Origin of the sequence: Microbacterium salitolerans (genome assembly GCF_019720895.1) — a bacterium.
In the GTDB taxonomy this organism is placed as follows: Bacteria; Actinomycetota; Actinomycetes; order Actinomycetales; family Microbacteriaceae; genus Microbacterium.
This window is the reverse complement of record NZ_JAHKSH010000009.1, coordinates 1-49,517: the sequence shown is the minus strand read 5'-3', so window position 1 is coordinate 49,517 and position 49,517 is coordinate 1. Positions and strand designations below refer to the sequence as shown.

At 70.5% G+C, this 49,517-nt stretch carries 39 protein-coding genes, 1 tRNA gene and 1 other RNA gene; 17 read left to right on the top strand and 24 right to left on the bottom strand.

Annotation, left to right across the window (positions count from 1 at the left end; genetic code table 11):
* The 9 genes from KOL93_RS15965 to KOL93_RS15925 all read right to left on the bottom strand — a co-directional run.
* A partial coding sequence (locus KOL93_RS15965; RefSeq protein ID WP_221586416.1) for a DNA polymerase III subunit gamma and tau occupies window positions 1–1,537 on the bottom strand: 1,537 nt, incomplete at its 3' end.
* Window positions 1,538–1,649: 112 nt separating this feature from the next.
* Window positions 1,650–4,187 (bottom strand): glycoside hydrolase family 65 protein, encoded by a 2,538-nt coding sequence (locus KOL93_RS15960; RefSeq protein ID WP_221586415.1) that lies wholly within the window; start codon window positions 4,185–4,187, stop codon window positions 1,650–1,652.
* On the bottom strand, window positions 4,184–4,933 hold the full coding sequence (locus tag KOL93_RS15955; protein ID WP_221586414.1) for an HAD family hydrolase: 750 nt from the start codon (window positions 4,931–4,933) through the stop codon (window positions 4,184–4,186). The genes KOL93_RS15960 and KOL93_RS15955 overlap by 4 nt, the downstream gene beginning before the upstream one ends.
* Before the next feature lie 61 nt (window positions 4,934–4,994).
* On the bottom strand, window positions 4,995–6,800 hold the full coding sequence (locus tag KOL93_RS15950; RefSeq protein WP_260406672.1) for a gamma-glutamyltransferase family protein: 1,806 nt from the start codon (window positions 6,798–6,800) through the stop codon (window positions 4,995–4,997).
* A 17-nt stretch (window positions 6,801–6,817) separates the two neighbouring features.
* Window positions 6,818–8,053, bottom strand: a complete 1,236-nt coding sequence (locus KOL93_RS15945; RefSeq protein WP_221586413.1) for an acetate/propionate family kinase — start codon at window positions 8,051–8,053, stop codon at window positions 6,818–6,820.
* 5 nt (window positions 8,054–8,058) lie between these two features.
* Entirely contained in the window at window positions 8,059–10,164 is a 2,106-nt protein-coding gene (pta, locus tag KOL93_RS15940; RefSeq protein WP_221586412.1) for a phosphate acetyltransferase, read from the bottom strand.
* A 38-nt stretch (window positions 10,165–10,202) separates the two neighbouring features.
* A complete protein-coding gene (locus KOL93_RS15935; RefSeq protein WP_221586411.1) occupies window positions 10,203–10,688 on the bottom strand; it encodes a methylated-DNA--[protein]-cysteine S-methyltransferase in 486 nt (161 codons plus the stop codon).
* 1 nt (window position 10,689) lies between these two features.
* On the bottom strand, window positions 10,690–12,162 hold the full coding sequence (locus tag KOL93_RS15930; protein ID WP_221586410.1) for an AlkA N-terminal domain-containing protein: 1,473 nt from the start codon (window positions 12,160–12,162) through the stop codon (window positions 10,690–10,692).
* Window positions 12,159–12,380, bottom strand: coding sequence for a hypothetical protein (locus tag KOL93_RS15925; protein WP_221586409.1), 222 nt, complete (start codon window positions 12,378–12,380; stop codon window positions 12,159–12,161). The genes KOL93_RS15930 and KOL93_RS15925 overlap by 4 nt, the downstream gene beginning before the upstream one ends.
* Here KOL93_RS15925 and KOL93_RS15920 point away from each other — a divergent pair.
* Window positions 12,370–14,781 (top strand): glycoside hydrolase, encoded by a 2,412-nt coding sequence (locus KOL93_RS15920; protein ID WP_221586408.1) that lies wholly within the window; start codon window positions 12,370–12,372, stop codon window positions 14,779–14,781. The genes KOL93_RS15925 and KOL93_RS15920 overlap by 11 nt on opposite strands.
* Window positions 14,782–14,836: 55 nt before the next feature.
* Here KOL93_RS15920 and ffs read toward each other — a convergent pair.
* Window positions 14,837–14,933: signal recognition particle sRNA small type (ffs, locus tag KOL93_RS15915), an RNA gene on the bottom strand.
* 75 nt (window positions 14,934–15,008) lie between these two features.
* On the opposite strand from ffs, the gene KOL93_RS15910 reads away from it, so the two are divergent.
* Genes KOL93_RS15910 through KOL93_RS15900 form a run of 3 tightly spaced genes read left to right on the top strand, consistent with a single transcriptional unit; the run spans window position 15,009 to window position 19,362 of the window.
* Complete coding sequence (locus tag KOL93_RS15910) at window positions 15,009–15,983, top strand: AAA family ATPase (RefSeq protein WP_221586407.1); 975 nt, start codon at window positions 15,009–15,011, stop codon at window positions 15,981–15,983.
* Window positions 15,980–17,125, top strand: coding sequence for a DUF58 domain-containing protein (locus tag KOL93_RS16410; protein WP_221586406.1), 1,146 nt, complete (start codon window positions 15,980–15,982; stop codon window positions 17,123–17,125). Before KOL93_RS15910 ends, KOL93_RS16410 begins: the two co-directional genes overlap by 4 nt.
* The gene (locus KOL93_RS15900; protein ID WP_221586405.1) at window positions 17,122–19,362 is read left to right on the top strand and encodes a transglutaminase TgpA family protein; all 2,241 of its coding nucleotides are present in this window, start codon (window positions 17,122–17,124) and stop codon (window positions 19,360–19,362) included. The genes KOL93_RS16410 and KOL93_RS15900 overlap by 4 nt, the downstream gene beginning before the upstream one ends.
* On the opposite strand, the gene KOL93_RS15895 is transcribed toward KOL93_RS15900, so the two are convergent.
* Complete coding sequence (locus tag KOL93_RS15895) at window positions 19,355–19,792, bottom strand: iron chaperone (protein ID WP_221586404.1); 438 nt, start codon at window positions 19,790–19,792, stop codon at window positions 19,355–19,357. The genes KOL93_RS15900 and KOL93_RS15895 overlap by 8 nt on opposite strands.
* 159 nt (window positions 19,793–19,951) lie before the next feature.
* Between KOL93_RS15895 and KOL93_RS15890 the strand changes: the two genes are divergently transcribed.
* A tRNA-Ser gene (locus KOL93_RS15890) sits at window positions 19,952–20,039 on the top strand.
* Between the two features lie 66 nt (window positions 20,040–20,105).
* On the opposite strand, the gene KOL93_RS15885 is transcribed toward KOL93_RS15890, so the two are convergent.
* Window positions 20,106–20,945, bottom strand: a complete 840-nt coding sequence (locus KOL93_RS15885; protein WP_260406671.1) for a helix-turn-helix transcriptional regulator — start codon at window positions 20,943–20,945, stop codon at window positions 20,106–20,108.
* Window positions 20,946–21,044: 99 nt separating this feature from the next.
* On the opposite strand from KOL93_RS15885, the gene hxlB reads away from it, so the two are divergent.
* Together hxlB and hxlA are read left to right on the top strand one after the other, a co-directional pair.
* The gene (gene hxlB, locus KOL93_RS15880; RefSeq protein ID WP_221586403.1) at window positions 21,045–21,623 is read left to right on the top strand and encodes a 6-phospho-3-hexuloisomerase; all 579 of its coding nucleotides are present in this window, start codon (window positions 21,045–21,047) and stop codon (window positions 21,621–21,623) included.
* Window positions 21,624–21,669: 46 nt separating this feature from the next.
* The gene (hxlA, locus tag KOL93_RS15875; protein WP_221586402.1) at window positions 21,670–22,293 is read left to right on the top strand and encodes a 3-hexulose-6-phosphate synthase; all 624 of its coding nucleotides are present in this window, start codon (window positions 21,670–21,672) and stop codon (window positions 22,291–22,293) included.
* 86 nt (window positions 22,294–22,379) lie between these two features.
* Here hxlA and KOL93_RS15870 read toward each other — a convergent pair whose 3' ends face one another.
* The gene (locus KOL93_RS15870; RefSeq protein WP_221586401.1) at window positions 22,380–23,429 is read right to left on the bottom strand and encodes an Rv2578c family radical SAM protein; all 1,050 of its coding nucleotides are present in this window, start codon (window positions 23,427–23,429) and stop codon (window positions 22,380–22,382) included.
* Between the two features lie 97 nt (window positions 23,430–23,526).
* On the opposite strand from KOL93_RS15870, the gene KOL93_RS15865 reads away from it, so the two are divergent.
* From KOL93_RS15865 to KOL93_RS15855, 3 genes are read left to right on the top strand one after another with little or no spacing between them, the layout of a single operon-like run.
* Window positions 23,527–24,516 carry an aldo/keto reductase gene (locus tag KOL93_RS15865; RefSeq protein ID WP_221586400.1) on the top strand — a complete coding sequence of 330 codons (990 nt, stop codon included), beginning with the start codon at window positions 23,527–23,529 and terminating at the stop codon, window positions 24,514–24,516.
* A gap of 51 nt (window positions 24,517–24,567) precedes the next feature.
* Entirely contained in the window at window positions 24,568–26,661 is a 2,094-nt protein-coding gene (locus KOL93_RS15860) for a RecQ family ATP-dependent DNA helicase (RefSeq protein ID WP_221586399.1), read from the top strand.
* 40 nt (window positions 26,662–26,701) lie between these two features.
* Window positions 26,702–27,676, top strand: coding sequence for a zinc-binding dehydrogenase (locus KOL93_RS15855; protein WP_221586398.1), 975 nt, complete (start codon window positions 26,702–26,704; stop codon window positions 27,674–27,676).
* A 64-nt stretch (window positions 27,677–27,740) separates the two neighbouring features.
* Here KOL93_RS15855 and KOL93_RS15850 read toward each other — a convergent pair whose 3' ends face one another.
* Window positions 27,741–29,231 carry an SPFH domain-containing protein gene (locus tag KOL93_RS15850; protein ID WP_221586417.1) on the bottom strand — a complete coding sequence of 497 codons (1,491 nt, stop codon included), beginning with the start codon at window positions 29,229–29,231 and terminating at the stop codon, window positions 27,741–27,743.
* Between the two features lie 251 nt (window positions 29,232–29,482).
* Here KOL93_RS15850 and KOL93_RS15845 point away from each other — a divergent pair, with 251 nt between their 5' ends.
* Window positions 29,483–29,848 (top strand): YrdB family protein, encoded by a 366-nt coding sequence (locus KOL93_RS15845; protein WP_221586397.1) that lies wholly within the window; start codon window positions 29,483–29,485, stop codon window positions 29,846–29,848.
* Window positions 29,849–29,874: 26 nt separating this feature from the next.
* A complete protein-coding gene (locus tag KOL93_RS15840; RefSeq protein ID WP_221586396.1) occupies window positions 29,875–31,272 on the top strand; it encodes an FAD-binding oxidoreductase in 1,398 nt (465 codons plus the stop codon).
* A gap of 9 nt (window positions 31,273–31,281) precedes the next feature.
* On the opposite strand, the gene KOL93_RS15835 is transcribed toward KOL93_RS15840, so the two are convergent.
* Window positions 31,282–32,061, bottom strand: coding sequence for a glucosamine-6-phosphate deaminase (locus tag KOL93_RS15835; RefSeq protein ID WP_221586395.1), 780 nt, complete (start codon window positions 32,059–32,061; stop codon window positions 31,282–31,284).
* Window positions 32,062–32,251: 190 nt separating this feature from the next.
* Between KOL93_RS15835 and KOL93_RS15830 the strand changes: the two genes are divergently transcribed.
* The gene (locus tag KOL93_RS15830; RefSeq protein WP_221586394.1) at window positions 32,252–33,787 is read left to right on the top strand and encodes a L,D-transpeptidase family protein; all 1,536 of its coding nucleotides are present in this window, start codon (window positions 32,252–32,254) and stop codon (window positions 33,785–33,787) included.
* 49 nt (window positions 33,788–33,836) lie between these two features.
* Window positions 33,837–34,289, top strand: a complete 453-nt coding sequence (locus KOL93_RS15825; RefSeq protein WP_221586393.1) for a GNAT family N-acetyltransferase — start codon at window positions 33,837–33,839, stop codon at window positions 34,287–34,289.
* A 124-nt stretch (window positions 34,290–34,413) separates the two neighbouring features.
* Here KOL93_RS15825 and KOL93_RS15820 read toward each other — a convergent pair whose 3' ends face one another.
* The 9 genes from KOL93_RS15820 to KOL93_RS15780 all read right to left on the bottom strand — a co-directional run bounded on the left by KOL93_RS15820 (window position 34,414) and on the right by KOL93_RS15780 (window position 45,460).
* Window positions 34,414–36,228, bottom strand: a complete 1,815-nt coding sequence (locus KOL93_RS15820) for an ABC transporter ATP-binding protein (RefSeq protein ID WP_221586392.1) — start codon at window positions 36,226–36,228, stop codon at window positions 34,414–34,416.
* Window positions 36,225–38,114, bottom strand: a complete 1,890-nt coding sequence (locus KOL93_RS15815; RefSeq protein WP_221586391.1) for an ABC transporter ATP-binding protein — start codon at window positions 38,112–38,114, stop codon at window positions 36,225–36,227. Before KOL93_RS15815 ends, KOL93_RS15820 begins: the two co-directional genes overlap by 4 nt.
* Window positions 38,115–38,367: 253 nt before the next feature.
* Window positions 38,368–39,975: a bifunctional phosphoribosylaminoimidazolecarboxamide formyltransferase/IMP cyclohydrolase gene (gene purH, locus KOL93_RS15810; protein WP_221586390.1), complete on the bottom strand. Its 1,608-nt coding sequence runs from the start codon at window positions 39,973–39,975 to the stop codon at window positions 38,368–38,370.
* A gap of 31 nt (window positions 39,976–40,006) precedes the next feature.
* Complete coding sequence (gene purN / locus KOL93_RS15805; protein WP_221586389.1) at window positions 40,007–40,597, bottom strand: phosphoribosylglycinamide formyltransferase; 591 nt, start codon at window positions 40,595–40,597, stop codon at window positions 40,007–40,009.
* A 57-nt stretch (window positions 40,598–40,654) separates the two neighbouring features.
* Window positions 40,655–41,935 carry a cell division protein PerM gene (locus KOL93_RS15800; protein WP_221586388.1) on the bottom strand — a complete coding sequence of 427 codons (1,281 nt, stop codon included), beginning with the start codon at window positions 41,933–41,935 and terminating at the stop codon, window positions 40,655–40,657.
* 128 nt (window positions 41,936–42,063) lie between these two features.
* Entirely contained in the window at window positions 42,064–42,966 is a 903-nt protein-coding gene (gene sucD, locus KOL93_RS15795) for a succinate--CoA ligase subunit alpha (RefSeq protein ID WP_221586387.1), read from the bottom strand.
* 28 nt (window positions 42,967–42,994) lie between these two features.
* Window positions 42,995–44,161, bottom strand: coding sequence for an ADP-forming succinate--CoA ligase subunit beta (gene sucC, locus KOL93_RS15790; protein WP_221586386.1), 1,167 nt, complete (start codon window positions 44,159–44,161; stop codon window positions 42,995–42,997).
* Window positions 44,162–44,358: 197 nt separating this feature from the next.
* Window positions 44,359–44,514, bottom strand: coding sequence for a hypothetical protein (locus KOL93_RS15785; RefSeq protein WP_221586385.1), 156 nt, complete (start codon window positions 44,512–44,514; stop codon window positions 44,359–44,361).
* Window positions 44,515–44,569: 55 nt separating this feature from the next.
* The gene (locus KOL93_RS15780) at window positions 44,570–45,460 is read right to left on the bottom strand and encodes a LysR family transcriptional regulator (protein WP_221586384.1); all 891 of its coding nucleotides are present in this window, start codon (window positions 45,458–45,460) and stop codon (window positions 44,570–44,572) included.
* A gap of 95 nt (window positions 45,461–45,555) precedes the next feature.
* Here KOL93_RS15780 and KOL93_RS15775 point away from each other — a divergent pair, with 95 nt between their 5' ends.
* The 3 genes from KOL93_RS15775 to KOL93_RS15765 all read left to right on the top strand — a co-directional run bounded on the left by KOL93_RS15775 (window position 45,556) and on the right by KOL93_RS15765 (window position 49,339).
* Window positions 45,556–46,641 carry an MBL fold metallo-hydrolase gene (locus tag KOL93_RS15775; protein WP_221586383.1) on the top strand — a complete coding sequence of 362 codons (1,086 nt, stop codon included), beginning with the start codon at window positions 45,556–45,558 and terminating at the stop codon, window positions 46,639–46,641.
* 33 nt (window positions 46,642–46,674) lie between these two features.
* On the top strand, window positions 46,675–48,021 hold the full coding sequence (locus KOL93_RS15770) for an MFS transporter (protein WP_221586382.1): 1,347 nt from the start codon (window positions 46,675–46,677) through the stop codon (window positions 48,019–48,021).
* 85 nt (window positions 48,022–48,106) lie between these two features.
* Window positions 48,107–49,339, top strand: a complete 1,233-nt coding sequence (locus KOL93_RS15765) for an acyl-CoA dehydrogenase family protein (RefSeq protein WP_221586381.1) — start codon at window positions 48,107–48,109, stop codon at window positions 49,337–49,339.
* The last annotated feature ends 178 nt before the right edge of the window (window positions 49,340–49,517 follow it).

The window sequence follows — 49,517 nt, the reverse complement described above, 5'->3', positions numbered from 1 at the left end:
CCGGCTCGGCCGGCGCCGCGGACGGCGCAGCCGAGGCGTGCGCGGCCGCCGACGGCTGCGCACTGCGCGGATCCGCCGACGGGGGCTGCTCCGACGCGGACGACGGTGCGTCGGCGTGCGACGTCGCGGACGCGTCGGGCATCGAGGCGGTCGCCTCCGCCGGCGTGGCCGGCGGTGCGGAGACGGGCGGTGTGGGGGCTGCCTCGGGCGGCGCGACGGCGGGCGGCGCCGCGGGCTCCGAGGCAGGAGGAGCCGCGGGAGACGCGACCGCCGGAGGCGCTGCCGGCTCAGCCGCAGGGGCAGCAGCGGGAGGAGCGGCAGCCGCGGGAGACGCAGCGGGAGCAGCCGACGGTGCCGGCGGGCCCGATGCCGTCTGCGGGCGTGCGCCCGCCTGCGGCGCCGGCGCGGATTCGCTGCGCGACGCCTGCCGATCGGGGTCGTCGGCGGTCAGCACGCGCGCGATCATGAGCTCGAGGTGGAGCCGCGGCGACGTCGCGCCCGTCATCTGATCGAGCGCCGTGCTCACGATGTCGGCCGTGCGCGACAACCGCGCGGCCCCGTAGGCCTCCGCCTGGTGCTGCATGCGCTCGAGCTCGTCGGAAGGCAGGCCGCGCAGGACGGCCGAGGCCTCGGGCCCGGTCGCCGCGATGACGATGAGGTCGCGGAGGCGCTCGAGCAGGTCGTCGACGAAGCGGCGCGGATCCTGACCGGTCTGCACCACGCGGTCGACGGCCGCGAAGGCCGCTCCCGGCTCGCGCGTGGAGAAGGCCTCGACGACCTCGTCGAGGAGCTCGCCGTGCGTGTAGCCGAGGAGAGCGACCGCCCGCTCGTACGAGACCGTCGCCCCCTCGGATCCCGCGATGAGCTGGTCGAGGATCGACAGCGTGTCGCGCGGCGACCCGGCACCCGCGCGCACGACGAGCGGCAGGACTCCGGCGTCAGGCTGGATGCTCTCCTGCGCGCACAGGGTCTCGATGTAAGTCAGCATGGCCGCCGGCGGGACGAGGCGGAACGGGTAGTGGTGCGTGCGTGAGCGAATCGTGCCGATGACCTTCTCGGGCTCGGTCGTCGCGAAGATGAACTTGACGTGCGCCGGCGGCTCTTCGACAAGCTTCAGCAGGGCGTTGAATCCCTGCGCCGTGACCATGTGCGCCTCGTCGAGGATGAAGATCTTGTAGCGGTCGCGTGCGGGGGCGAAGATCGCCCGCTCGCGCAGGTCGCGGGCGTCGTCGACGCCGTTGTGACTCGCGGCGTCGATCTCGACGACATCGAGAGAGCCGCCGCCCGCGCGCGACAGCTCGACGCAGCTGTCGCACTGCCCGCAGGGCGTGTCGGTGGGCCCCTGCGCGCAGTTGAGGCAGCGCGCGAGAATGCGCGCCGAGGTCGTCTTGCCGCACCCGCGCGGACCGGAGAAGAGATAGGCGTGGCCGATGCGGTCGGAGCGCAGAGCCGTCATGAGCGGCTCGGTCACCTGGGACTGGCCGATCATCTCGGCGAAGGTCTCGGGCCGGTAGCGGCGGTACAGGGCTGTGCTCACCACACCAGCCTACGGGCGACCCCTGACAAACGAAGCCGTGGGAAGAGATCCGCCTGCGGCCGGATCCCGGCCCGCCCACCGCTTCGAGGCGCAGGCGCCGCCGTGCCGCGCATCACCCCTGAAGATCGTCGCGGACGACCTCCGCATCGCCCGCCGCTTCGGCGGCGATGACCGGTAGGACGTCCGTCGGCGGCGGCACGGTCACCTTCGCCCGGGTGCCGTCGTGGCGCACTCGCCGCCGCAGAGCGGGACGGCCGGGGATGACGGGACCCTGCCCGACGAGAGGGATGACGGATGTCTCGCCCGCGCGGACCACATAGTCCTCGCCGCGGACGTGGAACGACATCTCGTCGACGTCGCCGCCCGGGCGCAGGGCGACCCGCAGCTCGTCGCGGCGCAGCGTCACGTCGAGCCTGCCGCCGTGCCGCGTCAGCGGGAAGGACAGCTCGGGCCACGCCGCAGGCAGACGGGGGTCGAAGCTCAGCGTCCCGTCGTCGTCGCGCATGCCGCCGAAGCCGCTCACGAGAGTCGTCCAGGCACCGCCGGCCGCCGCGATGTGGACCCCGTCGGAGGCGTTGTGATGCAGATCCGCGAGGTCGACGAAGAGCGAGTGCTCGAAGTACTCGAGCGCCTGATCCTGGTAGCCGACCTCTGCCGCCATGACGGACTGCACGACGCCCGACAGCGTCGAGTCGCCCGTCGTCAGCGGGTCGTAGTACTCGAAGTCGGCGAGCTTCTCCTCCGCCGTGAAGTGGCTGCCCTGCAGGAACTGGGCGAGCACGACGTCCGCCTGCTTCAGCACCTGGAAGCGATAGATGACCAGCGGGTGGAAGTGCAGCAGGAGCGGCCTCTGCGACGCCGGGGTGTTCTCGAGATCCCACAGCTCCCGCGCCAGGAACAGCGAATCCTGCGGGTGGATCCCCGCCTCAGCACTGTAGGGGATGTACATGGCGTCGCCCCGGCGCTCCCACATCTCGGGCTCATCGGCCCCCAGCGAGAGACGATCGACCATGGCGCGATAGTCGGCAGGCGTGCGCTCGGCCATCTCGCGCACGACGAGCGCGGCGGCCCGCAGATTGAATCGCGCCATGACGTTCGTGAACAGGTTGTCGTTGACGACCGTCGTGTACTCGTCGGGTCCCGTCACCCCGTGGATGTGGAACGTGTCGACGCCGTTCTCCTCGCGCCAGAAGCCCAGCGTGGTCCACAGCCGGGCCGTCTCGACGAGCAGGTCGATGCCCTCCCGCGCCATGAAGCGGATGTCGTTCGTCGCCCGCACGTACTTGACGAGCGCATACGCGACGTCTGCATTGATGTGGTACTGCGCCGTGCCCGCCGCGTAGTAGGCGGACGCCTCCTCGCCGTTGATCGTCCGCCACGGGATCAGGGCGCCGCCCTCGCTCATCTGCGCGGCCCGTCGTCGCGCCGCGGGGAGCATGCCCGCGCGCATGCGGAGGGCGTTGCGCGCCCAGCAGGGAGATGTGTAGTCGAGGAACGGGAGCACGTAGACGTCGGTGTCCCAGAAGTAGTGACCGCTGTAGCCGGATCCCGTCATGCCCTTGGCGGGCACGCCCCAGCCATCGGCGCGAGCCGCCGCCATCGCCACCTGCAGGAGACACCACCGCGTCGCCTGCTGCAGACTGTCCTGCCCGGGGATCCTGACGTCCGACCGCTCCCAGAAGTCGTCGAGCCAGGCGCGCTGCCGGACGAAGTGCTCCTCCACGCCCGCTCGCTTCGCGCGATCGAGCGTGCGGCGGGCGCGATCGATGAGCTCGGACGCCGGCACACCGCGCGACGTGTGGTAGCTGACGAACTTCGTGATGGTGACGGGAACGCCCTGCTTCGCGTCGATGCGGAAGACGTTCTTCGCGATGTCGGGCTCGATGAGCTGCCGTGCTTCGAAGGAGTTCTCGGTGTCGACGATATGGTCCGCCGCGACCGCGAGCGTCATCCCGCTCGACACGGTGCTGTACGACAGGACGGAGCGATCGCCGGACTGCCAGTGCTCCTGCGGCTCCAGGACGCGCTCGGCGATCCGCTCGGTCTTGCGCGGGTCGAATGCCGGCGCCTGGGCGTTCCGCTTCGCCATCGACGGCCGACCGCCGTACACGTCCTCGCCGTCCTGTCGGTTGATGAGCTGGCAGTTGACGACGACGGGCGCGTCAGAGTTCAGCACCGTGACCTTCATCTGCAGGATCGCGAGATGGCGGTCCTCGAACGAGATCAGGCGGCGCGACTCGAGCAGCACCTCCTTGCCCGACGGAGTGACCCAGTGGATCCGGCGGTTCTGCGAGGCGTCACGGAAGTCGAGGGTGCGCTCGTACGACGTCATCTCGGCGATGTCGATCGACATCGGCTCATCATCGACGTAGACGCGCATCGTCTTCGCGTCAGGGACGTTCACGATCGTCTGCCCCACCTCGGCGAAGCCGTAGGCGTTCTCGGCGTGCTTGATCGGCCAGGTCTCATGGAACCCGTTGATGAACGTGCCGTGCTCGTGCGCGTGGCGTCCCTCGGCGAAGTTCCCGCGCATGCCGAGATAGCCGTTGCCGATCGCGAAGGTCGTCTCGGTGACCCCGAGGTCCTCGTCGCTGAATCGCGTCTCGACGAGGCGCCACGGGTCGATCGGGAAGCGTTCGCGGTCGATCATGCAGAAGTCCCCATCAGCTCGGCGAGGTCGTTCACGATGACATGGGCGCCGGCGGCGCGCAGCGCATCGGCGCCCGCTCCGCGATCGACGCCGATGATGAGTCCGAAGCCGCCCGCGGCTCCGGACGCGACGCCCGACAGCGCGTCCTCGACGACGACGGCGCGCGCCGGATCCACTCCGAGCTCGCGCGCGCCCTCGAGGAACACATCCGGGGCGGGTTTCGACGGCAGATCCTGCTCCTCCGCGACCACGCCGTCCACGACGACCGGGAACCGCGATCGGATCCCGGCCGCATCGAGCACGGGGCGGGCGTTCTTGGAGCTCGAGACGACCGCGACGGGCATGCCCTCCGCAGCGAGCGCATCGAGCACAGCGAGCGATCCCGGAAACGGGGCGATTCCGTCGCGCCGGAGCACCCGCATGAACACATCGTTCTTGCGGTTGCCGATGCCGCAGATCGTGTCGGCAGACGGATGATCGGAGGGATCGCCCCACGGGACCTCGACGTCACGACTGCGCAGGAGCCCCGCGACGCCGTCGTAGCGCCGCTTGCCGTCGACGTAGGCGTAGTAGTCCTGATCGGTGTACGGCGGCGAGATCCGCCACGCGGCGAAGAGCTCGTCGAACATCGTCTGCCAGGCGTGCATGTGCACCTCGGCCGTCGGCGTGAGCACGCCGTCGAGATCGAAGAGCACGGCTTCGAAGCCCTGCAGACGGGGCACGCGGGGGGTGGCGCTCTCGGTCATCTCAGGTCTCCGTTCGGGTCAGGAGCCGTGCATCACCGCCAGGTTAGGGCATGACGAGGGGTCAGCGCCCCACGGCGTAGCCCTGCGCGCCCCGAGGGTTCGCCGCGGCCTGGAGCAGACCCGTCGCGGAATCGCGCGCGACAGCCGACAGGCGCCCGGCCGACCAGTCGTCGCCGACCGTCACGACGTGCCCGCGCGCCTCGAGTCCGGCGACGAACTCGCGTGGGAAGCGCCCCTCGACGTATGCGCCGCCGGGCGTCCACGTGCGCGGCCAGAAGGATCCGGGCATCGACGTCGTGTGGAAGGCGGGCGCGTCGATCGCCTGCTGCGGCTCGTAGCCGCCCACGATCGTCCGCAGGAGGTAGAGGAGCTGCCACTGATCCTGCTGGTCGCCGCCGGGGCTTCCGAGCGCGGACACCGCGACGCCGTCCCGCCGCAGGACCGTCGGCGTGAGCGTCGTGCGCGGTCGACGGCCCCCGCGGAGCGCGGCAGGAGACGACTCGTCGAGCCAGGTCATCTGCAGGCGCGTGCCCATGCAGAATCCGAGGCCGGGGATGTGAGGAGACGACTGCAGCCAGCCGCCCGAGGGCGTCGCCGAGATCATGTTGCCCCACCGGTCGACGACGTCGAGGTGGCACGTGTCGCCGCGCGTGCGGCCCGCCGGCGACACGGTCGGCTCTCCCCCGCCCGAGGCCGCGCCGAGATCTCCGGGCCGCGCGAGCGGCGGGACGAAAGACGTGCGTCCCGGCACGTCGCTCGGGCGGAACTCGTGCGACGCCGTCTCGCCGATGAGGGCGCGGCGGCGCGCGAGGTGGTCGGGATCGAGAAGCAGCGCCAGCAGCGCGTCGGGGTCGTCGACGTCACCGAAGTGAGCGTCACGGTCGGCGAGTGCGAGCTTCAGGGCCTCGAGGACGCGGTGGGCGCCCTCGGGCGTCGACGGGTCGATCTCGTCGTCGTCGAATCCGTCGAGCAGCGCGAGGGCGATGAGGAGCGCGGGCCCCTGCCCCCACAGCCTCTGCTTGACGACGTCGACGCCGCGGAACGTCGTCGACGCGGGCTGCTCCCAGGATGCCGCGAATCGAGCGATGTCGTCGGCGGTCATGACCCCGGCGTGGTCGCCGCCGGTCGAGTGGCGGTGGGGGGCGGCCATCCCGGCGAGCATCGCGTCCGCGACGAACCCCGTCGCCCACTCGCGGCGCACGGCGTCGATGCGCTCCTCGCGGGTGGATCCGCTCGCACTCGCCACAAGGCGGCTCAGGGTCTCGGCGTACTCGGGGCGCCGGATCACCGTGCCGGGCGCGGGCGCGGATCCGTCAGGCATCCACTGCGCGGCCGACGCGGGCCAGTGCTCGCGGAACAGGTCGGCGACCGTGTCGATCATCGTCGCGAGCTGCGCGGAGATCTCGTGGCCTGTCGTCGCGTAGTGGATCGCGTAGGCGAGCACCTCGTCGACCTCCCAGGTGCCGTGGTCGCGCAGCAGCAGGAGCCACGCGTCGACCGCGCCGGGAACGGCTGCGGCGAGCGCGCCCGATCCAGGGACGAGATCGAGCCCCTCCGCGCGGTAGCGGGCGACGCTCGCGGCGGCAGGCGCCGGCCCCTGCCCCATGAGCACGCGCGGATCCCCGCCCGCGGGAGCGGCGATCGCGACCATGTCGCCGCCGGGACCGTTGAGGTGCGGCTCGACGACGTGCAGCACGAACCCCGCGGCGGTGGCGGCATCGAAGGCGTTGCCTCCCCGCTCGAGCACGGCCTGCGCGACCGAGGACGCGATCCAGTGCGTGGATCCCGCCATGCCGAAGTTCCCGCGCAGCGTCGGGCGCGTGGTGAACGAGGACGGGGAGACGAAGGGCGAGGTGAGTTCAGGCATCACCTTCCATCCTGCCGTCAGAGCTGAGCGACGCGCTCGAGCGACTGGCGTGCGATCTCGAGTTCCTCGTCGGTCGGGACGATGAGCACCGTGACGGCGGAGTCGTCCGTCGAGATCCGCGTGACCTCTCCACGCGGAGCGGCCTCGTTGCGGGACCGGTCGACGCGGACCCCGAGGAAGCCGAGGGTGTCGAGCGCGGCCTCGCGCACGCCGGGTGAGTTCTCCCCGACGCCCGCCGTGAACGCGATGACGTCGACGCCGCCCAGCACCGCGATGTACGCGCCCGCGTAGGAGCGCAGGCGGTGGGCGTACACGTCGAGCGCGAGCTGCGCCTGCTCGTCGCCGGCGTCGCTCTGCGCGATGAGGTCGCGCATGTCGCTCGCTCCCCCGAGACCGAGCAGCCCGCTCTCCTTGTTGAGCAGCCGGTCGATCTCGTCGACGTCGAGACCGGCGCGCCGCTGGAGGTGCAGCAGGATCGCGGGATCGAGGTCGCCGGAGCGCGTTCCCATGACGAGCCCCTCGAGCGGAGTGAACCCCATCGACGTCGCGACGGACCTCCCGCCGTCGATCGCGGTGACCGAGGCCCCGTTGCCGAGGTGGAACACGATCTGCTTGAGCTCGTCGAGCGGGCGGTCGACGTGTGCGGCCGCCGTCTCGCTCACGTACTTGTGGCTCGTGCCGTGGAAGCCGTATCGGCGGATCCGGTGGCGCGCCGCGAGGTCGCGATCGATCGCGTATGTGTAGGCCTCGGGAGGCATGGTCTGGTGGAACGCCGTGTCGAACACCGCCACGTGCGGGATGTCTCTGAATGCCGACCGCGCGGCGCGGATGCCCTGCAGCGCTCCCGGATTGTGCAGCGGGGCGAGCACCGACAGCTCGTCGATGTTGATCTCGACGAGGTCGTCGACGACGGTCGCCTCGAAGAAGCGCGCGCCGCCGTGCACGACTCGGTGCCCGACGACCGTCGGGGCGTGCTCGGCGAGGGACGGGCCGTGTTCGGCGAACGCATCGAGCATGACCTGGAAGCCGGTCGTGTGATCCGGGATCTGGCGCGAGATCTCGTGCGTCACCCGGTCGAGCGCGATCGACGGCTCCTCCGGATCCGCGTGGTGCCGAACCGTGTGCAGGGCGCGCCCGTGAGCCTCGCCGATGCGCTCGACGAGCCCCGACGCGAGCACGCGCTCGCCGAGCATGTCGATCAGCTGGTACTTGAAGGACGAGGATCCGCTGTTGACGACGAGGACGACGCTCATGGTGGTCAGCTCCCCTGGGCCTGGATCGCGGTGATGGCGACCGTGTTGACGATGTCGTCGACGAGCGCACCGCGCGAGAGATCGTTGATCGGCTTGTTGAGCCCCTGCAGGACCGGCCCGATCGCGACCGCCCCGGCCGAGCGCTGCACCGCCTTGTACGTGTTGTTGCCCGTGTTGAGGTCGGGGAACACGAACACCGTCGCGCGCCCTGCCACGGCCGACTCGGGCATCTTCGCCTTTGCCACCGCGGCGTCGGCGGCCGCGTCGTACTGAATCGGCCCCTCGATCGGGAGCTCGGGCGCGCGCTCGCGGGCCAGCGCCGTGGCCTCGCGCACCTTGTCGACGTCGACCCCCGTGCCCGACTCCCCCGTCGAATAGGACAGCATCGCGACGCGCGGATCGATGCCGAACTGCCGCGCCGTCGCGGCCGACGAGATCGCGATGTCGGCGAGCTGGGTGCTCGACGGGTCCGGCACGACAGCGCAGTCGCCGTAGACGAGCACGCGATCGGCGAGCGCCATGAGGAACACGCTCGACACGACCGACACGTCCGGCCGCGTCTTGATGACCTCGAACGACGGCCGGATCGTGTGCGCCGTCGTGTGCGCGGCCCCCGAGACCATGCCGTCGGCAAGGCCCAGGTGCACCATCATGGTGCCGAAGTACGACACGTCGGTGACGAGATCCGCCGCCTTCTCGTACGTGACGCCCTTGTGGGCGCGCAGCCGCACGTACTCCGTCGCGAACCTGTGCACGTGCGCGGGGTCGAAGGAGCTGAGCACGTCGGCGCCGGCGATGTCGAGGCCCAGCTCGATGGCGCGAGCGCGCACCTCGAACGGCTCGCCGAGGATCGTGAGCTTCGCGACGCCCCGTTCGAGAAGAACGGCGGCGGCGCGGAGGATCCTGTCGTCGTCGCCCTCGGGCAGGACGATGTGCTTCGTGTCGCCGCGCGCTCGCTCGAGGAGCTGGTACTCGAACATCAGCGGCGTCACGACCGTCGCGCGCGCGACGCCGAGCACGCGCGTGAGCTCGGCGATGTCGACGTTCTGGTCGAACAGGCTCAGCGCACGGTTGTAGCGCTGCGCACTCGACGCCGCGAGCCGGCCGCGCGTGTTCATGATGCGCACCGCCGTGGCGTAGGTATCGCCCTTCGCCCGGATGATCGGGATCGACGACGCGAGCCCCTCGATGAGGCGCTGCATGACCTCGGGAACCTCGAACGCGCCGTTCAGGACGATGCCGGCGAGCGACGGGAACGTCCCGGAGCTGTTCGCCGTGAGGGTCGCGAGGAGGGCGTCGCTGCGGTCGGCGGGGATGATGACCACATCGCCCTCGTGCAGGCGCGGGAGCACGTTGACCATCGACATCGCCGCGACCGTCACGCCCAGCGCCTCGCGGCTGAGGAGCGTCTCGTCGCCCTTGACGAGCTCGCCGTCGACCGATCGCAGGATGTCGCCCATCGTCGGGGCGACGAGGAGACGATCCTCCGGCAGCGCCCACGCCGGGGCGTCGGGGGTGTGCTCCCGGATGGCGTCCAGGATCTCGTCGGCGCACTCCTCGTCGGCCCGGTTGACGATCGTCGCCGCGAGCTCGACGTTGCTGCGACGCAGTTCGCCGACCGCGAGCGACGCGATCTGCCCCATCTGCTGCGGCGAGCGCGCGGCCGTCACGCCGAGCGCCTCCATCTGGCCCTGCTGCTGGCGGCCGCCGAGCACGAGGAGGACGGGCGTGCCGAGATTCGCGGCGATGCGCGCGTTGACGGCGAGCTCGGCCGGGCTGCCGACGTCGGTGTAGTCGCTGCCGAGCACGACGACCGCGTCGCACTGCGCCTCGACCCGCTTGAAGCGCTCGACGACCTCGGCGAGCGCCCGCTCGGGATCCGCCCGCACGTCGTCGTAGGTGACGCCGACGCACTCGTCGTACGAGAGGTCGACGCCGTCGTGGTCGAGCAGCATCTCGAGCACGTAGTCGCGCTCGGAGATCGACCGCGCGATCGTCCGGAACACCCCGACACGCGGCGCGACGCGGCTCAGCGAATCGAGCACTCCGAGCGCGATCGTCGACTTGCCGGAGTGCCCCTCCGCGGACGTGATGTAGATGCTTCTCGCCACGGACCCAACCTACCGGCGCCGGCGCACGTGCGGAATGGTCAGCGGCTCTCGCGATCGAGGAGGGCGCGCTTGACCGGGGTCCCCCACGCGAATCCTCCGAGAGATCCGTCGCCCCGGAGCACGCGATGACACGGCACGAACAGCGCGGGAGCGTTGCGCGCGCAGATCGAGGCGGCGGCGCGCACCGCCCTCGGGGAGCCGAGGGCCGCGGCGAATTCGGTGTAGGTGAGGGGCGATCCGGGCACGATCTCGCGCAGCGCCTCCCATCCGCGCGCCTGCAGATCGGTGCCGTGCTGACGCACGCGCACGGCGCGGATCGCCTTGAGGTCGCCGCCGTAGTAGGCGCGCACCGCATCCGCCGCGTCGGACTCCCCGGGCGCGACGTCCTGCGGCCGCAGCGAGGGGTGGATCCGCGCGCGCAGCTGGTCGACATCGTCGGTCCAGCCGGACGCGAGGACGGATCCGTCGTCTTCGATGAGCGAGAAGGGGCCGTCGGCGGTCTCGAGTCGAGCGAAGGTGGCCATGTCAGGGTCCTTTCGTGAGGGGTCGTGCGGCGAGCGCGCGGCTCCAGAAGTGCGCGCTGGCGTAGGAGCGCCAGGGAGCAAGTCGTTCCGCCCACGCGGCGAGCGGCGCCGGATCCGCGGGAGCGCCGGCGAGGGCGGCTCCCTGACGCAGCACGAGGTCGCCGGGCAGGAGGACGTCGGGATCGTGGGCGACGCGCATGCGCACGTAGTCGGCTGTCCACGCACCGATTCCCGGCATCGCGAGGAGCGCACGACGCTGCTCGCCCGCGTCGTCGGCCTCTGTGAGCACGAGGTCCCCCGCGGCGAGCGCCTCGGCGGCCCCGATGATCGCCTGCACGCGCTTCGCTGGCCCGCGCAGCACCTCGTGCCCGCGCGACGCGATCTGGGCGGACGTCGGGAAGAGGATCCGCTCGGCGCCCGCGATGCGGATCCGATCCCCGAGCGCGTCTGCGAGACGCGAGAGATGCGTGCGGGCGGCGGCGACCGAGATCTGCTGGCCGACCATCGCGCGCATGAGCATCTCGTGCGGGTCGGCGGCGCCCGGCACCCGGATCCCCGGCGTCTCAGCGACGAGCGGCGCGAGCTCGGCATGCTGCCGGAGGGCTCCGTCGATCGCGTGCGGGTCGGCGTCGAGGTCGAACAGTCGGCGCACGATCGAGACGAGCGCGCCGAGGTCGCGGAGGTCTTCGAGATGGGCCGTGAGGATGAGTCGGTCGGCGCGGTGCACTCGGAACCAGGCGGATCCGTGCGCGAGGCGGAGGGTGCGCGCGAAGCTCGCCGCGTCCGATTCCTCCACGCCCGCGAGCGACCGCGGGGCCATCCACGCGAAGACGCCGCCGACGTCGAACGGCTCGCGCACGGGGAGCGCGAGGGTGATCGCGCCGGCGGTGCCGGCGACGCGGTGCCGGGCGCCCCGCGCGCGCAGGTCGGACGGCGTCACGCCGAACACCTCCCGCACCGTGTCGTTGAACTGGCGCACGCTCGCGAAGCCCGCGGCGAACGCGACGTCGCTCGCGGAGAGATCCGTGTCGGTCAGGAGCAGCCGCGCCGTGTGCGCCCGCTGGGCGCGGGCGAGGGCGAGCGGCCCCGCGCCGAGCTCGTCGCCCAGCAGCCGGCCGAGGTGGCGCTCGGAGTAGCCGAGCCGCCGCGCCAGCCCCGCGACGCCCTCACGGTCGACCACGCCCGCCTGGATGAGCCGCATCGCGCGGGCCGCCGTGTCTCCGCGCGCGTCCCACTGCGGCGATCCGGGGGCGGCGTCGGGCAGACACCTCTTGCAGGCGCGAAAGCCGGCCTCGTGCGCCGCCGCGGATGTCGGATAGAAGTCGACGTTCTGCGGCTTCGGGGTGCGCGCGGGGCAGCTCGGGCGGCAGTAGATGCCCGTCGTCCGCACGGCCGTGACGAACTGCCCGTCGAAGCGGCGATCCCGCGCGCTCACGGCGCGATACCGCTCGTCGAACATCTGTGGCGTCGTCATGCGTCCAGCGTCGCACGCGAGCGGGGTGCCGGCTGGCGGAAATCGGACATCGCAGTGAGGCGCGTGTACGCCGGGTCGCCCGTTGCGGTCGCGTCGCAGAACCCGGCATAGTGGCGCTCGCGGGCGCCGACGACGACGCGCGCGCCGATGTCGATCTGCGCACGGGATGTTTGCGCAAACATCGGCTCACTCGACGAAGGGACGACGATGAGGTCCACCCGATTCCGACGCAGCACCGCCCTCGCGGCATGCGCCGCCCTCGCGGCATGCGCCGCCCTCGCCGCGGGAGGCGCGCTGGTCGCGGCCGCGCCCGCCACGGCCGATGACGCCGACACGGTGTCCATCGCACCGAACCCCGCCTATCAGGGGCCCGCGTTCCAGGGGTGGGGCACGAGCCTCGTGTGGTTCGCGAACGCGACCGGCGGCTACCCCGAGGACGTGCGCCAGGACCTCTTCGACGCGGTGTTCGGCGAGGAGGGCCTCAATCTCAACATCGCGCGCTACAACATCGGGGGCGGCAACGCGACCGATGTCCCGCCGTACCTCCGCCCCGGGGGCGCCGTCGACGGGTGGTGGAACCCCGATCTCGGCGCCCGTGACGGCGACGGCGAGGTCACGTCGTCGTTCGCCGATCGCGAGCGCTACGCCGCGGCCTGGGATGCCGACGACCCCGCCCACTACGACCTCACCGCCGATGAGACGCAGCGCTGGTGGATCGACGCCCTGTCCTCGGCGCGCGACGATGTCGTGTGGGAGGCCTTCAGCAATTCGCCGCCCTACTTCCTCACCGAGAGCGGCTTCGTCTCGGGCGGGATCGGCGACGGATCCGCGGAGCAGCTGGCGCCCGAGAGCGTCGACGACTTCGCGGGATATCTCGCGACCGTGACGGAGCACATCGAGCAGGAGCACGGCATCGAGTTCTCGACGCTCGACCCGTTCAACGAGCCCAACACCGACTACTGGGCGACGTGGCTCGGCGAGGACGGTTGGCCGACGTCGTCGAGCCGACAGGAAGGCGCTCACATCGGGCCCGAGATGCAGGACCAGGTGATCCGCGCCCTGGACGCCCGGCTCGCGGAGGGCGGATCCGACGTCGAGATCGCGGCGATGGACGAGACCAATCCGACGACCTTCGCTCGCAACTGGCGCACCTACGGCGACGAGGCGAAGGCCGCCGTCGACCAGATGAACGTGCACACCTACGGCACGGGCGACCGCGTCGTCGTCCGCGACCTCGCGAAGGCCGAGGACACGCGCCTCTGGATGAGCGAGGTCGAGGGCGACTGGGACGGCACGGGCTTCAACCTCACGAACATCGACAACGGCATCGGCATGGCGACGCGCATCGTCGACGACATGCGCGAGCTCGAGCCGAATGCCTGGGTGTTCTGGCAGCCGGTCGAGGACACCTACAACATGGAGCGCGTCGAGGATCTCAACTGGGGCAGCGTCTTCATCGACTTCGACTGCGATGAGAACGGCGACTCGGTGCGGCGCATCGCCGACGGCGACGCGGATCCGTCATGCCGAGTCCTCACGAACGCCAAGTTCAACACGGTGCGCAACTTCACCCACCACATCGGACCAGGCGACCGCTTCATCCCGGCGGGCGACGACCGCACGACCGCCGCGCTCGACGCGTCGGGCGACGGCGCCACGCTCGTGCACGTGAACGACTCCGCGGCGGGCCGCACGCTCGAGATCGACCTGTCGAAGTTCGGCGAGATCGCTCCGGGCGCGACGATCACCCCGATCATCACGACCGAGTCGCCCGCGGAGGACCCCACCGCGAACGCGCTCGTCGAGGGAGAGCCGATCGCGATCGACGCCGACGCGGCGAGCGCATCGGTCGCCGTCCCTGCCAAGTCGGTCACGACCCTCGTCGTCGATGGCGTGACCGGTGTCGCGGAGGACGCCGCTCCGGTCGTCGACGGCGAGAGCTACGTCGTCACGGGCAGGCAGAGCGACAAGGCGCTGACCGCGGCCGACGCGGACGCGGAAGCGGGCGCGACGATCGAGACGGCGGCGGCGGATCCGTTCGCCGCGGGTCAGGGCTGGACGATCGATCGCCTCACCGACGGCGTCACGAACCGCGAGCGGGTGCTGCTGACGGACGGCGACGGCCACGCCCTCGCCGCGCGAGAAGGCGGCGGAACCGCGCTCGCCTCCCCGGACGCCGCGGATCCGGCCCAGCACTGGATTCCGACGACGACCGACGGCCGCACCTGGAGCCTGGTCAGCGCCGACACCGCCGAGTCCCTCGACGTGGGCGGCCAGTCGACGGCAGACGGCTCCCCCGTCGGCACGTGGCCCGCCAACAACGGCGCCAATCAGGCGTGGACGTTCGCGCGCATCGACGGATCCGACGCCACGCTCGACGCGCTGACGCTCGACGGCGAGCCCGTCCCGGGCTTCGCGCCCGACACGACGGAGTACAGCGTGCGCGGGTACCGCGGGATCCACGTCCCGGAGGTCGCCGCCGAGGCGCACGATCCGCGCGCGCGGGTCGACGTGTCGCAGGCGCGGCTGCCGCATCGCGAGGCCACGGTCACGGTCACGTCCGCCGACGGCGACGTCGTGGAGTATCGCGTGACGTTCCCGCACGGAAACAGTCGTTGAACCGGTCGGGTGCCGGGGCGCCGCGGCGCGTCTCGGCGCCCGCTTCTCGGGCACAAAAAAGGACTCTCCGCGCACCCGGCAGAGCCCGGTTACCCTTGCTACGTTTCCGTCCTGGGGGAGTTGGCCTGGGTGCCGTCACGCGGAGAGCCGTCCGAAAGTCTAACAGCCGGATTGCGATGCTCGGTTCGCCCGTCGTCCGCGACACCTGCGCTGGCTAGTGTGGCGCTATGCCCGAGACGACGATGACTCCCGAGGAGTTCCGCGAGACGACGAATCGGATCGCGGAGGCGATGCGGCGCGTGATCGACGGCAAGGAGCACGCGATCCGCTCGTCGCTCGTCGTGCTGCTCGCCGAGGGTCACCTGCTGCTCGAGGACGTTCCGGGCGTCGGCAAGACGATGCTCGCGCGGGCGCTCGCCGCGTCGATCGATGCGGATGTCAGGCGGATCCAGTTCACGCCGGATCTGCTTCCGGGGGACGTCACGGGCGTGTCGATCTTCAGCCCCGCGAACCGGGAGTTCGAGTTCACGCGCGGCGCCGTCTTCGCGAACATCGTCATCGCCGACGAGATCAACCGCTCCTCTCCGAAGACGCAGTCGGCCCTGCTCGAGGCCATGGAGGAGCGGCAGGTGTCGGTCGACGGACACACCCACCTGCTGCCGGATCCCTTCCTCGTCGTCGCGACCCAGAATCCTCTCGAGATGGACGGGACGTACGCGCTCCCCGAGGCGCAGCTCGATCGCTTCATGATGCGCATGTCGATGGGCTATCCCGACGCGCAGGCCGAAGCCCTCATGCTGCGCCAGCGCGACACATCGAACCCGCTCACGCAGATCCGCCCGGTCGTCACACTCGACGGCATCTCGCGCCTCATCGACTTCGCGCATCGCGTGCACGTCTCGACGCTCATCGAGCAGTACGCCGTGTCGATCGCGCAGGCGACGCGCTCCCATCCCGATCTGCGGCTCGGGGCGAGCCCTCGTGCGACCCTGCATCTCGTGCGGGCCGCGAAGGCCTGGGCGGCGCTGCAGGGGCGCGCGTTCGTGATCCCCGACGACATCGCCGACCTCGCCCGGTCCGTGTTCGCGCATCGCCTCATCCCGACGCGCACAGCGGCCGCGGGACGGCGCGCAGCGGATCCGATCCCGCGCATCATCGACGAGGTCGTGCAGTCGGTCGCGGTCCCCCTGGCGGATCGGTGACCGAGGCCGTCCCCCACCGGCCCGGGCGCCGGGGGATCCATCTCACTCGGCGCGGCGTCGCCCTGCTCGTCATGGGCGCGCTCCTGGCCCTCACCGGGTCCCTGCTCGATCGCCTCGAGCTCACCTTCCTCGGCGCGGCGCTCGCATGCGTCGTTCCCGTCGCGTGCCTGATCGTCCGTGCGGTGCCCCTCCCGCGCGTGAAGGCGCGCACGCTCGCATCGGACACCGTGACCGTGGGTCAGCCGTTCCGCGTGGTCGTGTCCCTCACAGGCGGCAGCACGGCGTTCATCGATTCCGCTCTCGACCTCACGCCGCGGGGCGTCGAGGCGACCCCCGACGCGGCGCGCCGCGGCGTGACCGACGTCGAGCAGACCGTCGTCGCCGAACGGCGCGGCGCCCACCGGATCGGCCCCATGCGGCTCACGCTGCTGGCACCGTTCGGCTGCGCGCGGCGCGTCGTCGACGTCGGAGAACCGGCCGAGGTCGTCGCCGTTCCCCCCGTCGTGCCGCTGCGGTCGCTCCGCGGACTCGGCGCGGATGACGGCGACAGCCCGACGCAGATCGAGCGCCTCGGCCACGGCGCCGACAACCTCATCCCGCGTCCGTACGTCGCGGGCGACTCCATGCGCCGCGTCCACTGGCGCGCCTCGGCGCACCACGGCGACCTCATGGTGCGCGAAGAGGAGCGCGAGACGACCCCCCACGCCGTCGTGCAGCTGGATCCCGCGCCCGACGTGTGGCGCAGCGACGACGCCTTCGACATCGCCGTCAGTGCGTGCGCGTCAGTCGTCGCCCGGCTTCTCGACGACGGATTCTCCACCCTCGTCGAGTCGACAGAGGGCCAGAGCCTCGCGACGGTCGCCGACCACGCCTCGTTCGAGTCGTTCCTCCGCACCTGCGCGACGCTCGAGCGCCGACGCGTGCGCCTGCACGACGAGAACCCGTCACTGCGGGGCGGCGTCGTCGTGCGCGTCGGCGCGACCGCGCCGCGCGTGACCTCGCGCGCCGTGCACGTGCTGCTGACCGCAGACCCGTCAGACGAGGCGCTCGACGACGCCGTCGACCACGGCTGGCGCACCGCCGTCCTCACGCGCGACATCGGATCCTCCTGGGCTGATGCGCTCACGGGAAGCCCGCGATGAGCGACGACGCGCAGCCCCCGTCCCGACGACGCCCGCGCATCGCTCCGACGCTCGCCGTCTTCGCCGCCGTCGTGACGGCGATGCTCCCGCTCACGACGCTCCTCCTTCCGTCATGGCTGACTCCCGCGATCCTGGTGACGGCGGCCGTGCTGCTCGCCGCATACGGCGGCCGCCTCGTCCGGCCCGGCCTCGCGGTGGTCGCCGGCCTCCTCGCCTGGGCCGTCGCGACGGCGCTCAGCTATCCCGGCCCGGTGATCGGCGGCCTCGTCCCCGGCCCCGAGGGATGGGGTCTGCCGCGCTTTCTCGGTTCCGCGGTGGACGAGGTCGTGAACGGGATCGCCCCCTTGGCCGTCCAGCCGCCGCTCGCGTTCGTCCTCATCTCGGCCTTCGCGCTGTTCGCGCTCGTCATCGATCAGATCGCGATCGCCGCACGCCTTCCGATCCTCGCGGTGCTCCCCCTCGCCCTGCTCTTCATCGTGCCGCAGCTCGCGGTTCCGCGCGGAGACCACGTGTTCCTCGCGATCCCGTTCGTCGTCGCGTGCCTCGCCCTCATCGCGAGCGGCACGCACGGCGGATCCCTCGCACGGAGGTGGCAGCGAGGATCCGCCGCGGGGGCCACGGGCGCCGTCGCCGTCCTCGCGACGGTCGCCGGCCTCGCGATCGCGCCGCTCGTGCCCGTGTCCCCGGTCGCCGATGCCGGGATGTTCGCGAGGCCCACGAGCATCGACGTCTCGCTGGATCTCGGCGACGATCTGCGCAACGCAGGTGGCACGGAGGTCATGCGCGTGCGGACGAACGGCGGCTACGCACCGTACCTGCGGCTCGCGACGCACACGCGCTTCGACGAGCAGGGGTGGCACGTCGACGTCGGGCGCAGGACCCCCCTCGCGGACGGATTCCCCGCCCTCGAGCCGTCGGGCGCGGTCGGCGAGGTCGAGATGACGGAGACCCGCACCTGGATCACCGACGTCGAGCTCGACGCCGCCTACCTGCCGCTCGTCCCCGACGCGGTGGCCGTCTCCGGCGCGAGCGACGGGTGGCAGGCGCTCGAGAACCGCACCGCGCAGTCCGGAACGCGTGTCGACGTGTCGTCGTTCGGCGAGGAGTACGGCATCGACGCCTACGACGTCTCGCCCACCCGCGAACAGGCGGAGCGATCGCCATGGGCGGACGACGCCGCCCTCGGCGAGCAGGTGCCGACCACGGCGCTCGAGATCCCACGGTCCGTCACGAACGGCGCGATCGGGCGGATGGCGCGCGAGGTGACGAGCGGATCCGGCGGTCCGTACGAATCCCTCCTGGCGCTGCAGGACTGGCTGCGATCGGACCGATTCTCCTACTCGCTCGAGACCCCCGTCGACGACGGATTCGACGGCAGCGACATCGCCGCGGTCGAGCAGTTCCTCGAGGTGCGCGAAGGCTACTGCGTGCACTTCGCGGCGGCGTTCACGATGATGGCGCGCTCACTCGACGTGCCCACGCGCATCGCGATCGGGTATCTGCCCGGCACACCGACGGGCGTACGCATCGACGACCAGATGGTGTTCTCCGTCGACAGCGGCCAGCTGCACGCGTGGCCAGAGGCATACCTCGTCGGAATCGGCTGGACCGCGTTCGATCCGACCCCCGGCGTCGCCTCGTCGCAGGGCGTCATCGCCGAGGAGGGCGCGACGGCGACGCCCACCGACTCGCCCGGGGCGACGGCGCAGCCGTCCGACGCCCCTGATGCGGTGGCCACGCCCTCCACGGCGCCCACCGATTCGGCGACTGAGGAGGATGCCCCGGGATCCTCGACGGATTCGGGGGCCGGTTCCGCCTGGTTCGCCGTCGCGGTCGCGGTGGGCGCACTGCTGCTCCTGCCGGCGCTGATCCGTCAGACGCTCCGTGTGCGCCGCCTGAGCGCCGCGCGCCGCGGCGACGTGATGCGCGCCTGGCAGGAGCTCCGAGCGATCGCGTTCGACGCCGACGTCCCGGTCCATGAGTCGGAGTCGCCGCGCGCGCTCGGGACGCGCCTCGTCGCGCGGGGCGCGCCGGATCCGGACGTCGAGCGCCTCGTCTCCGCCGTCGAGCACTGGTCCTTCGCCGCCCGGCCCGCGCCCGACGACGACCTGACGGGGCCGCTGCGCACGGTCGCCCGCTCGCTCCGCTCCGACGCCGCGCCCGCCCGCGTGAGAAGGTTCCTCCTCCCCCGCTCGCTGTGGGCACGCGCGGCGTCAGGCGACGTCCCTGCTAGCTGACCGCCCGGCGCACGAGCTCGCGGATCCGCTTCTCGGCGGCTTCAGTCATGTCGATGACCGCGAATGAAACCGGCCACATCTCGCCGTCGTCGAGGTTCGCGATGTCATCGAAGCTCACCGTGCCGTAGCGGGTCTCGAACTTCGAGGCGGGCTGGTAGAACACGAGAACCTTTCCCTCGCGCGCATAGGCGGGAAAGCCGTAGAAGGTCTTCGGGGCGAGGTCGGGCGCCTCCTCGCTGACGATCGTGTGCAGCCGCGTCGCCACCGCGCGGTCGACGCCCTCGAGCTCGTCGATCGCCGCGACGCACGCCTCGAGCTCGCGGGCAAGCTTCGCCGCTCCCTTGAGCCCCTTCGTGGAGCGCAGCTCCTCGGCGCGCTGCTTCATCGCGGCGCGCTCGTCGTCGCTGAAACCGCTCTTCGTGTCGGTCATGTCCGTCCTCCCGGTCGTCACTCTCGAATCATGCACATGTCACGCTACGACCGCCTGCCGCTCGGCGCTTCTCGAATCCTGATCACTCGGGACACACGCCCGATTGGTCGCAGCGGACCGTGACGGGTAACATTGTCCGAGGCCCGCCTGGCGGGCCGAGGAGGATTCGCCTAGCGGCCTATGGCGCACGCTTGGAACGCGTGTTGGGTGCAAGCCCTCGGGGGTTCAAATCCCCCATCCTCCGCCATTGCGATCCCCTGGTCAGTATTCCTTCTGACCAGGGGATCTCGTGCATTCGGGCCACGTCGCGCCGCTATCGGGTCGTCGGCGCCGCGCCGTACAGGGCGGCGAGCTCCGCGCGGTTCCGCGCACCCGTGCGCTTGAGCAGCTTCGAGATGTGGAACTTGACCGTGTGCGCGCTGATGCGCAGCTCACGGGCGATCTCGTCGTTGCGCGACCCCGAGGCGAGGCCGTGCAGCACGTCGCGCTCGCGCGCTGTGAGGTCGGTCAGGTCGTCGCCGAGAGCCGTCGGCTGCACGGGATCGAGCGGAATCGTGATGCCGAGGTCGGTCCCCCAGCCGGGCGTCGATGCCACCTCGAGCCGCCCGTCGAGCGCCGTCACGTGCTCGGCGATGGGCCGCAGGGTGTCATCATGGGCATCCAGCTCGCCATTCCCGTCGTCGCGGATCGCGATGAGGAGATTGAGCCCGTCGCAGTCCCACTGGATCCGCACGCGTGTCGCCTCCGCCGCGTCGACGAAGGCCAGCACGGCACTCCTCACGATCGCGCGGGCCGACTGCGCCACGTCGCCCGGCAGCGCGCGCCCGTTGGAGGGCGGCTCGACGAACTGGACGTCGAGCTGGCCAAAGCGCACGAGCGGGCGCAGGTCGCGCTTCAGCCGCTCGAACGCCCCGACGACCGGTTCGAGAAAGTCCTGCCGCCGTTCGTCGGCCGTCGTGCGCACCTCGACGAGCGCCCCGGCGGCGATGTCGAGGGCGGCCTGCCGCGCCGCGCGGTCGTCGAGTCGCGACGCGCGCAGCGGCGCAAGGATCGATTCGAGCACGACGGCGTGCCGATCGGACTGCTCGGCGAGCGCGCGAGCCTGTTCCGACTCGCGCACGCGCGCCGACCGCATGTGAGAGACCGTCGCCATGGGCCCAGGGTAGCCGTTCGGCGGCCACTACCCGAACGGCTAGTGGATGTACCCATCCGGCGGACAGCGCACACGCGACGACGCCTGCAGGATCGAGCCATGATCACGTCGCAGACCGAAGCGCTCACGGCCGTCGACCGCGTCTCCGACGAGGTGCGACGCGCCCTCGAGGACGTCGCGCACACGCAGGAGCCCTCGCTCGCGCAGCTGGAGGAGGCGGTGCTCTCCGCTCGCCGCATCTTCGTGCTCGGCGCCGGCCGCTCCGGACTCGCGCTGCGGATGACGGCCATGCGCCTCATGCACCTGGGCCTCGCCGTGCACGTCGTCGGCGAGACGACGACCCCCGCGATCGCGGCAGGCGACCTGCTGCTCACGGCGAGCGGATCGGGCACGACCGGCGGCATCGTCCGAGCCGCGACGACAGCTCGCGATGCCGGGGCGGCGATCGCCGCCCTCACGACCGATCCGGCCTCGCCGCTCGCCGATCTGGCCGACACGGTCGTGCCGGTACCCGCTGCGGGCAAGCTCGACCGCTCGGGCTCCACCTCCGCGCAGTACGCGGGAAGCCTGTTCGAACAGGTGGTCGTGCTCCTCGGCGACGCGCTCTTCGACGCCCTATGGCGACGAGGCGGCGCGACCGCGGACGAGCTCTGGCCCCGCCACGCGAACCTCGAATGACCCCGTCGACGCCACTCGCCTCGACGCCCTCACAGAAAGCAGGACCATGCAGATCCAGTTCGCCATCGACACCCTGACCACCAAGAAGGCGCTGGAGCTCGCGGCCGCCGCCGCCGACCACGTCGACATCCTCGAGCTCGGCACACCGCTGATCAAGAGCGAAGGCCTCTCGGCGATCACCGCGATGAAGGAGGCCCACCCCGACAAGGTCGTCTTCGCCGATCTCAAGACGATGGACGCGGGAGCGCTCGAGGCCGACATCGCATTCGCCGCCGGGGCGGACCTCGTGACCATCCTCGGGGCGGCCGACGACAGCACGATCCTCGGCGCAGTCGAGGCGGCGAAGCAGCACGGCAAGGGCGTCGTCGTCGACCTCATCGGCATCGCCGACAAGGCGACCCGGGCGCAGCAGGTCGTCGCCCTCGGCGCCGACTTCGTCGAGATGCACGCCGGCCTGGACGAGCAGGCACAGGAGGGCTACTCGCTCGACGGCCTCCTCGAGGCGGGTCGCGCGTCGGGCGTGCCGTTCTCGGTCGCGGGCGGCGTCAACGCCTCGTCGATCGCGGCCGTGCGCGAGTCGGGGGCGCAGATCGCCGTCGCCGGCGGTGCGATCTACGGCGCACCGGACGTGTCGGGCGCGGCCGCCGAACTGCGTGGTGCACTCGCCTGACATCACGATGAAGGAGGTTCTCCGCCCTGCGGGGCGGAGAACCTCCGGTCGACCGACGTGACCCAGAGAGAACGCCGTTCGGCGCGTCAGAACAGCGTCGGCAGCGGGGTCGGCTCGAGGGACGGCAGCTGGTGCGCCCGAGAAGCGACCCGCGCCGCGCGCCTCATCTCCGGCTGATCCTCATCGTCGCGCGGATCGAGTCCGTGTCGGCGCAGCAACGTGCGCATGCGCGCCGACAGCTGGCGCCGGTACGCCGCCGGGGCGGACGAGGACCGTTCATAGAACGAGCGGTATCCGCGTTCGAGCTCCGGATGCTCCCGGGCGATCCAGTCGAGGAACCATTCGCGTGCGCCGGGGCGAAGGTGCAGCGCACCGAACACCACACGCGCGGCTCCTGCCTCGGCGATCGCCGCCACCGCGCGTTCGAGATGCTCGGGCTGATCGGTGAGCCAGGGCATGATCGGCATGAGGAAGACCGTGACGCGGAACCCCTGTTCGACGGCGGCCCGCACCGTCGCGAGCCGCGCAGCGGTCGACGGCGTGCCCGGCTCGACGGACTTCTGCAGCTCGTCGTCGAACACGGCGATCGACATCGCGATGTCGACGGGCACGTGCTCGGCCACCTGCCGGAGCAGCGGCAGATCGCGACGCAGCAGCGTGCCCTTCGTGAGGATCGACAGCGGCGTGCCGCTCTCGCCGAGGGCGCGAATGATGCCCGGCATGAGCTCGTAGCGCCCTTCGGCCCGCTGATACGGGTCGGTGTTCGTGCCGAGCGCGACGAGGTCGTGCCGCCACGATCTCCGTCCGACCTCGGCGCGCAGCACATCGGCGACGTTGACCTTCACCACGACCTGGCGATCGAAGTCGTCGCCGGCGTCGAGGTCGAGGTAGGTGTGCGTCTGGCGGGCGAAGCAGTAGACGCACTGATGACTGCAGCCCCGATACGGGTTGATGGTCCACCGAAAGGGCATCGGGCTCGCGTCGGGGACGCGGTTAAGCGCCGACTTGGCCACGACCTCGTGGAACGTGAGACCGGCGAACTCGGGCGTGCGGGTGGTGCGCACGAGCCCCGAGATCGCGAGGAGCGCAGGCTCGGCGGCGGACGCATCATCGATCTTCTGTCCACTCCACCGCATGCCGACATTCGAACATATCTTCGATTCAAAGTCAACCGCGCCCGGCGCGGTCGAGCGGTCGTTAGGCTGACCCACACATCGACGACGAGGAGCGACTGTGGAACAACGGATCCTGGGGCGGACGGCGCGCGAGGTGTCGGTCGTCGGACTCGGCACGTGGCAGCTCGGCGGAGACTGGGGCTCGGTCGATGAGCTCGCGGCTCTCGACGTCCTCGACGAAGCCGCAGGTCAGGGCGTGACGTTCCTCGACACGGCCGACGTCTACGGCGACGGCCGCAGCGAGCAGCGCATCGCCTCCTGGCGGCGCGCGAACCCCGAATGGGACGGCACGGTCGCGACGAAGATGATCCGCCGCGCGCCCGAGCCATCGCTGCGGTACGCGTCGCTCGATGCGTTCCGCGACTGGACCGACCGCTCGCGCCGCAATCTCGATGTCGACACACTCGACCTCGTCCAGCTGCACTGCCCGACGGACGCCGTGTTCGCCTCCGATAACGTCTTCGACGACCTCGACGCCCTCGTCGACGAGGGCGCGATCTCGGCGTACGGCGTCAGTGTCGAGACGTGCGACCAGGCGCTCTCAGCGATCGAGCGCCCGCACGTCGCGAGCGTGCAGATCATCCTCAACGCGTTCCGGCAGAAGCCGCTCGAACGCGTGCTGCCCGCCGCCGAGCAGGCCGGCGTCGGCGTGATCGCGCGCGTGCCGCTCGCGAGCGGCCTGCTGTCGGGTCGCTACACGGCCGACACGACCTTCGCGCCCGACGACCACCGCACCTTCAACCGCGACGGCTCCGCATTCGACGTGGGCGAGACGTTCGCGGGCGTCCCCTTCGCGACCGGCGTCGAGGCGGCGGCCGATTTCTCCGCCCTCGCGCGGGAGATCGGCGTCGAGCCCTCCGCAGCCGCTCTCGCGTGGGTGGTCCAGCAGTCCGGCGTCACGACGGTGATCCCCGGCGCGCGCAACGCGGCACAGGCGCGCGGCAACGCGGCGGCCGCCGACGTGGATCCGCTCCCGACATCGTTCCTGGACGACGTGCGCGCGCTCTACGACGAGAAGATCCGGCCGCAGGTGCACGATCGCTGGTGACGCAGAGACGTTCCCCGCCGCCCCTCGGCACGTCGCTGACAGACTGACGGAATGACGGACGACTCCCTCCGCACCGCCGCACTCGACGCGCTTCGGCGTCTCGTCGGCCGCGATGACGCCACGTTCCACGAGGGACAGTTCGAGGCGATCGACGCGCTCGTCGGCGCTCGGCGACGCGCGCTCGTCGTGCAGCGCACAGGTTGGGGCAAGTCCGCCGTGTACTTCGTGGCGACGGCGCTCCTGCGTGCCCAGGGCGCGGGGCCGACGATCCTCGTGTCTCCGCTCATCGCCCTCATGCGCGACCAGATCCAGGCCGCCGAGCGCGCGGGTGTGCGCGCCGTCGCGATCAACTCGACGAACGCGCACGAGTGGAACGACGTGCGTGCGCGCCTCGACGCCGACGAGGTCGACGTGCTCCTCGTCTCCCCCGAACGACTGAACAACCCGACGTTCCGCGACGCGCAGCTCCCCGCGCTCGTGCGACGCATCGGCATGCTCGTGGTCGACGAAGCGCACTGCATCAGCGACTGGGGCCATGACTTCCGCCCCGACTACCGCCGCCTGCGCGACCTCATCGCGCAGATGCCGGCGGGCGTGCCCGTACTCGCCACGACGGCGACCGCCAACTCTCGCGTCGTCGCCGACGTGGTCGATCAGCTGGGCGCCGACGAGGTCACGACGATCCGCGGCCCGCTGGCGCGTTCGTCGCTGCGCCTGAGCGTCCTGACCCTTCCCGACGCCACGGCGCGCCTGGCCTGGCTCCTGAGTCACCTCGACGAGCTGCCCGGTTCCGGCATCATCTACACCCTCACGGTGTCGGCCGCGGTCGACACGGCGCAGCTGCTGCGCGAGCACGGGCACGAGGTGCGCGCCTACACGGGACAGAGCGACGCCGACGAGCGCGAGGAGTCCGAGAGCCTGCTGAAAGGCAACCAGGTCAAGGCGCTCGTCGCGACGAGCGCGCTCGGCATGGGGTTCGACAAGCCCGATCTCGGCTTCGTCCTGCACCTCGGCGCGCCGTCCTCCCCCGTGGCGTACTACCAGCAGGTCGGGCGCGCCGGGCGCGCCACCGAGTCCGCTGATGTGGTCCTGCTGCCGGGACCGGAGGACGCCGATATCTGGCACTACTTCGCGACGGCGTCGATGCCCGATCAGGAGCGCGCGGAGCGCGTGCTGTCAGCGCTCGGCGAATCGAGCGCTCCGCTGTCGACCGCAGCGCTCGAGACGATCGTCGACATCCGCCGCACACGTCTCGAGCTCCTCCTCAAAGTGCTCGATGTCGACGGCGCGGTCCAGCGCGTGAAGGGAGGGTGGACCTCGACGGGCGAGGCGTGGGCATACGACGCCGAGCGATACGGCCGTATCGCCGACGAGCGACGCGCCGAGCAGAACGACATGCTCGCGTACGAGCAGACGAGCGACTGCCGTATGGAGTTCCTTCAGCGCCGACTCGACGACGAGACGGCCGTGCCCTGTGGTCGCTGCGACAACTGCGCCGGCTCGTGGCTCACGGCCGACGTCGTCCAGGAGTCGACGACCGCAGCCGCGTCGGCGATCGATCGCGTCGGCGTCCCGATCGAGCCGCGACGACAGTGGCCGACGGGCCTCGACCGCCTCGGCGTGCCGCTCAAGGGGCGGATCCCCGCAGAGGCGCAGGCGTCACCGGGGCGCGCGCTCGCGCGCCTCACCGATCTCGGCTGGGGCGGTCCGCTGCGTGAGCTGTTCGCCCCGGCCGCGCCCGATCAGGACGTCCCCCCGCGCCTTCTCGACGCGTGCGTGCGCGTGCTCGCCGAATGGGGCTGGGACGAGCGCCCCGTCGCGATCGCATCCGTGCCGTCCCGCACCCGTCCCGCACTCGTCCGGTCGCTCGCCGAGGGCATCTCCCGCATCGGGCGTCTCCCCTTCCTGGGAGCCCTCACGCTCGACCCCGCCGCGCCCGCTCCGCGGCCCGGCGGCAACAGCGCCTTCCGCGTCGCCGACCTGCACGGCCGGTTCTCCGCCGACGACATCGAGATGCCGAAGGGTCCCGTCCTCCTCATCGACGATCTCGTCGACAGCCGCTGGACATCGACGATCGCCGCCCGCGAGCTGCGGCGCGCCGGCGCGACCGCCGTCCTGCCGTTCGCCCTCGCCCTCCGCGCCTGACGCACGTCGCAATCGATCTCGATCCCCGAAGGAGCCCCCTATGCGCGCAGCCGTCGCCATCTCGCAGTCCGCCGAAGATCCGCTTTCGGGCCTCGCACTCGACGCCGACCATGCGCGCCCCGAGCCGCGCGACGGATGGACGCGGCTGCGAGTGCACGCCGCGTCGCTCAATCCCCACGACGTCTGGACGCTCAAGGGCGTCGGGCACCCCGCCGAGCGGATCCCCGTGATCCTCGGGTGCGATGCGGCCGGCGTGACCGACGACGGTCGCGAGGTCGTCGTGTTCCCCGTGTGGGGGGATCCGGCGCGCGGAGGCGGCGACGAGACGTTCGATCCGCGGCGCGGGATCCTCAGCGAGCACTTCGACGGCGGCCTCGCCGACGAGCTCGTCGTGCCCGACCAGATGGTCGTCGACAAGCCGGCGTCCCTCTCGTTCGCGGAGGCCGCGTGCCTCGGGATCGTGTGGGGCACGGCGTACCGCATGCTGTTCACGCGCGCCGGCGTGAAGCCGGGCGATCGCGTCCTCGTGCAGGGCGGCGCGGGCGGCGTCGCCAGCGCGAGCATCGCCCTCGCGTCGGCCGCCGGCGCCACGGTCTACGCGACCGCGCGCACGGAGGAGAAGCGCGCCTTCGCTCTCGCGCAGGGCGCCCACGCCGCGTTCGAATCGGGCGCCCGGCTGCCCGAGAAGGTCGATGTCGTCGTCGACACGGTCGGCGACGCCACGTGGCGGCACTCGCTCCGCGCGGTGCGCCCGGGCGGCGTCATCACGACGTGCGGCGCGACGACCGGAGGCATGGCGCCCAGCGAGATCCAGCGCATCTTCTTCCAGCAGCTCAGCATCATCGGCTCGACCGGCTGCACGCGCACCGAGTTCGACGCCATGCTCCGCACGGTCGAGCGCACCGGCGTGCGTCCGCAGTTCGACACCATCGCATTCGACGAGATCCGCACGGGCTACGAGCGCCTCGAAGCCGGCGACGTCCGAGGAAAGATCGTGGTCGACTTCACGCGCTGACGCAGACGACGGCGGCCCCGCTCGATCCGTGGATCGTGCGAGGCCGCCGTCGTCGTGCGAGGCGTCAGCCCTCGGCGGGGTCCGAGGAGGCTTCCGCCGGCGCGGGAGCGCGGGGCGCGGACGCCTGCTGATCGCCCTGCGCCTGCTGGTCGCCCTGCGCCTGCTGCTGGCCGGTCGCGATGCCTCGGCCCATGGCGTTGCCCTGGAGCACGCTCGACAGGTCGATGCCCGTGGTCTCGCGCACCGTGTCGAACATGGCGCGCATGCCCATGGCGGCTTCGCCGGCCATGTGGGCCGTCGCTCCGCCTTCGCTGGATCCGGAGGAGAGCACCGTGACGTTGCCGACGTTGCCGTATCCCTTCGCGAACTCGGTCATCATCGGCACCAGGACGTCGAGCGAACGCTGCGCGAGCACGGCGTCCTGGTTGAGCTTCAGCGCCTCGGCCTCCGCCTCGATCGCCGCGGCCCTCGCCTCACCGGCGAGACGGATCGCGTCGGCTTCCGCCTGCGCCTTGGCGCGCGCCGCGTCGGCGTCGGCCTCGGCCTGCACGCGAATGGCCTCGGCCTTGCGCTCGGCCTTCTGCGCGTCTGCCTCCGCCGCCTTGATCTGCGAGTACGCGTCGGCGTCGGCCTTCTTCTGGAGCTCGTACTCGTTGATGTCGGCCTCGCGGCGCTGCACATCGGCGGCGGCCTCCGCGTCCTTGACCCGCGAGTAGGCGCGCGCGTCGGCCTTCTTCTGCTCCTCGTACTGCGAGGCGTCGGCGACGCGCTTGACGTCGGCGTCGAGCTGGGCCTGCTTGTTGTCGGCCTGCTGCATGAGCACGCCCTGCTCGGCACGCGCACGCGCCAGGGCCTCCGCCTGCTCGGCCTCGGCACGGGCCTCGCCGACGTCGGCGGCCGCGGCCGCCTGGTTCTTGTCGTACTGCGTCTGCTCGATCAGCGTCTCTTCGCTCGTCGAGATCTCGCGGGCCTTGATCTGACGCTCCGCGTCGATGCGAGCGATCTCGGCCTGGCGCTTGACCTTCGAGACCTCCTCGGCGCCGAGGGCGTGGACGTAGCCGTTCTCGTCGGTGATCCCCTGGATCTGGAAGCTGTCGAGCACGAGGCCCTGCTCCTCCAGGTCGCTCTTGATGAGCGTGGCGATCTGGTCGCTGAGCTCCTGACGATCGCGCATGAGCTGCTCGACCGACAGCGTCGCGACGACGCCGCGGAGCGCACCCTCGAGCTGCTCGGTCGTGAAGACCTCGATGGCCTTGTCCTGCGAGACGAAGCGCTCGGCCGCGCGGGCGATGGACTCGTTGTCGGAGCCGACCTTGACCAGCGCGACCCCCGTCACATCGACCGTCACGCCCTGGATCGACTGCGCCGTCGGCTGCACCATGATCTGGCGTGCGCGCAGCGACAGCGTCTCGGCGCGCTGCGTGATCGGGTTGACGACCGCTCCGCCGCCGCGGATCACCGAGATGCTCGATGTCAGCCCGTCGGACTTCTTCTGCTTTCGACCGACGACGACGAGTGCCTCATCGGCGCGCGCGACCTTGTACCAGGCGCGCATCAGCAGCAGGACGATGAGCCCGACGATCGCGGCGACCACCAACAGGATGACCAGCCCGATGACGATCCCCACGCCACCGATGGCGGCAAAGAATCCACCCACGTTTCTCCCCTGATTCGCACCGCACGCGCCTGCCCGGGTGACAGATCGCGGCGGATCCTCCCAGCCTATTCATCGAGAGCATTCCGCGCATCCGCAGGGGCCGGCGTCATGGACGGATCCGTGAGGAAGCGGTTCGTAGACTGGTGGGCATGCCCGATACCTCCGTCGCCGGCGTCTCGCGCCCCCGCATCACGCCTCTCGACGTGCTCCGCCTCCTCAGTGAGATCGTCGCCGTCGCGTCCCTCGCGCTCTGGGGGTTCCTCGCGTGGCCTCTGCCGTGGAGCATCGCGTTCGGCCTCGGCGCACCGATCCTCGCGATCCTGGTGTGGGCGGTCTTCGTCTCCCCCCGGGCCATGCTCCGCGTGCACCCGTTCGTCCGCGCCCTCGTCGAGCTGCTGATCTTCGTGAGCGCGACGCTCGCTCTCTGGGCGCTCGAGCTGCCGTGGGCGGGTCTCGTCGTCGGCCTCTTCTGCGTCGTCGTCGGCGTGCTCGTGGGGCGCCGCGACAGACGCTGACGCCACCCGGCAATACCCTGGTGGGCATGCCCGACCGCAGCGCCGCCGTCTCTCTTTCCGTCATCGATCGCCTCGCCGAGGCACTTGGCCCCCGCGTCACGGTCGACCCCGTCGTGCTCGACGCCGCACGGCGCGACAAATCGGGGCACGTCGCCACGGGCCGCCCGCTGGCGGTCGTCCACGCCGAGTCGATCGATGACGTGCAGCATGTGATGCGCATCGCGAGCGACACAGGGACACCGGTCGTGACGCAGGGCGCGATGTCGGGTCTCGCCGGCGGCGGCACCGCCGGAGAGGGCGAGATCGCCCTGTCCCTCGCGCGCATGACGCGGATCCTCGAGGTCTCCGTCCCCGATCAGCTCGCGGTCGTCGAGCCGGGGATCCTCAACGCCGCTCTCAACGAGCAGCTCGCGGAGCACGACCTCTGGTGGGCGCCCGATCCCGCCAGCCGCGCCATCTCGTCGGTGGGCGGAAACATCGCGACGGGAGCCGGCGGGCTGCTCTGCGCGAAGTACGGCGTGACGCGCGATGCCGTCCTCGGCCTCGACGTCGTGCTCGCGGACGGTCGTCTGATCCGCATGGGCCACCGCAGCGTCAAGGGCGTTACGGGCCTCGACGTCACGAGCCTCATGATCGGCTCCGAGGGCACGCTCGGGGTCATCGTCGGCGCGACGCTGAAGCTGCGTCGCGTCACGCCCGGCGACAACTGCACGGTCACGGCGCTCTTCCCCACGGTGCGCGCGGCCGCCGTCGGGTCCGCGGCCGTCACCGCGGCAGGCATCCAGCCCGCCATCATGGAGCTCATGGACGCCGCCTGCCTCGCGGCCGCGCACCGCCTGCTCGCGCTCGGCGATCCCGTCGCGGGCGCTGCGCAGCTCACGATCCAGACGGACGGGGCCGCATCAGCTGCGGAGGCCGACGCGATCGCCGCGGTGCTCCGGGCGCTCGGCGCCGAGGTCGAGCTCACGCGGGACAGAGCGCGAGGCGAGGAGCTGCTGCGGATCCGGCGCGCCATGCACCCCGCCATGGAGATGATCGGCCGCACGCTGATCGAGGACGTCTCGGTGCCCCGCTCGCAGATGGCGGCGATGTTCGACGAGATCGCGACGATCGAACGCGAGCACGGCGTCGCGATCCCGACCGTCGCCCACGCGGGCGATGGAAACCTGCACCCGAACTTCATCATCGAGGGCGACGGAGACGAGGTGCCGGATCGCGTGTGGGCGGCCGCAGACGACCTGTTTCGCGCGGCGGTGCGCCTCGGCGGCACGCTGACGGGTGAGCACGGCGTCGGCGTCCTGAAGAGCCGGTGGCTCGCCGACGAGCTCGGCGACGATCAGTGGCGGCTGCAGCGCGACATCAAGGCCGCCTTCGACCCGCACAACCTGCTGAATCCCGGCAAGGTGTTCGCGCCCGTCGTCTGACCGATCTCGTCAGATCCCCTGCCACGCGGGCTTGTTGTCGAACGTGTCGCGGTAGTACTGATCGAGCCGCAGCTTCGACGCGGCCGCCTCGTCGACGATGACCGTGACGTGCGGGTGCAGCTGGATCGCGGTTCCGGGCACCATGGCGGTGACGGGGCCTTCGACGGCGCCCGCGATCGCCGCGGCCTTGCCCTCGCCGAACGCGAGCAGCACGAGGTGCCGCGCCTCGAGGATCGTGCCCAGGCCCTGTGTGAGGCAGTGGCGCGGGACCTCATCGATCGAGTCGAAGAAGCGCGCGTTGTCCTCGCGCGTCTGACGCGTGAGGGTCTTGACGCGAGTGCGCGAGGCGAATGACGAGCCGGGCTCGTTGAAGCCGATGTGGCCGTCGGTCCCGATGCCGAGGATCTGGATGTCGACGCCGCCCGCCGCGCGGATCGCGTCGTCGTAGCGTTCGCCGGCCGTCGCGATGTCGGGGTCGTCCGCCGGAGGCGTGCGGATCAGCGCGGGGTCGAGCCCGAGCGGCTCGACGACCTCGCGCGCGATGACGGAGGAGTACGACTCGGGGTGTGCGGGGTCGATGCCAATGTATTCGTCGAGGGCGAAGCCGCGCACCTGCGAGGTGTCGACGCCCTCCAGTCGCGCGCGCAGCGCCTGATAGACGGGAAGCGGCGTCGACCCGGTCGCGAGTCCGAGCACCGCGTCGGGGCGGCGACGCAGGAGGGCGGCGATCTCGTCGGCGACGAGTCCGCCTGCGGTGACGCGATCGGGAACGATGACGACCTCGGCCAAGGGATCCTCCGTGGATGAGTGCGAGAAGCGAACGAGTGGCGTGCACCGACGATCCTCTCAGAGACGCCCACTCCGCGCTCAGGCGATTGTGAACTGTTCGTGATCGATTTCCCTCCCGCGTGCGCGCATCGCGCTTTAGCATGACAGTGAGCCATGCGCAGATTTCCTGCGTGAACTGGGGGAGATCACCATGACAGACGTCGCAGAGAAGTCCGCGCCGTACGACGACCGGACCGCGCAGGACGCGGGGCCGCGCGTCGAGTGGATCGAGCCCGAAACCCCGCAGAAGCGCTCGCGAAAGAAGCTCTGGCTCGGCATCGGCATCCCCGTCGTCGCCGTCGCCGCGGTGGGTGCGCTCGCGTTCGTCTCGACGATCCACACGGCGCCCGGCACCTCGGTCTTCGGCGCCGACGTCGGCATGCAGACGGCCGGATCCGCCGAGGAGGCGATCGTGACGCACGTCGAGGAGATGCCGATCACGGTGTCCGTCGACGGCACGCCGGCGACGTTCACGGGCAAGGCGCTCGGCCTCGCGGTCGACGCCGAGGCCGCAGCCCAGCAGGCGGTCGCCGATGTGCCCCTCTGGAACGTCAGCGCGTGGAACTCCGGCGACGTCGACGCGGAGATGACGTTCGACACGGAAGCGATGCACACGGCCCTCGCCGCGGAGTTCTCCGGCGCGTACACCGACCCCGTCAACGCGCAGATCGCCTTCGCCGACGGCGCCTACTCGGCCGTCCCCGCCGAGCCGGGCACGGGCATCGACGTCGACGCCCTCGCCACTGAGATCGGCGCGCAGCTCGCCTCCGACCAGGACGTCCAGGCGATCGCCTCGGGCGAGACGCTGCTCGCGGCAGACTCCTCCGCGATCTCGGTCGACGCGTCCGTCACCGAGACGCCCGCCGCGTTCACGACCGACGAGGCGAAGGCCGCCGTCGAGAAGCTCAACACCACCATCAGCGAGGTCGGTTTCACCCTCGAGGGCGATGTCGTCGACGAGGTGCCGAGCGACACGGTCGCATCGTGGGTCTCGACCACGGTGACCGACGACGGCGAGCTCGAGGTCGCCGCGGACCAGGCAGCGATCCAGCAGTACGCGGATGCCCTGCCGGAGCGCGTCGATCAGGAGCCGGTCGACGGAGACGTCGTCGTCGATGCGGCAGGATCTGTCAGCAAGGTCCTCACCGAAGGCGAGGACGGCTATCGCGTCACCTCGACCGACGGCGTCGGCGAGCAGATCGCGGGTCAGCTCACGTCCCTCTCCCCCGCGAACGTCGCGCTCACGGGCGAGAAGGTCGCGCACGAGACGACCGAGCGCCTGCGCAGCTCCGTGGTCATGAAGTCCGAGGGGCGCGCATACTTCTACGAGTCGGTGAACGGCGGCGAGAAGGAGCTCATCAACAGCTTCCCGATGGCCATCGGAACCGCCGGATACGACACCCAGGTGGGCGAGTTCACCGTCTACGGTCAGCTGACGATCCAGAACATGGGCTCGTGCGACTCCGAGGGCAACCTCGTCCCGGGCGGCAAGTTCGACTACTGCACGCCCGATGTCCCCTACCCCACCTACTTCAACGGCGACCAGGGCTTCCACGGCACGTACTGGCACGACAACTTCGGTGCGGGCGCGCGCATGAGCCACGGCTGCGTCAACCTCACCGTGTCGGCGTCCGAGTGGGTGTACTCGTTCCTGCAGATCGGCTCGCCGGTCTCCGTCCGCGCCTGACCGCCCGGCGTCTGTTCCGCCCACCTCCCGGGTGCTCTACGCTGACATCATGAGCGAGCTGCACGTCGAAGAACTCTCCGCCGACACGATCGTCGCGGCCAACAGCCTGACCCTCAAGCCGGGCCAGGAGGAGTTCATCGCGCCGACGACCTACGCGGTGGCGATGGTCGTCGCCGACCCGCAGAAGACCTGGCAGCGCGTGGTTCTCGATGGCGACCAGGTCGTGGCGTTCGTCCGGGCCTACTTCGACCCCGAGTCCCCCAGCGACTACCTGCAGGCGGCGGTCTGGCGCATCAACGTCGACGCCGGCACGCAGGGTCAGGGGGCGGGGCGCTTCGCCGTCGACGCCGTCATCGCCGAAGCGCGTCAGCGCGGTCTCCGACGACTGACCGTCGTGTACGAAGCCGGCGAGAACGGCCCCGAGGCGTTCTTCCGCCGTGTCGGCTTCACACCCGTCGACGAAACCGAGTACGGTGAGGTGGTTGCCGAGATCACGCTGTAGATCTCGCCTCCCCCAGACTGGCGGCGGGGCACCGGACTCCCCTCCCCCATCCGATGCTCCGCCGCCATCCTCGTGAATGAGGCCCGGATCCGAAGACGGATCCGGGCCTCTTCTGCGTCCGCCGTCAGACGAGCGAGTCCTGCCACGCCTTGTGCAGCTGCGCGAACTTCCCCGTCCCCGCGATGAGGGTGTCGGGGGCGTCGTCCTCGATGATCTGCCCATGCTCCATCACGAGCACGCGATCGGCGATCTCGACCGTCGACAGGCGGTGCGCGATGATGATTGCCGTGCGGTCGGCGAGCAGCGTCTGCAGGGCGTTCTGGATCATGCGCTCCGACGGGATGTCGAGCGACGCCGTCGCCTCGTCGAGGATGAGCACCGCGGGATCCGCCAGGAAGGCGCGCGCGAACGACACGAGCTGCCGCTGGCCCGCGGACACCCGCCCCCCGCGCTTGTTGACATCGGTGTCGTATCCGTCGGGCAGCTGTTCGATGAATTCGTGGGCGCCGACCGCTTCGGCGGCGCGCACGATCTCCTCCATCGACGCGCCGGGCCGACCGAGCGCGATGTTGTCCGCGACGGACCCGCTGAACAGATACGCCTCCTGCGTCACCATCACGATCGCGCGCCGCATGTCGTCGGTGTCGAGCTCGCGCAGATCGACACCGTCGAGCATCACACGCCCCGCGGTCGGGTCGTAGAAGCGCGAGACCAGCTTCGCGAGCGTCGACTTTCCCGCTCCCGTCGTGCCGACGACCGCGACCGTCTGCCCCTCGGGGATGTCGAGGCGGAAGTTCGGCAGGATCGTCTTGCCGCCGCCGTAGCCGAAGGTCACGTCGTCGAACAGCAGGTGCCCCTGAGAGTGCCTCAGCGCAACGGGGTTCTCGGGATCCGGAACCGACGGCTGCTCCTGCAGCACGCCCGAGACCTTCTCGAGGGCTGCGGATGCGGCCTGGAACGAGTTGATGAACATGGCCACCTCCTGCAGCGGGGTGAAGAAGTTGCGCACGTACAGGACGGCCGTCAGCAGGAGTCCGATCGAGAACTCGTCCCACGTGATGCGTACGCCGCCCCACAGCACGACGATGCCGATGGCGAACGCCGAGATCGCCATGAGACCGGGCTCGAACGTGCCGAACAGGCGGATGACGCGCATGTTCGCGTTGCGGTAGTCCCACGCGAGCGATCCGAACTGCTTCTCGTTGCGGGGCTCGGTGCGGAACGCCTTGCCCGCACGGATTCCCGTCATGGTCTCGACGAACTTGACGATGACCTGCGCGCTGATGACGCGGGTCTCGCGATAGGCGAGCTGCGAGCGGCGGTAGAACCAGCGCATGAGAAGGGCGAGCGGCACGCAGGCCACGACGATCACCATGCCCGACTGCCAGTCGACGATCATGAGCGCGATGAACGTGAAGACGCCGTAGAGCACGCCGTTGATCAGCTGCTGGAGCCCGCCGTTCATGAGCTCGCGGATGGTCTCAAGGTCGCTCGTCTGGCGCGAGATGATGCGGCCGGACGTGTACGTCTCGTGGAATTCGAGGCTGAGCCGCTGCGTGTGGCGGAAGACGCGGCGTCGCAGGTCGAGCAGCACCGTCTGCGTGAGGCGGGCCGCGAGAATGTCGAACCACGCGAGCAGGCTGGCGCCGAGGATCGCGGTGAGCGCGTACGCGCCGGCGACGAACCACGTCGCCCCCCAGTCATCGCCCTCGAGTACCGCGGGAAGCGCCTCGTTGAGCCCGATCCCGAGGAGCGCCGGGCCGAGCACCCGGATGCCGGTCTGCGCGACGACGACGATGGCCGTGAGCGTCACCTGCCCCTTGAGCGGGACGAGGAGCGACAGCAGCAGACGCCACGACCGGCGGCGGATCTCCTTGCTCTCCTCGCGCGTGTAGTCGTTGCGGTCTTCGCCGGTGACGCCCTGAACGGTCGAGCTCATCGTGCGGTCTCCTCGTCTGCATCGACGGCGTACTCGCCGCCGGCCGCCAGGATGTCCATCTCGGACGTGGGGTTCGGATCTCGGCGCACCTTCTCGGCCTCGCGCTCCTCGGCCTCGTAGCTCGAGATGACCGAGCGGTAGCTCGCCGACGTCGCCATCAGGTCGCTGTGCGCGCCGACCGCCGCGATGCGGCCGTGCTCGAGCAGCGCGACGCGGTCGGCGAGCGCGACGGTCGACGGGCGATGCGCGATGACCAGCGCCGTCGTGCCCGCGAGCACCTGCTTGAGCTCGGTCTGCACGCGCTCCTCCGTGTTGACGTCGAGCGCCGAGAGCGGATCGTCCATGACCAGGACCTTCGGTCGCGCGGCGACGGCACGCGCCAGCGCCAGACGCTGACGCTGGCCGCCCGAGAGGCTCATGCCCTCTTCGCCGATCATCGTCGCGGTGCCCTCCGGCAGCTGATCGACGAACTCGGCCTGCGCGACGTCGAGCGCCTCGCGCAGGACGCGATCCGCCTCGTCCGAGAACAGGTCGAGGTCGTCGCGGCCGAGCAGCACGTTCTCTCGCACCGAGGCCGAGAACAGCGTCGCGTCCTCGAATGCGGTCGCGATGTGCGTGCGCAGCTCGACGAGCGGCAGGTCGCGCACGTCGACGCCGTCGAGCGTCACGCGTCCCGCCGTCACGTCGTAGAGGCGGGTCGGCAGCGTCGTCAGGGTGGTCTTCCCGGACCCCGTCAGTCCGACGAGCGCCATCGTCTCGCCGGGCACGAGCTCGAGGTCGATGCCGTCCAGGATGTCCCGCTCGTGCTCCCGCGCGTCCTGGTAGCGGAAGTGCGCGCCTTCGAATGAGAGCGCACCGCGCGGGTTCTCGATCGAGACCGGCTCGGCCGGGTCGGTGATCGTGTCGACGGCGTCGAAGACCTCGAACACGCGGTCGGTCGCCGTGCGCGCGTCGAGCATGAACGAGAACAGGAAGCCGATCGACTCGATCGGCCAGCGCAGGATCGTCGCCATCGCGAAGAACGCGAACAGCTGCGAGACGGCGAGCTGGCCGTCGGCCGTCAGCCAGATGCCGGTGGCGAGGCAGGCCGCGAACGCCAGCTCGGGCATGAGGACGAGCACGAAGTCGACGACGGCGATCTCACGCGCCTTGCGCATCTCGGTGCCGCGCAGCCCCTCGGCCTGCTTCGTGAAGCGGCTCAGCGCGTGGGGTCCGCGACCGAACGCCTTGAGCACGCGGATCCCGTGCACGCTCTCCTCGACGCTCGTCGCGAGGTCGCCCTGCTGATCCTGGCTCCTGCGCGTCAGCAGCGCGTAGGCGTTGTGGAAGCGGAAGCCCTGGATCCACAGCGGGATGCCCGAGACGACGAAGATCGCGCCGAGGATCCAGTGCCACTGGAACAGCAGGGCGGATCCGATGACGACCGTGAGCGAGTTGACGACGAGCATGATGAATCCGAACGCCATCCAGCGTCGGATGAGGCCGATGTCCTGCATCATGCGGCTGAGCAGCTGGCCGCCCTGCCACCGGTCGTGGAACTCGATCGGGAGCTTCTGCAGGCGGTTGTAGAACGCCGCGCGCACGTTGTATTCGATCGCCGTGGCGGGCGCGAGGACGAACCAGCGGCGCAGGTACACCATGACGGCCTCGACGAGCCCGAGGCCGAGGACCGCGAGCGCACCCCACACCACCGCCGACGTCGCACCGGAGGCGATGGGCCCGCCGACGATCCATTCCAGCGCCGTCGGGATGAGCAGCGCGACGATCGACGCCCCCAGCGCGGACAGCCCGCCGAGCCCGATTCTCGGGAGATCCTTCTTCGCGAACGGGAGCAGACGCAGGAGCGCGCGGTGCAGCGGGAGGCGCGCAGACGCGGTGTCAGTCATCACAGACCTCTGGTGGATGGAAAGCTGCCGAGAACACGACAGCCCTCCAGCCTATTCCAAGGCGGGAGGGCTGCGCACGGGGCATTCCGGCGTGTGTGTTCTCGATCGGTGAGATCAGGCGGACGGCGAGGCCGGATCCGCCCAGAGGGGCGACGGAACCTTGTCGCCCCTAAGGCGGCACGGTCAGGCGGACGGCGAAGCCGGATCCGCCCAGAGGTGTGACTGAACCTTGTCGCCCTTGAGGCGGCACGGTTCAATGGAAGAAGTGGCGTTCTCCGGTGAAGTACATGGTGACGCCGCGCTTCTTCGCGAGGGCGATGGTCTCCTCATCGCGCACGGATCCACCGGGCTGGATGATGACCTTCACGCCCGCGTCCATGAGCACCTCGGGCCCGTCGGAGAACGGGAAGAACGCGTCGGACGCGGCGATCGTGCCCGCGACGCGGTCGCCGGCGCGCTCGACCGCGAGCTTGCACGAATCGACGCGGTTGACCTGCCCCATGCCGATGCCGACTGTCGCGGAGCCCTTCGCGAGCACGATCGCGTTCGACTTGACGGCGCGGCACGACTTCCAGGCGAACACGAGGTCGGCCAGCGGCACATCGGGCTCGTCGCCCGCGACGCGCTGCCAGTCCTTCGCGACCGACTCGAAGTCGTCGTCGGGGAACAGGTCGGCGTCCTGCAGGAGCAGGCCGCCCGAGACGAGGCGCACGTCCATCCGCTCCTGCTTCCAGTCGGAGGGGAGCTTCAGGAGGCGCAGGTTCTTCTTCGCCTTGAACAGCTCGAGCGCGTCAGGGGCGAAGTCGGGGGCGACGATGACCTCGGTGAAGATGTCACGGAGGTTCTCGGCCATCTTGAGCGTGACGGGGCGGTTCGCGGCGATGACGCCGCCGAACGCCGACAGGGGGTCGCACTCGTGCGCGCGGATGTGCGCGCTCGCGATCGGGTCGAGGGCCTTGGGATCTGCGACGGCGATTCCGCAGGGGTTCGCGTGCTTCATGATCGCGACCGCCGGCAGCACCATGTCGTACGCGGCGCGCAGGGCCGCGTCGGCATCGGTGTAGTTGTTGAACGACATCGGCTTGCCCTGCAGCAGCTCGGCCTGGGCGATGCCGTGGCCGCCGACGCGGCTGTAGATCGCCGCGCGCTGGTGCGAGTTCTCGCCGTAGCGCAGGTCCTCGATCTTCTCGGCCTGCACCGTGAGGTGGTCAGGCAGCGTGACCTCGCCGGTCATCGTCTCTTCGGCGAACCACTGCGCGACGGCCGTGTCATACGCCGCCGTGTGCGCGAACGCACGGGCGGCGAGCTCCCGGCGCTGTGCGAGGCCGGTGCCGCCGCTCTCGAGCGCCTCGATGATCGAGGGGTACGAGGCGGGGTTCACGACGATCGCGACGTTGGCGTGGTTCTTCGCCGAGGCGCGCACCATGGCCGGGCCGCCGATGTCGATCTGCTCGACAACGTCGTCGCCCTGGGCACCCGAGGCGACGGTCTCGACGAACGGATACAGGTTGACGACGACGAGCTCGAACGGTGCGATGCCGAAGTCGCCGAGCTGCGATTCGTGGTGCTCGAGGCGGAGGTCGGCGAGCAGGCCTCCGTGCACGTTCGGGTGGAGCGTCTTCACTCGGCCGTCGAGCATCTCGGGGAAGCCGGTGATGTCGGCGACGTCGCTGACGTCGAAGCCCGCCTCGCGGATCCGCGCAGCCGTGGATCCGGTCGACACGATCTCGACGCCCGCCGTCGACAGCGCGCCCGCGAGCGGCAGCAGGTCGGTCTTGTCGCTGACGGACACGAGGGCCCGCCTGATCGGAACCACGTCGCGGTGACGATAGAGCGAGGGGTCGTGGCTCGGACCGGCCATGGGATCTCCTTGGTGCGTGAGGGTGCGGGGGTCAGGCGTTCGGGTTCGTGAGGTCGATGTCGCCGGTCGCCACACGGCGGACGACGTCGATGAGCAGGCGGCGCTCGACGGGCTTGATGCGCGCGTGCAGCGTCTGCTCGGTGTCGCCGGGTTCGATCGCGACGCGTTCCTGCGCGAGAATCGGCCCGGTGTCGACGCCGTCGTCGACCTGGATCACGCTCGCACCCGTCTGCGCGGCTCCGGCCGCGAGCGCGTCGCGGACGCCGTGGGCCCCGGGGAACTCCGGCAGGTAGGCGGGATGCGTGTTGATGATGTGCGGTGCGAACTCGCTCACGACGTTCGCGGGCAGCAGGCGCATGAGGCCGCTCAGGACGATGAGGTCGGGAGACCAGGCGCGCAGCTGCTCTGCGAGGGCCTCGCCCCACTCCTCGCGCGTCTCGTACGCGCGATACGGAACGGAGAACGACGGGATCCCGAAGTCGGCCCCGTGCTGCAGGCCGTCGGCATCGCGGTCGGATCCGATCGTCTCGACGCGAGCGGGATACGCGGGGTCGGCCGCCGCTTCGAGGAGGGCCCGCATATTGGAGCCGGCACCCGAGATCAGGACCGCGACATTCAGCACGTTTCCAGTCTAGGGTCTCGTCGCCGCGCCTCCCATTCGTTCGTCAGCTCGGGCTGGTCACCAGCGCGCGGCGTCGACGGCCTCGTCGTCGCTCGGACCGTCCTCGTCCGCCTCGGGGACGCCGCGGCGCATCGGCGCGAGCAGGAGGATCGCGGATCCTACGAGCGCCTCGAGGCCGATCGTCAGGGCGACGGCTCCCACGTCGGGGCCGATGTCAGCGAGTCGCCCGGGGCCAGCGGAGCCCGACGCGCAGGCGGCGAGGATCGCCCCTGCCGCGCCGGAGCAGACGGCGATGCCGACCGCGATCACGACGCGCGGCGAGAAGTGCTCGTGTCCCTCGCCGTCGAACGCCCAGTCCCGCGCGTAGGAACGTCGTGCGATCCACCCGCCGAGCGCCCCGAACGCGATGGGCACGAGGACGACGAGCAGCAGCCATCCGGACCCGCCCTCGGGAAGGATCCCGAGCACCGGGACGCCGGGGATCACGCCGAGTGACGTGCCGGCGGGCGAGATCGCCGTGTCGGCGCCGATCGCGAAGCCGGGGCCCGCGAACCACGAGACCCCCCACGCGATCATCGTCGGCACATAGGCGAGCTGGCCGAGCATGAGGGCGGTCGCGCCGACCGCATCGACGCGTGCACGTTCGAAGAGCGTGATGATCTCGCCGCCGCGCATCAGGACGAGCACCGCGAACAGCAGCGCCGCGGAGCCGATGAGCCCCATCACGACGACGGTCGCGCCGCGCGCCACGAGGGTCGGCACCTCACGCCACGCGGGATCCCAGCCGTCGAGCAGATCGTGGAGGCGGTCGATCGCCCCCCTGTCGCCATCGGCCCACGCCGCGCGCACCGCGCCGCCGATCATGCCCGTCGCGTAGACGACCGTCGGGAGGAGGACGCCCTGCCAGGTGGTCACCGCGGCCGCGGGATTGTCGCTGGTGAGCTGCACGGCCGCCGAGACGATCGCCATCGTCGCGATACCGGCGCCCAGGCCGGCGAGCGTCGAGCCGGTCGTCACGACGCGGCGACCGGAGCGAGCGGCGAACAGGAAGGTGAACGCGGCGAACAGCAGCGGGGCGAGGCTCAGCCAGAACGCCGCTCCGTCATCGGGGATCCCCATCGCGGACGCCGTCTCGCGATCGATCGCCACGTGGACGGGAACGAGGTGCCCGAGCTGCCAGACGCGCACGGTCGCGGGCCACAGCGCCTCCCAGGCGCCCGTGTCGCCGAACACGACGAGCCACAGGAGCGTGAAGGGGGCGAGCACCGCCACGAGACCGGCGGCCGCGGCGACCAGGGCATCGACGGCGGCGAGGACCGCGACCAGGACTCGTTGCATAGCGTTCTGAGGCTACCCGCGATCTGGCGCGGATCCCCTTCCGGCTCGCGAGCGGCTCAGGTTTCCCCCAGCGGCGCGCAGAAGGCGCCCGGCCGTTCGGCCGGGCGCCTTCTGCGCAGAGTCGCGACTTATCGCGACTTGAGGATCTCGCGCATGAGCTGGGCGGTCTCGCTCGGCGTCTTGCCGACCTTGACACCGGCGGCCTCGAGGGCCTCCTTCTTCGCGGCGGCGGTTCCCGCCGAGCCCGAGACGATGGCGCCGGCGTGGCCCATCGTCTTGCCCTCGGGCGCCGTGAAGCCCGCGACGTAGCCCACGACGGGCTTCGTGACGTGCGCCTTGATGTACTCGGCCGCGCGCTCCTCGGCGTCGCCGCCGATCTCGCCGATCATCACGATCGCCTCGGTCTCGGGGTCGTTCTCGAACGCCTCGAGCGCGTCGATGTGCGTCGTGCCGATGACCGGGTCGCCGCCGATGCCGATGGCGGTCGAGAAGCCGAAGTCGTTCAGCTCGAACATCATCTGGTACGTGAGCGTGCCCGACTTCGAGACGAGGCCGATCGGCCCCTTGCCCGTGATCGTCGCCGGCGTGATGCCGGCGAGCGCCTCTCCCGGCGTGATGATGCCGGGGCAGTTCGGGCCGATGATGCGGGTCTTGCTGCCCTTCGACTTCGCGTAGGCCCAGGCCTCGGCGGCGTCGCCCACGGGCACGCCCTCCGTGATGACGACGAGGAGCGGGATCTCGGCGTCGATCGCCTCGATCATCGCGTCCTTCGTGAACTTCGGCGGGACGAACGCGACGGACACGTCGGCGCCCGTCTTCGTCATCGCCTCGGCGACCGAGCCGAACACGGGCAGCTCGACCTCGCCCTCGTGCGCCTTCTCGTGCGTCACGGTGGTGCCGGCCTTGCGCGCGTTGACGCCGCCGACGACGTTCGTGCCCGCCTTGAGCATGAGCGCCGTGTGCTTGGTGCCCTCGCCGCCCGTGATGCCCTGGACGATGACCTTCGAATCCTTGTTCAGGTAGATCGACATTCTCTTGTCCTTATCCGATCTGTTCGTCTCAGGCGTTCGCCAGCTGGGCGGCCTTGTCGGCGCCCTCGTCCATGCCTGCGGCGAGGGTGACGAGCGGGTGGTCGGCCTGCGCGAGGATCGCGCGGCCCTCCTCGACCTGGTTGCCGTCGAGTCGCACGACGAGCGGCTTCGACGCCGAGTCGCCAAGGATCTCGAGGGCCTTCACGATGCCCTCTGCCACCGCGACGCAGCTGGTGATGCCGCCGAACACGTTGACGAAGACGCTCTTGACCTGGGCGTCGCCGAGGATGACGTCGAGCCCCGACGCCATGACCTGCGCGTTGGCGCCGCCGCCGATGTCGAGGAAGTTGGCGGGCTTGACGCCGCCGTGGTTCTCGCCGGCGTAGGCGGTGACGTCGAGCGTCGACATGACGAGGCCTGCGCCGTTGCCGATGATGCCGACCTCGCCGTCGAGCTTGACGTAGTTGAGGCCGGCCTGCTTGGCCTTCGCCTCGAGCGGGTCCGCTGCGCCCTTGTCCTCGAGCGCCTCGTGCTCGGGGTGACGCACCTCGCTGCCGTTCTCGTCGAGCGACACCTTGCCGTCGAGAGCGATGATGTCGCCCTCGCCCGTGAGGACGAGCGGGTTCACCTCGACGAGCGTCGCGTCCTCACCGCGGTAGACGTCGTAGAGCTTCACGAACACGTCGGAGACCTTGCTCACGAGCTCGTCGGGGAAGTTCGCGGCCTTCGCGATCTCGATGGCCTTCGTCTTGTTGATGCCGACCAGCGGGTCGACCTCGATGCGCGCGAGCGCCTCGGGCTTCTCGACCGCGAGCTGCTCGATCTCGACGCCGCCCTCGACGCTGCACAGCGACAGGTAGGAGCGGTGCGCGCGGTCGAGCAGGACCGAGAAGTAGTACTCCTCGGCGATGTCCGCACCGGCGGCGACCATCACGCGCTTGACGATGTGGCCCTTGATGTCGAGGCCGAGGATCGACTTCGCCGCTTCGTAGGCCTCGTCTGCGTTCTTGGCGACCTTCACGCCGCCGGCCTTGCCGCGGCCGCCGGTCTTCACCTGGGCCTTGACGACGACCACGCCGCCGATCTTCTCGGCAGCTGCCTTCACCTCCTCGGGAGTGTCGGCCACGATGCCGGCGAGAACCGGCACGTCGTACTTCTCGAAAAGGTCTCGAGCCTGGTACTCGTAGAGATCCACGTTGCATTCCTTCGGTGGGGCACGGGGAAAGAGGCAGCCGCGCTCGTGGGTAGGACTGTCTCGATGTCGAGAGACCTCGACCAGTCCCCCAGCCTACTACCGACAGGGAACCGCCCCGCCCCGGAGGCACACGCCCGAGACGACGACGCCGCCTGCCGGATCCGTCGGATCCGTCAGGCGGCGTCGTGGAGAGTGGGCTACTTGGCGCTCTTGAGCATCGGCAGCGCCATCGCGAGGCACACCGCCAGGATGCCCGCCGTGAAGATGACCGCTTGGAACGAGGTCACCATGAAGGCGACGGCGAACAGCGCGAGGCCGCCGATGAAGAGGATCAGCGCGAGAATGAACATCATGATGAAACAGCCCTCCGGGAAAGTCTGTCTCCCAGCCTAGCGGCTGTCGACGGCGTCACACGCCGGTCAGCGCCTCGATCGCCGCCCGGACTCGCCGGGGCTGCCGGTGGTGGCCGGTGGTGACGGCCACGATCTCATTCGTCTGGGCCAGGCCGTCCACCGGGAGGAACCGGACGCGCCTGCCGTCGAACGTCTCCTCCGTCGCCGGCGGACTGTTGATGAGCGAGTACCCGTATCCTCGCGCGACGAGAGAGAAGATCGTCTGGATGTTCCTGCTCGTGTAGCGGATCCGCGGCTCGTGGCCGGACGCCCGGATCTGCTCCGTGAGCCGTTCGACCGTCGGTGGGACGCTCAGGAGGATCGCGTCCATGCTGATGAACTCCCCGATGTCGACCGCGTCCCGGCCGGCGAGTGGGTGATCCGCCGGCAGCACGACGTGGAGGTGCACGTCGGCCAGCACATGTCGCCGGAGCGCGGGGTCCGCCTGCTGGCTGTAGAGCACGCTGAGGTCGAGTCGGCCCATGCGCACCTGCTCCTGGATGTCGTTCGGCGCGCCCTCCTCGAATTCGACCTCGACCCGCGGGTGGTCGCGGGTGAACCGGTCGATCAGGACCGGGACGACGCGAGGGGACAGCGTGAAGCTGCAGCCCACCCTCACAGTGCCGGTGAGCACACCGACGGAGTCGGTCACGGCGCCGACGGCCTCGTCGACGCCCTCGAGCACCCGTCGCGCGTGCGCGGCGAACAGCAGACCCCGTCTCGTCGGCACCGCCCGTCGCGAGCGAGACCGGATGAGCAGATCCGCGCCGACGGAGGCTTCCAGCTGCGCGACCGCCATCGAAAGAGCAGCCTGCGAGACGTGCTCGGACGCCGCGGCCGCCGTGACCGATCCGCTGTCGACGACCGCGACGAAGTACCGCATCTGCCGCAGTGTGACGTCCGACATAAGTTCTCCTGATGGTCTCGTTCATATCATTTGACTTTTCAGATCATGACAGATGGCTCAGGCTGAGGGGAACCCATCGCAGGAGGAGGCCCGCCATGACAGAGACCGTTCCGCCACCGCGCGTGATCACACTGGGCACGGCGGGTGGACCGCGCTGGTGGACCTCGGGGCAGCCGATTCGACGCACGGGAATCGCGACAGCGATCCAGGTCGGCGAGGCCTTCTACCTCGTCGACTGCGGGCACGGCGTCGGTCGCCGCATCAACGAAGCCGGCCTCAGCCTGAAGAACCTGCGGGGCATCTTCCTCACGCACCTGCACTCCGACCACACCGTCGACCTCGCGAGCCTGGCCGTCTTCGGCCTCTACGAGATGCTCGACCGCACGAATCGTCCGGTGACGCTGATGGGCCCGGGAGATCGCGGCATGCTGCCGCCCGTCTCCGCGCGTGCCGTCACGCCGCCGCGACCCGTGGCGCCGCATTGCCCGACGCCCGGCACCGCGCAGATGTTCGAGACCCTCATGGCCGCACACGCGACGGACCTCAACGACCGCGTGCTCGACAGTCTGCGTCCGAGCCCCCTCGACCTCTTCGAGGCACGCGACATCGAGATCCCGGAGGGCTGCGGATACCACCCCAACGACGATCCGACGCCCCGGATCGCCCCGTTCGAGATCTACCGCGACGAGCTCGTGACGGTCACGGCGACGCTCGTGGAGCACCCGCCCATCGCACCGGCCTTCGGGTTCCGATTCGAGACAGCCGCGGGATCGGTGACGATCTCGGGAGACACCGCCCCCACGCCGAATCTCGTCGAACTCGCCCGCGGCACCGACCTGCTGCTGCACGAGGCGATCGACTTCGACTTCGTCGAGTCGATGTACGCGGATCGCACCGACGAGGGGTCCCGCGCCTCGCGCGATCACCACTACAAGTCCCATACGTCCGTGCGCGATGCCGCCCGGATCGCGTCGCAGGCGGGCGCCCGTCAGCTGGCGCTGCATCATCTCGTCCCGGGAAGCGCCTCCGACGATGTCTGGCACGCGGCGGCCGCCGAGTTTTCGGGGCGGTTCCATCTCCCGGACGATCTCGACGTCATCCCGCTCCGTGACGACGCGTCGTCGACCGAGAACGAGGAGCACCGCCTCGCCCGAGACGTTCTCGCGCGTCCACGCGCCTGACCGCTGGCCCGCCAGTCGATTCAAGGAGGAATCATGACTGAACGCACCCGCCCCACCGGCACGGAGTCGCTCGACTCCACAGACACCGCCACCGTCGTGGCGACCTCGCTGAACACGCCGCAGATGCGGCGCATCCTCTCGTCGAGCTTCATCGGCACGGCAGTGGAGTACTACGACTTCATCCTGTATGCCGTCGCGGCGTCTGTCGTCTTCAACAAGGTCTTCTTCGCGAACCTGCCTGACGCCGTCGCGATCTTCGCATCGTTCGCCACCCTCGCCGCGGGGTACATCGTGCGCCCGCTTGGCGGGATCATCTTCGGCCACTTCGGCGACCGAGTGGGCCGGAAGAAGATGCTGGTGCTGTCGATGATGATGATGGGCGTCGCGACCACCGTGATCGGGCTCCTCCCGACAACCGCGCAGATCGGCGTCATCGCGCCGATCCTCCTCGTCAGCCTGCGACTCGTACAGGGCATCGCCGTCGGCGGCGAGTGGGGTGGGGCCGCACTCATGGCCATGGAGCACGCCCCCCGCCGCTCGCGCGGGTTCGCGACGTCCTTCGCCAATGCCGGCGGGCCCGCCGGAGCGATTCTCGCGACCGTCGTCGTCTCCATCATGTCCGGCGCGACCGGCGATCAGTTCCTGACGTGGGGATGGCGGATCCCGTTCCTCCTCAGCGCCGTCCTCATCGTGGTGGGGCTCGTCATCCGGCTGCGCGTCAGCGAGTCACCGCTGTTCCAGAAGCTGCAGGACTCCAGCGAGAAGCGTCGACTCCCGATCCTCGAAGTGGTCTCACAGCATCCGCGAGCCGTGCTTCTCGCACTCATCGCGACGATGAGCTTCTTCTGCTGCCAGGGGATCGTCACGGTGTGGGGCGTGTCGGTCTCCGTCGAGGCCGGGGCGGATCGCACGGCCGTGCTCGCGTGGAAGGCCGTCGGCGCAGGCCTCACGCTGGTCGTCACGTTCCTCTCCGCGCGCCTGAGCGATCGGATCGGACGACGCACCGTGCTGATCTTCGGCGGCGTGCTCGGGATCGCGCTCGTGTACCCGATGCTCCTCATGCTCACGAACGGCACCGTCTGGGGGTTCGCCACGGCGGATCTTCTCGGCAACGGTCTGATTCAGGGATTGCTGTACGGCCCGATCGGGGCCTACATCGCCGAGCAGTTCCCCACCCGTGTGCGATACACCGGTGCATCGCTGGCCTTCCAGGGCGCAGCGACCCTCGGAGCGGGCTTCACACCGATGATCGCGAGCGGGCTCGTCCTCGTGGCCGACGGGTCGGTGTGGCTGGTCGGCGTGTTCTGGATCGCGGTCATGCTCGCGGGGACCATCGCCGTCGCGCGTACGGCCGAGGGCTCTCGCAAGGAGCTCACCTGACGGGCCGCGGCCGCACGCGCGGAGGTTTGTAGCCTCCCGACAGCGGCCTCGTGCGCGCCTCTCCTTCCGGCCTAGCCTGGCGACCATGGCAACGGAGCTCTTCCCCGGCGAGCGCGTCACCTCCTACGACGTGACCTCGCCTCTCGACACCGACTACTACGACGTCTTCGGTGACGTCACTGGAGACGATCGTGCGGCCTGGGGCCGCGCCCGGCAGGTCGTGGACGAGGTCTCCGGCGACCTCCTCCACGCGTGGGATCGCGCGGAGTACCCGCACGAGAAGATCCTCGCGTCTCTCGGGCGCCACGATCTGCTGGGCGACGGCGTCGACCACGAGGGCATCAGCTCTCTGTCGCCCCTCGCGGCAGGGCTTGTGAACATGGAGCTGTCGCGGGGCGACGGATCCCTGGGCACGGTCATGGCCGTGCAAGGAGGCCTCGCGGTGCGCACGCTCGCGTTCTACGGCAGCGACGACCAGAAGCGACGCTGGCTGCGGCCGCTCGTCCAGGGCGAGGTGCCCGGGGCCTTCGCCCTCACCGAGCCCGATCACGGCAGCGACTCGACGAGCCTCGAGACGAGCGCCATCAGAGATGGCGACGCATGGGTCCTCCGCGGCGCGAAGAAGTGGATCGGCAACGCCGCGTCCGGCGGCATCACGTTCGTGTGGGCGCGCATCGAGGACGCGGCGGATCCGGATCACGGACAGGTCGGGTGCTTCCTCGTCCCTCAGGAGACGTCCGGGTACCGCGGGACGGTCATCGAGGGCAAGGTCGCGCTGCGCGCGATCCATCAGGCGCACATCGCGCTCGACGACGTGCGCCTGCCGCTCGACGCGCGGCTGCCGGACGCCCACTCCTTCGCTGACACGGCGCGGGTGCTGTACGCGACTCGGTCGGGTGTCGCGTGGTCGGCGCTCGGTCACGCGACCGCGTGCTTCGAGGCGGCCCTCAGCTATGCGAAGGAGCGCCGCCAGTTCGGCAGGCCCCTCGCCGGCTTCCAGATCGTGCAGGAGCGGCTCACGCGCATGCTCTCGCAGCTCACCGGCATGCAGCTCTTCTGCCGGAGGCTCGCCGATCTCGAGACCCGAGGAGAGCTTCGGCCCACGCAGGCATCGCTCGCGAAGTACACGAACACGCGCACGGCGCGCGACATCGCCCGCGACGCCCGCGACATGCTCGGCGGCAACGGGATCCTTCTGGAGAACCGCGTCATGCAGCACCTCGCCGACATCGAGGCGATCCACACCTACGAGGGCACCGAGAGCGTGCAGGCGCTGCTCATCGGCCGCGACATCACGGGCGTCGGCGCATTCGTATGACAGGCGCAGAACGGCCCCGCGGAGGCGATCCGCGGGGCCGTTCTCGCTAGTTGTGATGTCCGGGGACGTTGTTTCCCGACACGGGGCTGAGTCTTCCGACAGGTGAGGGCCCCCGGGCTGTGAAGTGGAGCTGTCTAGTTCAACGCTTCACAAGCACCCAGGAGGCCCTCGTGTCCCA

What these genes read in the sequence shown, in the direction of transcription:
- KOL93_RS15960 (WP_221586415.1), bottom strand. Translation starts at nt 4,187, where the DNA reads ATGATCGACCGCGAACGCTTCCCGATCGACCCGTGGCGCCTCGTCGAG.
- KOL93_RS15955 (WP_221586414.1), bottom strand. Translation starts at nt 4,933, where the DNA reads ATGACCGAGAGCGCCACCCCCCGCGTGCCCCGTCTGCAGGGCTTCGAA.
- KOL93_RS15950 (WP_260406672.1), bottom strand. Translation starts at nt 6,800, where the DNA reads ATGCCTGAACTCACCTCGCCCTTCGTCTCCCCGTCCTCGTTCACCACG.
- KOL93_RS15945 (WP_221586413.1), bottom strand. Translation starts at nt 8,053, where the DNA reads ATGAGCGTCGTCCTCGTCGTCAACAGCGGATCCTCGTCCTTCAAGTAC.
- KOL93_RS15935 (WP_221586411.1), bottom strand. Translation starts at nt 10,688, where the DNA reads ATGGCCACCTTCGCTCGACTCGAGACCGCCGACGGCCCCTTCTCGCTC.
- KOL93_RS15930 (WP_221586410.1), bottom strand. Translation starts at nt 12,162, where the DNA reads ATGACGACGCCACAGATGTTCGACGAGCGGTATCGCGCCGTGAGCGCG.
- KOL93_RS15920 (WP_221586408.1), top strand. Translation starts at nt 12,370, where the DNA reads ATGAGGTCCACCCGATTCCGACGCAGCACCGCCCTCGCGGCATGCGCC.
- KOL93_RS15910 (WP_221586407.1), top strand. Translation starts at nt 15,009, where the DNA reads ATGCCCGAGACGACGATGACTCCCGAGGAGTTCCGCGAGACGACGAAT.
- KOL93_RS15900 (WP_221586405.1), top strand. Translation starts at nt 17,122, where the DNA reads ATGAGCGACGACGCGCAGCCCCCGTCCCGACGACGCCCGCGCATCGCT.
- KOL93_RS15895 (WP_221586404.1), bottom strand. Translation starts at nt 19,792, where the DNA reads ATGACCGACACGAAGAGCGGTTTCAGCGACGACGAGCGCGCCGCGATG.
- KOL93_RS15885 (WP_260406671.1), bottom strand. Translation starts at nt 20,945, where the DNA reads ATGGCGACGGTCTCTCACATGCGGTCGGCGCGCGTGCGCGAGTCGGAA.
- hxlB (WP_221586403.1), top strand. Translation starts at nt 21,045, where the DNA reads ATGATCACGTCGCAGACCGAAGCGCTCACGGCCGTCGACCGCGTCTCC.
- hxlA (WP_221586402.1), top strand. Translation starts at nt 21,670, where the DNA reads ATGCAGATCCAGTTCGCCATCGACACCCTGACCACCAAGAAGGCGCTG.
- KOL93_RS15870 (WP_221586401.1), bottom strand. Translation starts at nt 23,429, where the DNA reads ATGCGGTGGAGTGGACAGAAGATCGATGATGCGTCCGCCGCCGAGCCT.
- KOL93_RS15860 (WP_221586399.1), top strand. Translation starts at nt 24,568, where the DNA reads ATGACGGACGACTCCCTCCGCACCGCCGCACTCGACGCGCTTCGGCGT.
- KOL93_RS15855 (WP_221586398.1), top strand. Translation starts at nt 26,702, where the DNA reads ATGCGCGCAGCCGTCGCCATCTCGCAGTCCGCCGAAGATCCGCTTTCG.
- KOL93_RS15850 (WP_221586417.1), bottom strand. Translation starts at nt 29,231, where the DNA reads ATGCGCGCCTGGTACAAGGTCGCGCGCGCCGATGAGGCACTCGTCGTC.
- KOL93_RS15845 (WP_221586397.1), top strand. Translation starts at nt 29,483, where the DNA reads ATGCCCGATACCTCCGTCGCCGGCGTCTCGCGCCCCCGCATCACGCCT.
- KOL93_RS15840 (WP_221586396.1), top strand. Translation starts at nt 29,875, where the DNA reads ATGCCCGACCGCAGCGCCGCCGTCTCTCTTTCCGTCATCGATCGCCTC.
- KOL93_RS15830 (WP_221586394.1), top strand. Translation starts at nt 32,252, where the DNA reads ATGACAGACGTCGCAGAGAAGTCCGCGCCGTACGACGACCGGACCGCG.
- KOL93_RS15825 (WP_221586393.1), top strand. Translation starts at nt 33,837, where the DNA reads ATGAGCGAGCTGCACGTCGAAGAACTCTCCGCCGACACGATCGTCGCG.
- KOL93_RS15820 (WP_221586392.1), bottom strand. Translation starts at nt 36,228, where the DNA reads ATGAGCTCGACCGTTCAGGGCGTCACCGGCGAAGACCGCAACGACTAC.
- KOL93_RS15815 (WP_221586391.1), bottom strand. Translation starts at nt 38,114, where the DNA reads ATGACTGACACCGCGTCTGCGCGCCTCCCGCTGCACCGCGCGCTCCTG.
- purH (WP_221586390.1), bottom strand. Translation starts at nt 39,975, where the DNA reads ATGGCCGGTCCGAGCCACGACCCCTCGCTCTATCGTCACCGCGACGTG.
- KOL93_RS15800 (WP_221586388.1), bottom strand. Translation starts at nt 41,935, where the DNA reads ATGCAACGAGTCCTGGTCGCGGTCCTCGCCGCCGTCGATGCCCTGGTC.
- sucD (WP_221586387.1), bottom strand. Translation starts at nt 42,966, where the DNA reads ATGTCGATCTACCTGAACAAGGATTCGAAGGTCATCGTCCAGGGCATC.
- KOL93_RS15785 (WP_221586385.1), bottom strand. Translation starts at nt 44,514, where the DNA reads ATGATGTTCATTCTCGCGCTGATCCTCTTCATCGGCGGCCTCGCGCTG.
- KOL93_RS15780 (WP_221586384.1), bottom strand. Translation starts at nt 45,460, where the DNA reads ATGTCGGACGTCACACTGCGGCAGATGCGGTACTTCGTCGCGGTCGTC.
- KOL93_RS15775 (WP_221586383.1), top strand. Translation starts at nt 45,556, where the DNA reads ATGACAGAGACCGTTCCGCCACCGCGCGTGATCACACTGGGCACGGCG.
- KOL93_RS15770 (WP_221586382.1), top strand. Translation starts at nt 46,675, where the DNA reads ATGACTGAACGCACCCGCCCCACCGGCACGGAGTCGCTCGACTCCACA.
- KOL93_RS15765 (WP_221586381.1), top strand. Translation starts at nt 48,107, where the DNA reads ATGGCAACGGAGCTCTTCCCCGGCGAGCGCGTCACCTCCTACGACGTG.